The sequence below is a fragment of the Chloroflexota bacterium genome (assembly GCA_026710945.1).
In the GTDB taxonomy this organism is placed as follows: Bacteria; Chloroflexota; UBA11872; order VXOZ01; family VXOZ01; genus VXOZ01.
On sequence record JAPOQA010000065.1, the window covers coordinates 1 to 42470 of the forward strand.

The window sequence follows — 42470 nt, forward strand, 5'->3', positions numbered from 1 at the left end:
GATGGAACGGGGCAGCGGGAAACGCGATGTTGAAGGCGAAGTAACGTAGGCATTGGTTGTGCCAAGAAGCGGGGAAAAGCCCCCGCGCTGCGGTTGAGACTAAGCAACCGGGGACAGTTCCCGCTTTGAGCGTATTCACCCTTTTGGATGGAACGGGGCAGCGGGAAACGCGATGTTGAAGGCGAAGTAACGTAGGCATTGGTTGTGCCCAGAGGCGGGGGACAAGCCCCCGCGCTACGGTTGAGGCTAAGCTACCGGGGGCAGTTCCCGCTACGTCTTCGCCTGGGTCTTGAAAGAGTGTGCGCGTTGAAGAACAGCATCTATGACGTACAGCGGTTGCGGGCCAGGCACGCGCACGTTGCCGCAATTGCCGACGCTCCAGCGCCTGAAGCGCGCATAGTAGCGCCGCCAACGCCCGTAGTTGGGACGCCCACGGCAACAGACGTCTCGCTCCCGCAAGAGAAACCGAGCAGCAATGTGGCAGTGATTGCCGGGTCATTCAACCCGATAACTCTCGCCCATCTTAGTCTTAGCGGCGGCGCGTTGCAGCAGCCGGACGTAGGCGCAGTCTGGCTGTCGCTGGCAGTCCACACGGTTGATAAGGAACATGTCACCGGCGCGTTTCTGGAGGACCGCCTCTGCATGCTCGAATCCCTTGCAGAATCGCAGCAGAGCGTAGGCGTGGTGCTCTGTAACCGGGGTCTGTACGTGGAGCAGGCGGAAGCGTTGCGCTCGACAGTCGTCGCGCCTGATCAGGAGCTCGTATTCGTCGTAGGTTACGACAAAATCCAACAGATACTCAATCCGCGCTACTACGAGGATCGGGAGGCCAGCCTCGATAGGCTCTTTTCGCTCGCACGCTTCTTGGTTGCGGAACGAGGCGCGTACGGTGCCCAGGCGCTAGCTGCCTTGCTGAGTGAGAAGACGAATCTGGCGTACTCCGGGCGAATCGCGCCACTGACGACGCTGCCCGTGCACCATGATCCCGCGCTCTCTTCAACCGCCGTGCGCACGGCGTACGCCGAGGGTGGCGGCAGCCCCGCGGAAGCGTACGCCGTGCCGGAAACCGTGCAGGACTTCATCGCGGCAACGGGAGTCTACGCGTCGCCGATGGTGCTGCCCAACGGCGAGACTATTGACCGCTACGGGGTGCGGATGCGCATACGCGATGCGCTGCTGGCTGAGCCGCAAAGCGCTTTCTCCCCGGCCGAGTTCCGCACTGCCGTCGCGCTGGCGACGACTGATTCCGATTCCGGTAGCACGTTGCGCCGGCTGCTCGCGGAGGACTGTAAATCTCTGCGGGCAATTCGCAAGCACATCACAGCCTAAGCAACGCAGTGACCGGACAAGAACGTGCGTGCGGCAGCCTTGGGACGTCGGTTGGTTGACTCTCAGTGCTGGGGACCGGTCTTTCCCATCTCGATTGAGCGCGGCTATGGGATGCAAAACGCCCCACCAGCACAATGGCTCGGGGCGTATTCAATGTGGTTCCCTGTTTCGAGACATCGCGCAGCAGCGCTCAATCCTTCTTTGGCTTTTCCAGGTCGTCTACGTCGAGAGAATTGATGAACTCGCGGAAGAGGCCAAGCCGTTCCTCAAGTTCCGGATCCGGCGTGCTTTCCTCAACGGACTCGCCTTCACCCTGTTCTTCCTTGGCTGGCGTAAAGCTGGCTGCGTCCAGCACGCTCTCTGCAACGAGTATGGGCGCGTCAACGCGAACCGCCAAGGCGATGGCGTCACTGGGCCGCGCGTCGATTTCGACGTGCCGCCCGTTGTGGTCGAGCACGATGCGCGCGAAATACGTGCGGTCTGCCAGATCGTTAATGAGGATACTCACAACGGTAGCGCCGAGTGTCTCGATAACGCTGCTGAGGAGATCGTGCGTCAAAGGTCGCGAGAAGGAATGCTTGTGCAGCTTGATGGCAATCGAATCGGCCTCGGCAATGCCAATCACGATCACGAGATAGCGCTCTTGGTCTTTCTCGCGCAGCACGACCATCCGGGTCGGGTTAGCCGGATTTCTGCCTACGCTTTCTATCACCATTTCGACCATCGTATTGCCACCTGCGCAGCGACGTATCTGCGTTTCAACCTTTGTCCACGGCCCAAAGCGACCCCACTTAGCCCAAGCTCACGGGTGCCCTCAGTACCTTAAGTCTACTCTTCCGGCTGGTCTAGCTCAAATGCGTGATGCAGGGCTTGGGCCGCCCGCTGGGCGTCATCTTCGTGCACCAGGCACGTGATTCTGATCTCGCTCGTTGTAATGCTCTCGATATTGATGGACGGCTCCGCCAGCGCGCCGAACATGCGGGCCGCCACGCCGGGGGTGCTCTGTATGCCGGTGCCGACAATTGAGACTTTTGCCAAGTTGGCAAAGTACAGCACGTCCGCTGCGCCAAGCGTTTGGGAGGCGCCTTCCACGAGCTCAAGCGTCTTGGCGAGGTCGTCCCGTGACACGGTGAACGAAATGTCGGTAATACCGTCGTGGCTGATGTTTTGGACGATCACGTCAATGTTGATGCTGTCATCCGCAAGTGGCTGGAAGAGCCCATGGGCAATGCCGGGGCGGTCAGGGATGCCAAGCACAGAGATCTTTGCGACATCGGTATCGACGGCAATGCCGCGAATGCGTTGGGCGTCTTTCTCCATATCCTCACCTCGGGTGATCACTGTACCAGAATTGTCATTGAACGATGAGCGCACGACGATGGGCATGTCGAAGAGCTCCGCGAGCTCAACCGCCCTGGCGTGCATTACCCGCGCGCCGAGCTTGGCCAACTCCAGCATCTCCTCGTGGGCAATGCGGTCGAGCTTGCGGGCGGTCGGGATTACGCGCGGGTCGGCGGTGTAGATACCGTCGACATCCGTGTAGATTTCGCAGGCGGCCGCCTTTACGGCAATGGCGATGGCGACTGCGGTCGTGTCCGAACCACCGCGTCCCAGCGTGGTCACGTCCAAGTCGTGCGTTACCCCCTGAAAACCGGCAACGATGACGATGCGGCCGGCCTCGAGTTCTTGCTCCATCCGCGAAGGATCGATGTCTACGATCCGAGCGCGGGAGTAGAAGGAGTCCGTGCGTATGCCTGCTTGCTGGCCGGTGAGCGCCACGGCATCGTAGCCCACGTCGCGGAGGCACATCGATAGCAGTGTGGAGGAGACGATCTCGCCGGTAGAAAGGAGCAAGTCCAAATCGCGGCCGCCGGGGGAGCTGGACACTTGATGGGCGAGCGCAATCAGCTCATCGGTCGTGTCGCCCATGGCGGAAACGACGACAACAACGTCGTTACCGGCATCGCGCGCGGCGGCCAGCCGCGCGGCTACGGACTTGATGCGCTCCGCACTCTCTACTGAACTGCCGCCGTACTTTTGGACCACTCGCGCCATGCGCGCGTCCCCTCCTCAAGAGGCCATGCGCTCTCCAACGACTTCCACGGTTTCTGTGCACAATCCTGCTCAGAAGTAGCAAAACACGCAACGAATTGCGTGTGTCTTACGTACTCCCGGAAGGTCAGCACCACAAAATAACACGCGGGCTATGCCTAGCGGAGAGCGGGAACTTTCTGCTACATTATAGCATGCATTCGGCGCGGAAACCGCTTGAGCATTGGGCTGTGACGCCCCTGTGAGGCCTGACGAAATGTCGTACACAATCGTGTTGGCCGATCCCATTCACGAGCAAGGGATCGCGATCCTCGAGCAGATCGCAACGGTACGCCAAGCCAGCCAGGACGGCGGCGTGCCGCTGGCAGACCAATTGCGTGAAGTCCACGCAGTCGTGACGCGCCTTACGAAAGTAACGCCTGAACTCATCGATGCAGCCCCAGCCCTGCGGGCAATTTCCCGGCACGGCGTGGGCGTCGATAGCGTGGACGTGGCGTACGCCACGGCGCGCGGCATCCCGGTGCTCTATACTCCCGCCGCAAATGCGGAATCTGTCGCGGAACATACGCTGGGGATGATGCTGGCCGTGAGCAAGATGATTCTGCTTGGCGACCGCGCGCAGCGCAATGGCGATTTCCAGTCGCGCACGCGGCTCATTGGCTTTGAACTCTACGGTAAGACGCTAGGTGTTGTGGGCGCGGGCCGAATCGGCAGCCGGGTCGCGCGCATGTGCCGCGCTGCGCTCGACATGCACGTCATCGCCTACGATCCCATTCTTTCACCGGATGACGCCCGCCTGCTCGGGGTTGAGCTCGTTTCGGACCTTTCGGTTCTGCTGCAGGAGGCCGACTATGTCTCGCTGCACGCGCCGCTGACGCCGGAGACACACGGTCTCATCGGCCCGCGCGAGCTTAACCTGATGAAGCCGACGGCGATCCTTGTCAATTGCGCGCGCGGCGGCATCGTGGATGAGCAGGCACTGGCGACGGCGTTGCTGGAAGGCCAAATTGCCGGCGCCGCGGTGGACGTCTGGCAACAGGAACCGCCGCCGCAAGACCATCCCCTGTTTGCCTTGGAGAACGTGATCGTCAGCCCGCACATGGCCGCTCACACGGAAGAGGCGATGATTCGCATGGCGACAACGCTCGCGCTGGATATCACCCGTGTCTTGCAGGGCGAACGGCCGCACTTCTGCGTCAACCCTGAAGTGTTCTCAGAGTGAGTATCTCGCAGCGACAAAGGAGCGGATGCTAGTGGCAGAAATAGAACAATTCGTTGGCACACTGTCGCGACTGCGCGATCTAAAAGGCGAGGCCGTGGTGATCAAGATTGGGGGCAACGTGCTGCCCCACCGGGAGGCGTTCTGCGACGACGTCGAGGCGTTGTGGCAAGCCGGCCTGTTTACCGTTGTCGTGCACGGTGGCGGCAAAGCGGTAACCGAAATGGAAAAGACTCTCGGTCGGGAAGCGTCTTTTGTTGAAGGGTTGCGAGTTACGGATGCCGACGCCTTGGAACTGGTGCAAATGGTCCTGGCCGGTAAGGTGAATAGCGACCTGGTGGCAATGTTTCAAGGCCGCGGCATAGACGCCATCGGCCTGACCGGCGCCGACGGTCAACTGCTCTTGGCAAACCCGCGCCAGAAACCGGCAGGGCTTGGTTACGTCGGCGATGTGAAGAAGGTAAACGTGGATGTATTTGTCGTCGTGGCCGAAGCACAAATGGTGCCGGTTATCGCGCCGCTCGGCGTCACGGAGGAAGGGCAGCTTCTCAACATCAACGCCGATACCGTGGCAGGCGATATTGCCAAAGCCCTTTCAGCACAACACTTCCTCCTGCTCACCGACGTGCCCGGTGTACAGGACAAGAACGGCGACGTGCTGCCCTCTCTTTCAGGGGCAAGAGCGCGTCAACTCATCCGCAACGGCACAATCAGCGGAGGCATGATCCCCAAAGTCACCGCTTGCCTGGATGCTTTGGAAGGGGTGCCGTCCGCCCATATCGTCGACGGCCGCGAACCGCACGCCGTGCTGCGTCAACTCCTCACCGACGACCGTGTCGGCACCCAATTCCACGCCAAGGCTTGAGTTCATCGGACGAATTCTGTCCGTCACGGACTGACGTAGTCCTCACGGGTAAAGCGCCGCCAAGTTCGACGCAAGGCCGGCCGCTTCCATCCGGTACTAGCCGCCGCTCACCGTTCCCTCTTGCCGAGGATACGACCGCATCGAGAGATACGGGACATGCGCAGACTCCCAACCCGTCGCCTAGCTGCAGCCACTGGCGCTAAGATTACTCCCTCTCCCTGGGGAGACCTTTGCGTAACCCCCACTTTCAATCAGCGGCACTCCCTCAGTGGCACTCCCTCTCCTGGGGGAGAGGGCCGGGGTGAGGGGGTCTTTTGCTACAACGGCCTTGACGCTGGGAATTGTAAAGAGGTATCAGGGCAGATTCGGTGTGCATACTGAGAGATTTCAGGACATTCACCCTCACCCCGTATCGTGTCGATACGCTGTATCGAGTACGGGGCAGGCTAGCCCTCTCCCTCGGTGGGAGAGGGAACGCTCTCGCTTCCGCTTAGGTTTCGCAAGGGTCTCCTGGGGGAGAGGGCCGGAGTGAGGGGACTCTTGCCTATCAGCCGAGTACCGGATTGCGCAAGGTTCCAAGTCGTTCGATTGTAGCCTCGATTGAGTCGCCGTCCACGAGCGAAGCGCCGGCTGCCGCGCCCACTCCTGCCGGGGTGCCGGTGGAGATTACGTCACCGGGCTCAAGCGTGACGATGCGCGTAATGTACTCGATCAATTCAAAGCAGTTGAAGATCATCTGGCCGGTGTTGCCCCGCTGCCGCTCGATGCCATTGACGCTCAGCGACATGGCGAGATTGTGGGGATCGGGAATCTCATCCGCCGTCGCGATGAACGGTCCCATGGGTCCATGGGTGTCGAACCACTTGCCGTTGAGCCAGTCGAAGAAGTCGTCCATCTCGCGTTCTTCCCGCTCCCACGGCAGGTTCATATCCCGCGACGAGATGTCATTGAAAATCGTATAGCCGGCAATGTGGCTCGGCGCATCGGCGGCGGAGATATCGCGGCCCGATTTGCCGATCACGGCGGCAAGCTCCAACTCCCAGTCCACGCTGGCCGACATTTCCCACAGCCGCACCGGCTGGTCCTGACCCACGAGCACGGAGTTAGGCTTCCAAAAGTAGCGAGGCGTCTGCTGCGACTTTTCCGGCGGTTCGTCACCGCCCTCGCGAATGTGGTCGGCGAAATTGCCGGCCAGGCAAATTATCTTTCCCGGGTTCGAGATAGGCGGCAGAAGACTTACCTCTGACGCAGCGTGGGCAAACGGCGCGTCGCCGCCTTGCTCCTGCGCAAAGCCGAGAACTCGCCGCGCCTGCGCCAAGCCGACGTCGCCCAGATCGAGCAATGCTCTCACGTCATTGGGCAGCTTGGCGCCAACCGCGCCGGCCTGTGCCGTAAAGGCGTCAGCGGCGTCCTGCAGATCGTAAACGTGGTCGCCATCCAACAGACCCGCCCGCGGGCCGCTGTCGTTCGCGTAGGTGACGAGTTTCATGCGTTTCTCCTTATGTACAAACTCAACTTCTTTCCCGTGTGAGCCCTGCTGTTAGCATTTCCACTGGAGACCTGTGTACAACTCTGATTGACCCGAAGAACTGGGTAAGAGTGGTGAAGATTTCCCCTCACCGCGGCCCTCTCCCCAGGGAGAGGGGGTCTTTTCGCCTGCCGGCATGGGTTGCGTATCGGACTGCAAATCCGCGCATACCCCATACCTCGATTCGAGGGTCTCCATTGGCAGAAATGGCAGGACCATGTCTAATCCTACCCTATACCATACAGAGACAGCCCGCGCGGTGCACCGAACGGCGGTCTCGAGTCCTACGAGACGTACGGGATTCGCTCTTGCTTTGTGCCTAACTCACCCGCCCAGTATACTGACAACCAAGTTAATAGGCGGGATAAACGAGGGTGAGGTGATGAGATAGTGACACCAATTCGCTGTGCTGTGCTCGGCACGGGGCATTCGCATGCGCTCGGCAAGCTGAATGTGCTGCGCAATTTTCCTGAGTGGGAACTCGTGGGCGTCTGCGAACCCGATGCCGCTTGGCGTCACCAGCGGCAGCAGGAGGCCGCCTGGCAGGGCCTGCCGTGGCTGGACGAGGCAGAAGTCTATGACGATCCCACCATTCAGATGGTCTGCGTCGAGAGCGAGGTGCCGCAGTTGCTGTCGCTCGGCGAAAAATCAATTGATGCCGGTAAGCACATCCACCTCGACAAGCCCGCCGGCACGGACCTCTCAGAGTGGAGAGCCATCCTCGACAAGGCCGAGCGGCAGGACCGCATCATTCAGATGGGCTATATGTTCCGCTACAATCCCGGCTTCGACCTGGTGCGGCAGGCGGTGCGCGAAGGCTGGCTGGGCGACGTGCACTACGTGCGCGGCGGCATCAACTCCGCGAGCGATTCCGCCACCCGGGAGCGGCTGTCGCACTATCCCGGCGGCATCATGCTGGAACTGGGGTGCCACCTGCTCGACATGATCACGCTCATCATGGGCCGGCCGGAGAAGGTCACGCCGATCCTGCGCCGGGACGGTCAGTTTGACGTCACAATGCAAGACAACACGGTTGCCGTGCTTGAGTACGGACAGGCGGTGGGCATCATCGAGAGCTCGCTGCTCGAGCAGGGCTCGCAGGACCGGCGGCACTTCGCCGTCTGCGGCAGTGAGGGCAGCATCGTCCTGACGCCATTGGAGCCGCCGGCGGGACGCCTCTTCCTCAATGAGCCGCGCGGCGGCTACGAGGCCGGCTGGCAGGACGTGCCCTTTGATAACATCCCCCGCTATGAGCGCGATCTCGTGGAGTTGGCCGCGTGCATCCGGGGTGAGATGGAATTTCCCTACTCAAAAGAGCACGACTACATCACGCAGGAGACGGTCCTGCGCGCGTGCGGGGCGGCAGAGTGAAGAGCGAAGTAGAGTTGCTCTCTTGACGGCCAAAGCCAATCTGACCGAAACGCCACAATCGACAGGTTGCACGAAGCCTGTGCCGAATCCCGTTCGCACTTCGACAGGGGCTTCGCGCAGCCCTCAGCACGAACAGGATTCTACATGCCTTCGAAATTCGTCTCATCCGCTCATAGAAGGAGTTTCCTGTGAACGACGCCCCGGACATCCACGTAGAAATCACCCCCTGGAAGTACGACGCCCAGTTCGTCTATTCCATGACCTACGACGAAGGCACCATCGATGCCATTTGCAACTCGTTTCCCATCCATGAAGAGCACGACATTCCGGGACACGTCTGCACCGTGAGCGGGCACCTGGGCCAGCAACGCTTAGAACGCGGCACCTCGATGCGCGAGGTCTTCTACATGAACCCGGAACAGTTGCGTTTCCTCATAAACAAGGGGTGGACGATCAGCAGCCACTCTCACACCCACGTGCCCACCGACCAGGACGGCATCGACCTTGACCTGGAAGTGCGCCTGAGCAAGTGGGAACTTGAGAAGGCGACCGGCGCACCCGTGCGGCTCTTTGCCTACTGGGGCAACCTGCGCATCGCCGACAAGATCCTGCCTGTGGCGCAGGCAGCGGGCTACCAAGGTATGCTCAGCATCGGCTACCCGTGGAATACGTCCGAGTACGATGTATGGGACATCATGCGCGCCACCATCGGACGCGATCTGGAAGGGTGGCTCCAAGAGCCGTCGGCCTCGCTCTACCGCCACACACGCGACGCCTTCCCGGGCGAGCTCAGGAAGGAAACAACGCGCGGCCACTGGCTGGTGGACATTTCGCACATCGTGGTGGACCGCTTGCCCGCGGCCAACGGCCCCGGCCTCTGGAACCGCTGCATGACACCGGCCATCCTGGATGCGCGTTTGCGTGAGGTGCGGGCCCTGTGGGGCAACGAGCTCTGGGCCACAGTGCCGGAAGAGGTCGTGGAGTATACGCTTCTGCGCCGGGCTTCTTCGGTGGCGGTAACGGCAAATGGCTCCGACCGCGCCACCTGCACCGTCAGCCTGAACGGCCTTCGCGACGACGTCACCGCCCGCGAATTGACCTTTCGCGCAGAGACGCCGTGGCGCAATGCGACCGTCAACGACGGCGCAGTTGGGTCGCAGATGAAAGACGGCACGCTGACCTGGACCGCAACGGTCGCGGATGGCACGGAGTTTGTGCTCAGCGCGAGCTAGGCTATGCCCAATTGCATGAGAAGCAGCCAACCATTCCAATAGTCAAGGTTTGCGATTTTTCCGTCATTCCCGCTTTCGCGGGAATCCATCTGTATTTGTATCGCGCGACAGGTGAGGCATCCGGAGCGGGGGACAAGCCCCCGCGCTACAAAGACTCAGCAAGTGGCATTGAGGATTTTTCAGTTCTTGGCAGATTCCGTTCGCCCTGAGCAGCGTCGAAGGGTGAAAGGCATTTGGGCGTACGGCGAACCACGTTACTCCCCGTACGTTATTCTACAGGAGCTTCGCGCAGCCCTCAGCACGAACGGGGAGAGCTGTGCTTCTTTGGTCTCGAACATCGCCAAGGCGGGGGACAAGCCCCCGCGCTACGCAGTCTCAGCAGGTGTCACTGAGTATTTTTCAGTTCTTGGCAGATTCCGTTCGCCCTGAGCAGCGTCGAAGGGTGAACGGCGATTGGAGCGTGCAGCCAACCACGTTACTCCCCGTACGTTATTCGACAGGGGCTTCGCGCAGCCCTCAGCACGAACGGAGAGAGCTGTGCTTATCTGGTCTCGAACATCGCCAAGGCGGGGGACAAGCCCCCGCGCTACAAGGAATGCTCAGCACGAACGATATGGAGACCACCGGAGAGGAAACAACCGGTGGGTATAAGAGCCCTTTCGAGTGAAAGCGAACGCTCACACTCGCTCTGCCGCTCTCTTCGGACTAAATGCCAGTTGCACCTTCGCCACGGCGTCCACGATCTGCTGCATGTCCTTCTCGTCCGCCAGCAGCACACTCTGCGGCAGCCAGACGCCTTCCGCGTGAGCGATACGGTCGGTATTGGGCAGGGGGCGGTCCAGCGGATTTTCTGTACGCCCGAGTTTCCCTAGAATGTCACGCACCGAATTCTTGACGGCGTTTTGCTCGTGGCAGGGCCAGTCGTAGCCGGGCGAACAGGGAATGCCTTCCGCGCTCAGCGCCTTGATAAAGTCGGCGCGGTCGTTGCCGCCAAAGTCCGCTTTTTCGTACCGCAGCATGTAGAGGTGGTGGGCGTGGCCGGTTACTTCTGCCGGACGGTGCTGCGGCGTGATGCCGGGAATCTCCGCCAGGTGGGTGTCCAGGTAGCGGGCATTGGCTTCTCGTGTTGCCATCTGCTCGGGCACGCGGGTGAGTTGCGCCCGCAGCAGCGCGCCATGAAACTCGCTCAGGCGGTAGTTCCAGCCCAGCCGCTCGTGCTGGTACCAGGCCCCTTCCCGGAGGCGGCCGACGTTCATCACCGACCACGTCAGCTCGGCCAACTCCTGGTCGTTGGTGCAAATCGCCCCGCCTTCACCGGCGTTGAGATTCTTGCTCGACTGAAAGCTGAAGCTGCCGAGGTCGCCGACGCCGCCCACCCCCTGGTCGCGCCAGGACGCGCCGTGAGCCTGGGCTGCGTCTTCCAGCACGCGCAGGTTGTGCTTGCGAGCCACCGCCAGAATGCCGTCCATGTCGGGCGGCTGACCAGCGATGTGAACAGGGATGATCGCCTTCGTGCGGGGCGTAATGGCAGCCTCGACCGAAGCGGGATCGAGCTCGAACGTGTCGGGGTCGATGTCGGCAAAGACGGGAATCGCGCCCAGGAAGAGCGGCGCGGCAGGCGTGGCGACAAAGGTATACGACGGACAAATCACCTCGTCGCCGAATTCCACGTCCAACACCCGCAGGCCGAGCTCCAGGGCGCACGTGCCGTTGACCAAGGCAATGCAGTACTTGGTACCTTGAAAGGCGGCGAACTCCTCTTCAAACTCCACAACCTGCGAACCGGCATTGCGTCCCCACACACCGGATCGCAACGCCTCCAGCATTGCTTTTTCATCCACGCCGTCCCAGACCGGCCAGGTAGGAAACGGCGCCGTGCGCACCGGCGTACCGCCGTCGCGAGCGAGTTTCACAGTCATAAGCTAATGCTCCCATACTCCATTGAGAATCTCTTTGGCCGCGCTTTGTCTCCTGCCGCGTTGAAAGCCGCTGGCGCTTCCGGCGTAGGGGCACGACATGTCGTGCCCTCTACACTACAGGATCACTTTCAACGTGCGTGTTGACGCTGTCGTTGAGTGGCATCTTTTTGGCAGGATGCCGGAGCTACCCAACTCCCTCGAAGTGCGCCACTCTGAATTATACGCTGCTCAGCGCACACCCTTGCCTTGCACCACGAGCGTGAACTCCCCGCGCGGCTCTTTCTCCGCAAAGTGCGCCAGCATCTCTGCTAACGTCCCGCGCAGGACCTCTTCATGTAGTTTGGTGAGTTCCCGCGCCACCATGATTTCCCGATCGCCCAGGCACTCTTGGCACGTCTTCAGGTCCTCCACCAGCCGGTAGGGCGAGGCATAGATCACGAGCGTGAACGGCAAGTCTGCCACGCTTGCCAAGAGTCGCTTGCGCCGTGACGGCCGTCCCGGCAAGAAACCCAAGAAGCAGAACATGCTCCCCGCAAACCCGGCGATGGACACGGCAGCAGCGGCTGCAGTTGGTCCCGGCACCGGAATAACCGGAATGTCGTCTTCCACGGCAGCCGCGATGAGGGGCTGCCCGGGGTCGGCGATGCCGGGTGTGCCGGCGTCCGTGACCAAGGCAACCTGCTTGCCTTCTTCCAGGGTGCGGAGAATGCGCTCCAGGCGGCCGGTCCCGCTGTGAGCGTGAAAACTGGTGAGCGGCGTGTGAATGTCCAGGTGCGCGAGCAGCTTGCGGGTGTGGCGCGTGTCCTCGGCGGCGATCACGTCTACCTCCCGCAGGATGCGCACGGCCCGCAGGGTAATGTCTTCCAGGTTGCCGATGGGTGTGGCTACCACGTAGAGCAGGCCGGGCATCGGTTGTCATTACGCCTTTCTAAGAACCGTCATGTTGACGAGACTTGTCCGAACGAACAAAGCACACCCCCGTCCTGACCTTCGCCCTCGGGGAGACCCTTGTAAGACCAAAGCCGCAGCGAGACAGTCCCCTCTCTCTTGACGGAGAACTTTGCGTTAATCCGGCCGGGGGCGCAAGACTTGCTCCCTCTCCACGGGGAGAGGGCCGGAGTGAGGCGTCTTACCTGCTTTGCAAACCGTAAAACTTGCACAGTCAAGCATATTACAACCAGTCCGGTCAAGAAGTTGCTCGTGCTCAGAGCAATTTCACCCTCACCCCCGTATCGTGTCGATACGCTGTATCGAGTACGGAGCAGGCTCTAACCCTCTCCCTTGACGGAGACCCTTGCGAAACCTACGCGGAAGAGAGAGCGTTCCCTCTCCCTCGACGGGAGAGGGCTAGGGTGAGGGTGAATTTCTTGAAATCTCAAAGCACACACACCGATTCTGCACTGAAACATCTTGAAACTGCACGGCGTAAAGGGCCATTGTAACAAAAAGACCCCCTCACCCCAACCCTCTCCCCCAGGAGAGGGAGTGCCTCGCTTGAAAGTGGAGTTATGCATAGGTCTCCTTGACGGGAGAGGGGACAATCTCCCTTCCACATGGGTTTTGCAGAGGTCTCCTCGAGGGAGAGGGAGTTTGACGCGTTACCCCCTGATCTCGTCAAAGGTCTCCCTCTGACGAGTTTGCAGCAGCTTTAGCGTCCCCAGTCGCGGGGATAGCGGAAGTCGCGCTCGATGGTGCGCTGGGAGAGCTTGGCGATGATGGGCGGACGCCGCTTGTACTGCATGCTCTGCACGACGCGCACTACCTCCTCGACGAATTCCCTTGCGAACCCAGCGGCAATCAATTCTTCAGGACGATAGCGCTCGTCCACCAGCAGGTAAAGCAGGTGGTCGACATCTTCGTACGCGAATCCTAGTTCGCTTTCGTCCGACTGACCCGGCCACAGGTCGGCGCTTGGTGGTTTTTCTATAATTGCTGCCGGAATCTTCAAATGGCGGGAGAGTTGCCGCACCTGGGTCTTATAAAGATCGCCAATCGGGTTCACGGCACTTGCCATGTCGCCGTGCAGGGTGCTGTAGCCCAAGAGCAGTTCCGTCTTGTTACTCGTACCCAGCGGCAAACTGCCGAATTCAACAGAGTGGTCGTAGAGGACTATCATGCGCGCACGCGCCATCACGTTGCCGCGCCGCTTCACGTCCATGTCGCGAAACTCGGCGAAGTAGGGGTCCACCAGCGAGGTAATCTCGATGAGCTTTGAGGGTATGCCCAATGCGCCAACCACCGCTTCAGCGTCGCTGCGGCTGTCGGGGTTCGATTCCCGATACGGCAGCAAGAGGGCCAGCACGTTTTCCGGGCCCAGGGCACCCGCCGCCAGGTAAGCTGAGAGCGCGGAGTCAATGCCGCCGGAGAGATTCAGCACCGCCCGGGTAAAGCCGAATTTATGCACTTCATTGCGAATGAAGCTGTGCAGGATCTGCTCGGTGAGCGGCAGATTGAGGTCCAACGCACTGCGCGCTTTGGCGACGAGGTCTGTCTTTGCCTCACTCGTCATGCGTACCGCTCGCGATAGATGCGGCGCAATTCACGATAGGTCAGGTCCAGCCGCTCGTCGCGCAGCAGCGGCAGCAGCGACCGCTGGCGGCGCATCGCCTCCGCAGAGACTTCAGCGGTGACAAACGCCTCTTCGAAGTACGGCGCGCGCACGAGCACCGTGCCGTCCGGGCCGACGACTTCCGATCCGCCCCAAAAGTTGACCCCATCCTCATAGCCGACGCGGTTGCAATACACCACGTAACTTGTAAACATGCGCGCGTAGAGATTGTTGAGATTGTGCCAGGTCTGCGCGCTGCGCAGGTCCTGCGACTCACCGGACACGCCGCGTCCGGGACCGCTGGAGATGCCGAGAATGAGGTCGGCGCCATCGGCGTGGACGATGCTCACGGCCGACGGGTGCCAGAAGTCTTCACAGATCAGGGCGCCGAGGCGGCCGAAGCGTGTGTCGAAAGCGCGTAGGTGCTCGCCGGCCGCCAGATAGCGTCCTTCATCGAACATGCCGTAGGTCGCGAGGTACACCTTGCGGTGCAGGTGGCGCACCCGGCCGGCCTCCAGGTACACGCCGCTATTGTAGAAGCGCTGATCGGCGGATTCCTCCACCATGCCGAACAGAATGCTCATGCGGTCGCTGGCGGCAATGAGCGGCGCCAACAGCGGATCATCCAGCCGGCACGCCGTTTCCGTCACGAGGTCTTCTAAGAAGTAGCCGTGAAGGGAGAGTTCCGGGAATAGCAACACATCCACTGCCTGCGCCTCCGCCTCAGCAACCACGTCCAAGTGCTTCTGGATATTGCGCGTGACGTCACCCAGGTGCGGGTTCATCTGCGCAAGGCCGATGCGGAATGACTGCAATGGAGTATTGGTTCGTTCGGGAAGCACGTGGGGGCCTCACCTCTTTGACCTCTGGCTCATGCGGAAAGTGTGCTCGGAATCACAATCATTGTAACGGTCTGCAAGTGTTGGGGCTAGTTCGGGTCGGCGCGTCGTACCTGCGGAGTGGGTCTCCATTCAACGAACTTCCCGTGTTGGAGGCAGCTTGTTCGAGGAATAGTGCAAGGGAGGGCGCAAAATGTGTAAGATACATGACATCGAATGACAGACGGCAAGAGTACGGTAGTCCGGCAGGAGGTCAAGCAGCGCATGGCTGAGAGGTTTCGAGTAGGCATTGTCGGTCTGGGACGCGTAGCCAGCACCATTCAGGATGAGGTGACCGGCTATGCGGGACGCATGCTGCTGCCCTACTCCCACACGCATGCCTATGCTGCCGTGCCCCAGACACACGTCTGCGCCGTGGCTGACATCGATACGCAAAAGACTGCGGCCTATGTGGAGCAATGGCAGCCCGTATTCGGCGACATTGCAGCCTATGCATCCTATGATGAGATGCTGCAGAACGAAAACCTTGACATCGTAAGCGTCTGCACCCACGCGCCGCTGCATGCGCCGGTGACGCAAGCGGCGGCCCGGGCAGGTGCTAAGGCAGTCTTCTGCGAGAAGGCCATCGCAACGAGCCTCGCTGAAGCCGATGCGATGATTGGCGCCTGCGATGAGCACAACGTAAAGCTCGTGGTCAACCATACGCGGCGGTGGGACCCCTACTACGAAACGGCGCTTGCACTCATTCAAGACGGCCGGATCGGCAATGTGCGCACGATCTCGGCGCACTTTGCCGGTGAGCTCGTACATACGGGCATCCATTGGCTCGACGCGATGCTGACCTTCAGTCAGAGTACGCCAGCCTGGGTGACGGGCGGTCTCGCTTCCGGTGCCGACATAGCACTGGATGCCGGTGGCACTGCCTATGTGGGCTTCCACAACGGCGTGATGGGCTTTATCGACGGCCAGAGCGGTCCGATTTTCGAGATAGACGTGATCGGCACGGCCGGCCGCCTGCGCCTCAGCAACAGCGATGCGGAGTTCTTTACGTTCGATTCTGCGACGCGCACGATGGTAAAGCGGCCGTTTCCCCTAGTTACATACCCACGCAGCGGTATGCAAGGAGCCGTGGAAGATATCGTCCAATGCATCGAGCACGATCGTCCCAGCCGCTCCGACGGCCGGGCCGGACGCGCCGCGCTCGAACTCGCACTCGCCGTATACGCTTCGCACGCTTCCAATGGCGCACGGGTCCAACTGCCGTTGGCGGAACGGGACAGGACTGTGCTCTCTCGCTGATGCGCCGGAGCAGGTCTTGGACCCGCAACCCTCATCTCAATTGCCCTCAGCCCACAGCCCCGGACTTTGCCAATGTGCAGCGGTACTTTCCGCTATTATGGTGCTAGTTGGCGCAGAAAAAATCCGAAGACAACGACGCCCGATGAGAGCTTAACAACGGATATTCGGAGCTAAAAAGGATTTTGCAATGGTACGAACTGAGCAGAGTGCAGCGTTGTTTGCTGAGGCTGAGGCATACGCCCCGGGCGGGGTACATACGTCAATTCGCAATGTGGAACCCCGGCTGGTCTTCAACCGCGCCGAGGGCGCCCGCATCTGGGATGCTGACGGCAATGAATACCTAGACTACCACGCCGCCTTCGGTCCTTTCATCTTAGGTCACGTGCATCCCATAGTCGTTCAACGCGTTGAAGAAGCGCTGTGGGAGACGGACCTTTACGGCGTCGGCGCCACGCCGCAAGAAATCGCGCTCGCCAAGAAAGTCGTTGAGCACGTACCTTCAATCGAGCAAGTGCTGTTCACGAATGCCGGCTCGGAAGCGACGTTTCACGCGCTACGCGTCGCCCGCGCACACACCGGCCGTGAGAAGATTATAAAATTTCAGGGCTGCTACCACGGCTGGCACGACGCCGTGCTGCGCAATGTCATCAGCACACCGGACATGATCGGGAAACGCGACTTCCTCTCGGCGGGGATGATGGAGGAAACTGCTGACGCCACGCTCATTTGCACCTTCAACGATGCAGATGAGGTAGAGGACACGATTAGAGCGCACGAGGGCGAAATTGCCGCCATCATCGTGGAGCCCATTCCGCATAACATCGGCTGTGTGCGCCCGGAGCCGGGCTTCTTGGAGGCGCTGCGCGCATTGTGCGACGCCCACGGCATTGTTCTCGTGTTTGACGAGGTGATCACCGGCTTTCGCCACGACCTCGGCGGCTTTCAAAAGGTCGCAGGCGTCACGCCGGACGTCACCACGTTGGGGAAAGCCATTGCCAACGGCTTCCCGCTGGCAGCGGTCGGCGGCAAGAAGGAGATCATGTCGCGCTTCAACACGACCCCCGGAGGCGATACCTTCTTTGCCGGCACCTACAACGGTCACGCCGTCGGCACTGTGGCGGCGCTTGCGACCATTGAAATCATGGAAACGCAGGGAGTGCACGAGGAAATCTTCCGTCTCGGGGACCGCATACGTACTGGATTGTCAGAAGTCATGACAGATGCCGGCATTCCTGCCGTTGTCGAGGGATTCGGCTCCGTATTCGTTACATACTTCATGGATGGCCCAGCGCGCAATTTCACGGATCTCTTGCAAAACGACGCAGAATTCTTCATTCGCTACCGCCAAGAGTGCATCAAGCGGGGCGTATTCAAGCTGCCCATGAACATCAAGCGTAATCATATAAGTTTCGCTCATACGGATGCGGATATCGATCGGACGCTCCAGGTGGCGGAGGATGCCATCCACACGCTCTTGCGTCAAGGTGTAAAGCCGGAGCCGAGTGAAGTGCTGGCATTGACGTAAGCACGATACAACCTGGCCCCAGATCCGTGTAGATCACGTCCTGTATATCCCTTTGACCGTGGATGATGGGCCGGAATCCGTCAAGACCGTCGCAAGCGGCGTGTGCACGGCATTTGTTACAGAACCGCTACTCGCGGATTCAATGACGAACCCTGTAGGTCTCAAACGAGGAGAAGCATAGTGCCAACCCCTACCGACACCTTCACCCCTCAGCCAATCACTGAGATTGCCAGCCGACTTGGCTTGCAGACCGATGAGTTCAACAGCTACGGGCCGCTTATGGGCAAGGTACGCACCCAGGTGTTGGAGCGCCTCGCGGACAAACCGGACGGCAAGCTCATTCTCGTCACGGCAATCTCTCCCACGTCCGCCGGAGAAGGCAAGACCACTGTCACGGTCGGTCTCGCGCAAACGCTCTACAGCCTGGGTAAGAACGCCCTCTCGTGCACGCGTGAACCGTCGCTCGGTCCGGTATTCGGCATAAAGGGCGGCGCAACCGGCGGAGGCAAGGCGACGTTGGAACCGTCGCTCGAGATAAACTTGCACTTTACCGGTGATTTTCACGCCATCACCGCCGCGCATAACTTGCTCGCCGCCATGCTCGATAACCACCTACATCAAGGGAATAAGCTCGGCATCGATCCGCGGCGCGTGACCTGGCGGCGGACGATCGACATGAACGACCGGGCCTTGCGCAACATGGTCATCGGCCTGGGCGGCAGGACGGAAGGCGTGCCGCGCGAGAGCGGCTTCGACATCACACCCGCTTCGGAGATCATGGCGATCCTCTGTCTATCCAGCGATCTCGCCGATCTTAAGGAGCGTTTAGGTCGGATCGTCGTGGGCGAGACGTTCGACCGCAAGCCGGTTACGGCGGCTGACCTCAATGCACATTCCGCCATGACGGTCTTGATGCGCGAGGCCGTGCATCCTAACCTCGTGCAAAACATGGCTGGCGGGCCCGCGCTTGTTCACGGCGGACCCTTCGGCAATATCGCCCACGGCTGCAATTCCATCATTGCGACGCGGGTGGGCTTGAAGCTCGCCGACTATGTGGTCACAGAGGCCGGATTTGGCACCGATCTCGGCGCGGAGAAGTTCTTCAACATCAAGTGCCGGCGCGCCGGACTTGCGCCGTCAGCGGTTGTACTCGTGGCCACGATTCGGGCGCTCAAGCTTCACGGCGGCGTGCGACCCGCCGACTTGGAAACGGAAAATACGGCCGCACTCGCAGCCGGCCTCGCCAACCTGCAGAAACATATCGAGAACATCAAGAAATTCGGCCTGGACGTTGTCGTCGCGCTGAACCGGTTTCCCTCGGACACCGCCAATGAGATGCGCACCGTTACGGAATTCTGTAAGGCCGAGGGCGTGCCCGTCGCGGATACAGACGTCTTTGCGGGCGGCATTGACGGCGGCAAGGCCTTAGCGGAAGAAGTGCTCAATCTGGTAGAGGGGGCAAAGCCGAATACCTTCAAGCTCCTGTATCCCGATGACATGCCACTTAAAGACAAGATTGCGACCGTCGCCAGAGAGATTTACGGCGCCGCCAGAGTGAATTACGCCCCTCCAACGACCACGGTGCTGCGCCAGCTTGAGCGCCGCGGCTTCAAGCACCTGCCTATCTGCATGGCCAAGACGCAGTCGTCGTTCTCCGACAACCCGCGTTTAATGGGCCGGCCTGAGGGCTTTACGATTACGGTACGCGAGGTCAAGCTCGCTGCCGGGGCAGGCTTTGTTATTCCATTGACGGGCGACATCCTCACACTTCCCGGTCTGCCGGCAGAACCGGCCGCAGACGGGATGACCATCGATGAAGCGGGGAACGTCAGCGGCCTCACCTAATCCAGGTTCTACATGTAGCAACCCACGTTCCGAGCGTGGGGCAGCCACTACATAGTCTGGGCCGGAGGACGGGAAATACCCCCTCTCGCCGGAAGACCTACATTCAACCCTCGTCAACCGGTGGGCAGAGTTCTCTCTCCCGGCAAGAACGTCCGCTAGACCCAGACCAGCCGCCAAGATTTCTCCTTCTGCCTTGGGAGACTTTTAGAATAGTTCGGTCGGAGACGCAATAGCTACACCCTCTCCCTGGAAAGGCCTTGGCGTAAATTCGGCCGGAGGCGCAATGATTACACCCTCTCCCTGGGGAGAGCTTTGCGCAACTCTAACGAGCACGCGGAATTGGGCTGGAACGGTGAAGATTCGCCCTCACCCTAACCCTCTCCCCCAGGAGAGGGAACCGGAGCGGCTCCATGTTTGCTCAGTTCCGTACTCTGCTCCCTCTCCCTGGGGGAGAGGGCCGGGGTGAGGGGATCTCTGCTAGTTCTGTCCTTCGTACCTGTAAGACCCATGCGCAAATGTTCTAAATTTGCAAGATGCTCCCGGACCAAAGTTTGGGAAAAAAGACTGTGCCCCTATCTGTAACTGACGAACCAAATCTAGTAACAGCACAAAGCCGCATGGAGTCTAGAAGAGGCTGAGTTGATCGGAATCGGGCTCATCTGTCGCCGGTGAGGCGTCCTCGCTCTCCGTCTCCTGCCCGGCGAAGTATCCTTGCGCGTGCAGTTCGTTGAGGCGCTTGGCGACGTCGGGTAGCCTCTGAACGTCCTCGAACAACTTGTGCTTGATGGCGGTGGCGCGCAGGCCGGCCGCGGGGTGGTAGAACGGCACGTAGGCACGGCCGTCGGCGTATTTCGGCTCGCCGTGTATGGCGGAAATCTTGGCGCCGGGAAAGAACCGCGCCATGGAATAGCGGCCAAGCGTGACGACAATGCGGGGGTTGATGGCGGCAATCTGGCGGTCGAGGTAGCCGTTGCACGCCGCGATTTCGTCCAGCTGGGGATCGCGGTTGCCCGGCGGGCGGCACTTGACGACGTTGGTAATGAACACCTGCTCCCGCCGCAAACCGACGGCGGCCAGCATCTCCTCCAGCAGCTTCCCCGCCTGGCCGACAAACGGCCGCCCCTGCCGGTCTTCGTGAAACCCCGGCCCCTCGCCGATAAACATGATGCCGCTCTTGATGGCGCCTTCGCCCGGCACCGCCTTGGTGCGCCCTTCACACAGCCGGCACGCCGTGCACCGCCGCACCTCCGCGCCGATGTCTTCCAATACTTGCTCAGGGGTCTGCTCCGCCACCAGAAAACTCCGTCGCCACCAAGCGTGAACATGAGGATGATCCTGCATCTACACTACAGAATCTAGCCGACACTGAGCAAGATTTGGGAACGCGAGGACCTACTAGCCGTTCGTGCTGAGCTTGTCGAAGCATGAACGGCGGGGGCTTCTACTAGCTAAGAAGCTCTGGTTCACCCTTCGACAGGCTCAGGGCGAACGGGATTGGGCGCATTTAGGCGGTTTGGGTGCAGGCTTACTTGCCTCGTGGAGGCCATGGATCAGAGAGCCCCAAGACATCGTTTAGCGTCCGCGTCGGTTCTATTTTGTTGCGTGTTCCTGATTCCAATATCCATTCCGTAGCAAATGGGAACACCCCGCGCTTCATTGGGGCCATTGCCCGGGGATTGTGAACAAATTCCCAGGGTAATTGGGGCCGGCACAAATCCCACACACTGCCTTCAACATCAAAAGACTTGAAGAGAACTCCTGAAACGTGAACATTCTTAGGCTCCGTCGACGTACCAAAGAAACTCCTAGGGTCTCTGAAGGTATTCCTCCCGAACAATGCGTGAATGATCGCTTGCTCATGAGAGAACCATCTATGTCCTCCAACAACAAGGGCAAATTGGGAGTCAACGTTTCGATATTTCCAAGCTTTCTTCTTGGTAGCCTTGCTGAGTTGGATATCGACTCCTAGAACCCCGACTTTAATCGACACGCCTGGCTCACGAGTATCTAAACTGCTGGCATTCTCGCTCTGCGCGCCGTCAAAGTCTCGGTCAGATTCCTGGACGACTGTGCATTCCACGATAACCGTAGCATCTTGACAAGTCGCTGCATAGTCTGGTGTCTTGCCATCGACTTTCGGATCAGCTTCCACTTCGTACCCAATAGCGCAAAGGATTTCGTGAGTTACTAACTCTAATAATGCCCCAGTATGTTGACGATCATCGCTGCAAAACATACTGCGAATGCTTTTCCTCTTCCTTTCGGGAATCCTTGCAAACCAGATTTCAAGCGTTTCCCGAACGACTTTCACTTTGTCCCAAGCCGAACGATTCAGAAAATCGAAATGCGGTTCACCCTTGTCAGGGTAGCCCATGTAAGTACGTTCTTTGGGATCAAAGAGACAGTCCTTAGCAACCATTGCCCTATCGCCTTCTGCTTTTTGGCGGCACTCCTTCAATCAGACTCTCATACACTTCCAGAATACCGTAGAGCACCGTCGCTTTTGCCGAGTCCACTGCCAAGCTCTATCGCTGTCAACAGTTACCACAACGGAGATTGCGGTAATGCTCGCATGAAGAATCCCCTTACTCAACAGTGCCGCCTAGACACTGATATTGATAGCCATCACTTAGCAACACCCACTCTCTCAGTTCATCACTGAACCACGCCCACATGAGACTGTTATTCGTCCGCTCCACACGGTTGGGATTGCTCTTACCATTGCGCCCGTACCAGTCATACCACCGTCGCGCTGAAAGCCTGAATGCATCGACTTCCTCTTGGAGACACTCCGCTGGTGTAGCTTGCCGTTGGCCCCCTCTCCTCGCGTGCGACGCAACATGATACGCCTCGTGAACAAGCACCGAGGCGAGCACCTGGTTACTGTATCCCCTTAACTCTTCGCTAATGGTAATAAGGTTCTGTGAAGGCGAGTAACTGCCCCATCCCCCAACACGCCCAAACACCACCTCTGTTCCTGCTTCAACAACCGCGTCTACCGCCCACCTACCGATTTCGGATTCGTCCCATAGAGCTGTCACAAAAGCATCCGCAAGGTCTGGATCAATATGTGGCGCGGGACCGTGGGTTTCGCATTGCTCCCTGTAGTGTGTATTCATCCAGACGTTCCTCGAGTTTTGCGTACGTAGCCAGCTCAGGCCATTGTTGGCCCATTGCTCAACTTTTGTGGGGTTTTGTTTGCCGCTAGTTCCGAACTTCTCCAGCCACCACTGAGCCTGAAGCCTCTCTCTACTTACCTCTCGATTCATGCATTCTTCCCAGGAGCCTGAGTTACCTTGTTCAACGTAGACACTAATTGCCATCGCCGGCCAGATGAGCGCATGCGCAAGCGCCTCTGGACTCTCACCGCGGTACTCTTGATTGATGGTGATGCGCCGAGGTGTAAAACTCACCTGACTACTCGAACCATCCAACGGGCCGAATACTGCGCTTGCCCCCGATTGAAAAAATTTATTGGCAATGTCCCTCCCGGTTCGTGTGCTGCGCAATACCTCAAGCGCATGGCCTAAGACGGGGTCGATAGTCCGTTTAGGGGTTGGCGTGGGAGTTGGCGTGGAAGGTGTACCGAATTGGTCACAGATTGTATCCATCGCCAGAGTTCTGCGAATGCCGTTATCGAGATGTGCGGCCAGGACGGCGTTTGCGAACTCTTCCTCCTCTGTGGGGCTCTGCTTGCCGCGGGATCCGTATGTCTCTAGCCAATACTTAGCCGACTGGGTATAGGCTTCCACTCTTCTGCTCATACACTGTTCCCAGGATTGCGGCTGGCCGAAATCAACCACTGACGCCATCAGCACAGTCGGATAGATCAACATGAAAGCCTGCATTTCGTAACTCTCGCGTCGGTAACTTTCATGGAGACGGATGCTGGGAGGAATCTCAGACCACGAGGTTAAGTTGCTACCATCTGTACCGAACTGGACGCTTGCGCCTAAGCGCACGAACGTGTTTGCGACTTGGTTCCCGGTATGCGAACGGCGCATGATGTGATACGCATGGGCAAGCGTTGGATCTAGAGATGGCTGTGGGAGAGCGGTGGGAGCCGGACCGGGGGTTGGCGGCGGGGTGTGAATATGGTCGGCCTCCCACTCGAAGCGCTCGGTGTTCAAGCGCTGAACAAGTCCATTAGGACCGTTGATCCACGTGCGGTAGCCATCTGTGAACGCAGTCCAATTGTCGGCTTTGCGCCAGGCCATGAGACCGCCGGTGGTGTGTTGATTGCTATCGCCGATAGCGTTGTAGAATTCATTCTCCAAGCACTCGCCTACAATGTCGTGTCCGATAAGGTCGCGAAGCGCCTTGAATCCCAAGCGAAACTCACAATCCGCGGCGCGAATCGGAGTCCCGGCAAAAAACGTTAGGGCTACACCCAACAGTATTCCCGCTATCAACACCCTCATTTGCCCACTCCCTCTCCTCAACCCACAGCCGATGAGTTTACATCCATGCTATTGCTCGCCAATGGCCTATCAGTATAGCTAGATCAGTTGCACCTTACCATAAACTAGAGCGATACTACCGTTATCTAGAACACTATATGTAGTAGTAGAAAAGCCAAATTTCTCACGGGACGCTGCAAATTACCGCGAGAGCTCTGCTAGTAGCTTGTTCTGAGTGTTGTCGTGTCCTGCCTACGCCGCTGCAAGTACCTGCAATTTTGAATTCAGATTGTGGATGGCAAGTTGCACGCTCAATCCTTTCAAGCACGGAGTCTTGTCACTGACTTGTAGCTAGCGGACGCAGGGCGCCAGTGGCTGTCAAAAGCGCAATGGTGGCGCCAAGCGATGAGGGCCTAAATCGACACTTAGACTATGATTTCGAAGTATCAACCTTTGTGGCATACTTGCAGTGTTAGCAGAGATTTTGACAGAGATAAGCGAGCGTGGCTCGTGGCTACGACTGAGGAACGGCTGGCCCGCATCGAGGGTGGCTATGAACACATGGCCACGAAGGCTGACATTGCCGCGACGAAGGCCGACATTGCCGATACCAAAGCCGACATTGCAGTGCTCGATGCGAAGGTTGAAGCCATTAGGGGCGAATTGCGCTTGCACAGATGGGCGCTTGGGATCGTCATCCTGGCCCAGCTTGCAATCATCGGCCGCGTGTTCGAGATCATACCCTCTGGCTAGGCTGCAAATCCAGCTTTCGTGCCGGACTGCAATCGGCCCTGTACTCACCACATCCTCGTCCCCGACAAACGCTTGAATCCAAAGGCGCTCGTGCCTCACAAAGCTGCACGAGCGCCTTTCTGCGTACCTCTTTTGGGTTTCGACGTGTTTTGCTTACGCCGTTGCCAACACCGACAGGTTCGGATCCAGCTCGTAGGTGCCCAGCAGTTCGCGGAGGGTGAGGGCAAAGTCGTCGGGGACGGGGATCAGGGGCAGGCGGTGGCCGCCGGCGTTGAAGCCGGAAAGGTTGAGGCAGGCCTTGATAGCGGCCGGACTGGCGACCGGTGAAATCGGCGGGAAGATCGATGTGAAGAGCGGCATCAGGTGCTGGTGCAGCCCGCCGGCAGCCGGAATGTCGGACGCCAATGTGGCGTTGATCATCTTCTTGATCTGCAGGCCGATCACGTGACTCGCCACGCTGATGATGCCATAGCCGCCCATGCACATGATGTGGTACGTATCGGAGTCGTTGCCGCTCCAGACACGGAAGTCGTCGGGCGTCAGGCGCAGCACGTCGGAAATCTGGCCCAGGTCGCCGGAGGCTTCTTTTACACCGACGATGTTGTCCACCTCGGCGAGGCGCGCGGTGGTCGCGGCATCCATGTTGCGCACTGTGCGGGTGGGCACGTTGTAAACGATGCACGGCAGCGACGTGCTGTCCGCAATCGTTTTGAAATGCTGGTAGAGGCCCTCTTGCGGAGGGTTATTGTAATACGGCACCACGAGCAGCAGGCCGTCCACGCCCAGCGCTTCGGCCTCCTGCGAGAATGCCACACTTTCGCCAGTATTGTAGTTGCCGGTACCCGCGATCACGGGCGCGCGTCCGTCCGCCGCAGCCATGACGGTGCGGTAGCACTCCAACTTCTCCTCATGGGAGAGCGTGGGTGATTCCCCGGTAGTGCCGGTGACAAGCAGCGCGTCCGAACCGCCTTCGATGAGCTGCCCGGCAAGACGGCCGAGTTGGTCGTAGTTCACCGAACCATCGTCGGCAAAGGGCGTGACCATCGCCGTAATGAGTCTCCCAAGCTCTTTGCCTGCCATGTGTGCGCTCCTTCTCAAGGCTGATAGTCTTTTGGATTAGTTTACCTTACGCTAAGGGCATTGTCACACGTTTCTGCTGTCAATAGAAGCCTCAACGCTTGCGGTATTCTTCGTGCGCAGAGCATCGCGCACAGTGCCTCTGCTCCCTCTACACTCTCCCACTGCAAGCCTCTGCCAATCTATGCTGGACCGGTTGTGTTTGGGCGGGTAAAACGGGCTTCCTCTCGCTCCGGCCCTTATCCTGGAGAGAAAGGGAGCGGTTCAAGCGCCAACCCTGGTTGCGCATCAGACGGGAAGTCCGCGCATGCCCCCGCACCTCGCTGCGTAAGTGTCCACCGGGAGAAAGCCGAGCTGACTACGTACTTGAATCGGGGGTGGGAGAATCCCCGCAGTTCAGGCTTTTCTCGCCGCCTTCGCATGGCTGCACATTGGGCATCTGAAAACGAGGCGCTATCGTCACAGCTTCAATACCCCAGCCATGATCGAGCTACGCCATGGTATCCAGCGGGGACAGTACAACCCGCACCTCATTCCTCAAACCTGGCCATGCTCGGCCGAGGATTGCCCTCTAGACGCCAACACCGGCTTGTGCTGCCGCCAACGCCGCGTGGCAGGCTGCCACGTCCGTGTCCGCGTTATAGAAGTGCGGGGAAATGCGAACGCGCCCTTCTTTAGCCCACACGTGGACTCCGGCGGCGTGCAAGGCATCGCCAATCTGCTGGTAGCGCGGAGATTCGAACGAGACAATCCCGGCCCGCTGCGCTGGGTCCCGCGGTGTCAGCGGCGTAATCCCTAACCCAGCCAAGACATCGTGCACCTGACCCGAGAGATCGAGTACACGTTCAGTGATGTACGGCATCCCCACTTGGTTCAAGAAGCCCAGCGCCGCGTACAGCGTGTAGACCGCCGTATAATCGAGCAAGCCGGTCTCGAAACGCCGTGCGTCGTCGTGGAAGGTGTAGTCGAGGGTGTTGATAACGGAGGGAGGGTTCACCGTACCGCGCCAACCGGCATAGAAGGGCTGCAGCACATCGAGGCGGTCTTGGCGGCAGTAGAGAAATGCCAGCCCATGCGTTGCAAGCAGCCACTTGCGGGTGCAGGCGGCGATGAAGTCCACGGCGCCGACTTCCAACGGCACCGCCCCCACCGATTGGGAGGCATCCACCAGCAGCAGCGCGCCGTGGGCGTGGGCGCAGTCTGCCACTGCATCAAGGTCCGCCCGGTAGCCGGATCGATAACTAACGTGGCTGATGACCACGAGCCGCGTGCGATCATCCACATGCTCGGCGATGGCTGCGGGGGCTACCACACCATCGGTGTGGCGCACCAAGCGCACCTCAACGCCAAAGCGCCGGCCGAGGTGCAAGCACGCGATGATCGAGCTGGGAAACTCCAGGTCGGTGACCACCAGATTATCGCCCGCCTCCCAAGGCAGGCCGATCAGAATGGCGTTGACGCACTCGGTGGTGCTGGACAACAGCGCGATCTCTCCCGCACTGCACCCAATGAAAGCCGCGACGCGCCGACGGCAATCGGCTTCGACCTGCTGCATTTCGGTGGGCGTGATTGCGCCTTGCAGTTTTTCATCGGTGTACTGGTGCAAAGCACCAGCCACCGTGCGCCCCATACACGACCCCGCCGCCGTGTTGAGATAGGTGCGACCACGCAGCCCGGGAAATTCATCGCGCCAGTCAGTCATTGTTCGTTTACCTAGGGGTGGCCGTATGTAAGCGAGAGGAGAGTTGCGAGCGTCGAGCACTTAGGTTGCAGAGTTGTACGCCGCAATAATCTCATCTATCCCAACTGCGGCTTCCCTAGCTACGTCCATAGGAATATGCGGCTTTAGCTCATTAACTCTTCGCGCTACCTGCCCAAGGGATCTTGAGTAGTCTTCCTTCTTCACGTAATAGGCAGTTCCGAGTTGCTCCAGATCTGTCACCGACTTAGAACCAAGGTGCTCTGCAACAAAATCGATCTTTTTGCGATGTTTCTCCACGGCGAATGACTGTCGCATTTGTAACTTCTCGCCTATCTCGGTAGTTACAAGGGTGGGTCCGTAAGGTATCGGGTTAGCGCGGATTTGCAATTGATAATCTGCCCGCATTGCTGTTAGTTCGTCTCGCAAGTCAAACGAAAAGGGACCATGCTTGTAGAGGATAAAGTCAAAACCAAGTGGCACGCGAGTGAGTTCTTGTAGAAGATAGACGGCTTTCTGCAAGTGAGTTTCGCCGCACCAACTTCCAGCGGTTTTCAGTTCGTCTGCAAGCGACAGCACTATTGCGTTTCTTCCAAGTCTACTCAATTGACTCATGGCTCTGCTCCTTTGCACTTTCTATGATATCCTTCCGATTTTCCTTAAGCCACTCGCGAGCACTATCTTGGATATTAGGGTCCACAAATACGTAGTCAATTGCAGCTTCAGGAAGGTTCTCAAGAATTTGTGATAGCGAAACTGACGATACGATCCTGCCGTCCCTACCCAATACAGGAAACTCGACAATCCCGCCACCTTTGCTATCCTGGTCTAGGCGAACATTCTCGGAGCCGAACTCTTCGCATGCGGCCCTATGAATTGCTGTTGCCGCGTCAATACCTTCACTAATGTCGTCAGGATTTCGTTGGTAGAGTTCTCTAAAGTGCTGACGTCGGATAATCCGATTTGGCAACACGCCTAGGTCGTTACTTTCTAATGATGCTTGGCGAAGAGCATGCATTACTTCTACGTCCGTCAATTTGAGCATGTCCTCTACTGAGATGGAGAACTGGCCACCAGGCAGCCATCGCTTAAGGAACTCTCTTAGATGGATGTCATAGATTCGTCGTACACGATGAAAATACACTTGTGAAAACATCGCGTATCTAGCAAGCAGCAACGCTTCTACGGAATGAAGACCGCCTTCCTCGACGCCCAAAGTAGGTTCACTTGACTGAATCTCAGTCTCTTCCGGCGCTGGAGGGAGAATCCGAAGCGTATCTATCAGTCTATAGAGGTCAAATCTACCGTATGCAACACCTGTATGATGGGAATCACGCAAGAGGTAGTCCATTCTGTCAGCGCCGAAAGCGTCTCCGACAATGATTTCTGCCAGAATGGCTTCCCAATCCGAAAAGGCCGAATCGATGAATTTGGCGCCTTCTTTGGCGCCAACGGCGAGTTTGGCAATATCATCCGTCCGCAAAGGCGGTGTTAGTTCTTGCCAGATGTCACGCATCTCTTGACTGCGAATGAACTCCACGGTTAGTCGTTCGTGGTTCCAGCCGTCCGGGAGCAACCCCTCCTTCTCGCCTGCATGAGAGAACGGCAGGTGTCCCAAGTCATGACAAAGGGCCGCTGCACGAACAACCTTGCGCCAGTACCGGAGTTCATCAGAATGTCTTAGTTCCGGCATTACTCTCCTGACCGCATCGTTCACGTTCTCCGGCTCTGTTACCACTCTGAATATTCTATCCGCCAGTTCCATCACACCTAGCGCATGTTCGAACCGCTTGTGGGTTGCACCCGGGTACACGAGGTGTGTCAATGCCAACTGGTTGACATGACGGAGACGCTGGAAGGGGCGTGAGTCAATTATCTTGCGTTCGTGAGAATCGAACTGAATGAACGTGTGAATAGCGTCTCGGATTTCGTGTGTATTCTTCACCATTAAAGTATTCACTTACTGCTAAGTGTTAAGCGCCTGCCACAGACTTTATTGTAGCAAGGAACTATAGTTCACAAGGTTTGCTAAATCGCAACGTGCCGACGGGCATGTTTCGCAACTCTGTTAACACGGCCAATTATAGATGCCGAGGTCGACGAATTACCTAGTCTTGTGCGCACTGTCTTTGGAGGACATTGTCCGGCGCCAAAATTGCTTGGTCACGTACCAAGTGTTAGTGTCCAGTGGTAATGAACCCTTCCACCGTGGTCCGGATTACTCTATGGCCCACCATGCTCCAAGTTGACGTTTTTATTCCTAGAGGGTGACTTCCCAGGAGCGAGCGATTTGACCCGAGAACAGCGGCTGAGTTCTATCGGCATTAGTTTGGCGCTCTTCCTGGCGGCGCTCGATCAGACGATTGTCACCACGGCGTTGCCGCGCATCACGGATGAGCTGGGCGGACTGAACTACTATGCCTGGGTCGTAACGGCGTACCTGCTGGCGTCGGTGCTGGGTCTGCCGCTCTTTGGTCGTCTTGTCGAGCTTTTTCCCGCCAAGTGGGTGCTGCTCGGCGCGGTGAGCGTCTTTCTCGCCGGTTCCATGCTCTCCGGCCTGGCGCCGGGCATCGAAGCATTGATAGCCTTTCGCGCCCTGCAGGGCTTTGGCGGAGGCGGCATCTTTGCCTTGGCCTTCACATTGATCGGCCTGCTCTTTACGCCCCGCGAGCGGGGGCGAGTGCAAGGCATGATGGGCGGTGTATTTGGCCTCTCAAGTGTGGCAGGTCCCTGGCTCGGCGGTTTCCTAACCGACCTGCTCTCCTGGCGTTGGATTTTCTATATCAATATGCCCCTCGGCATAATCGCCATCATCTTTCTGGTGGGCTTCATGCCGCAACTTCAGTCCGAGCAACGCGGCCGCTTCGACCTGCTGGGTGTCGTCATGCTCGCACTCTGGGTCGTGCCGTTGGTGCTCGCGCTATCCTTAGGCGGCACGAGCTACCCTTGGCTATCCGGGCAGATTCTCGGATTGACCGTGCTCGCACTGGCGGCCCTGCTCCTCTTTTTGTGGTGGCAACGGCGCAGCTTAGACCCGCTTATTCAACTCAAACTCTTTCAAATCAAGGTCTTTCGCTGGGCGGTGGTGGGAAGTTTCTTCTTCGGCGGTGCGTTTCTCGGCTCTGTGGTCTTCTTACCACTCTATCTCGTACATGTGAAAGGATTCTCGGCGACGAATTCCGGGCTCTCAATCACGCCGTTGGTGATGGGTGTCGTCATGGGAAGTATACTGGGGGGCCAAATTGCCAGTCGTTCCGGACGCTACAAGCTGCCGCTCATCACATCCATTTGCATCGGCGGCTTCGCGTTTGCCGCGTTTGCTTTCAACCTGCGTGTCGATACGCCGCTATGGCAGGTGATCCCACTCATGGTGGTGATCGGCCTCAGTCTGGGACCATCGCTGCCGCTCTATACGCTGGCCGTACAGAACGCCGTGCCCCGCGCCCGTCTCGGCACCGCTACCAGCACGTTGCAATTCGTGCGCCAAGTAGGCTCCACGGCTTCGGTCGCGTTGATGGGTACCGTGCTCGCAGCGACCATCACTGCAACTACCACCGAGCAAATGCCTGAGGTGATGGGCGGGCCATTAGGAGAAACCACATTGGGAGAGGGGAACAACAACGTGACAAACCTGGGTGCAGAGGTCCAGGCGCGCTTCGCGGCTCTTGAGCGGCAGTTCGTTGCGGCCCTGAATGGGGACGAGAGCGCACGCCAAACGCTGTTGTCGAATCCAGCACTACCGCCGGAAATCGCATCCCAGTTGCAGTCTGGCAGCATTCGCGATCAGGTGCGGACGGATTTGGCGCAGACCATCGCGCAGGTCGAGGCGGCACTCGCGGGAGACGCCACCGCCCGGAACCAAGCGCTGCAAAATCCGCGCATATCGGAAGAGCTGAAAGCGCTATTGCAGAGTCCGCCCGAGTCGGCCGATACTCGCGCAGAGGTCCTGAACACCCTCCGCGGGCGTTTGCAGGCTGAAGAAGAGACCATTGTTGGCGAGGTTGAGACACAGGTTGTTGCTCAAGTCCAGGCTCTGTTGCGCGATCGGGCGGCGGAGGTTGTCGACGTGCTCACGAGCGCGCTTAATACGGGAATTACGGCTGCCATACAGCGCGTTTACACATTTGCCGCAGCCTTGACTCTTTTCAGTTTCGTGGCGGCGTTGCTCATTCCTGACGCGGAATTGGGAGGCACTCCAGGTGCCAGACGCGAAGACGCGGCACCGAACGCGTAGTCCCAATGCGGATAAGCATCACACAGTAGCGCCGCGCGGTTACGTGTGTCATCGAAGAAGCAGCCTGTCACTCCAGCGAGGGTGCCACACGCAGTAATCGCCGGCTGCCATCCTGCGCTACCGGCAAGCGTGGCGGCCCACGAGGCTGGGCGCACCGAGTGTGTGACCCACACGACTGAACCGAGGCAACGAGACAGCACACCATCCGGGCAATGCCTCACTGCATGCTCTGCCTCCAGCAGGAATCAGCGATGTTATTCCGGCGCGCTTGAGAGCAGTTGAAATACAAAATTGGGCCGGTGATGTGCCCTGGGTATGCTACAATTGACGTTGGAATTTCCCTGCCGACGTAGCTCAGTGGTAGAGCAATGGTTTCGTAAACCATAGGCCGCCGGTTCAAATCCGGCCGTCGGCTCCCAGAAGATCGACACTCTCGAGTGAAGCAGCGCATTCGCCGGACTCGTTGCGGAGCGCTGCTTATTTGTTGGCGATTGCATGGGTGTTGCTGCCCGGTCGTGGGCGACGCCACTCTAGAAGGCATCATGGTGTAACGCGTGTTCGTGGCTTTGTACGGGACGAGGGAACTGCGCAACCGCCGCTCTTCCGGCAGCGCTTTCCAACGGTAGCCAACCACTATGGGATCGTCGCAAGAAGCGAACCGCAATCCCGATGCGAGCATAGTTGCGCTCGTGCTTCTCTTGGCGCTGCTGTGGGGCGGCAACTCCGTTGCTATCAAGATCGGCTTGCAGGACATACCCCCGTTAGCGTTGGCCGGCTTCCGCTTCATCATCGGTCTGGCTGCGGTAACAGGCTGGGCGTGGTGGCAGCGCGTACGGATCAAGCTGGAACCCGGCGAACTTGTGCCCCTCATCTACCTCTCACTGATATTCCTGCTCCAGATCATCGCCCTCAACGTCGGCACGCACTATACCACCTCCTCCCGCTCCATCGTGCTTAACAGTACCTACCCGCTCTTTACCACCCTCTTTGCACACTTTCTCATCCGAGGGGACCGGCTCACCGTCCTAAAGACTCTGGGTATCTTGCTTGCCTTCGGCGGGGTCACCGTGACGTTCATGGAGAGCTTGAACCTTGCTTCAGGTGACTTTCTGATCGGTGACATTGTGGTGCTGGCAAGCGGCGGTCTGTTGGGTCTGCGGGTCGTCGCGACCAAGCGGCTCATACAGAGCATTCACCCATATCGCCTCCTGATTTGGTCGATGCTCTTCAGCCTGCCGTGGTTCTTCATCTTGAGCCTCGTCTTCGAGCAGGGCTGGGAGTATCGGATATCAGCATCCAGCATCACGGCAATCTTGTACCAGGGACTGGTGGTAGCGGGCTTTTGCTTTGTAGCCTGGACTTCGGTGCTGCAGCACTACCGCGCAAGTCGCCTCGTCGTGCTCTTCTTTGCGACGCCGCTCTTTGGCGTCGTGCTGAGCAACCTCCTCTTGGACGAGTCGCTCGGCCTTGAGCTCGTGTCGGGAGCCGTTTTGGTGGCAGCCGGAATATACCTCGTCAATCGGACCAAAGAGAAAGCTTAAGACAGAAGGCTTTCCGCGCACGTACCGCCACGGACGTATGCGCTGCACTTCAAGATCGCTGTCGGCGAAACCGCCTCGACAGACGAGCAAATGAGATAAGAGCGTGGTAGACGTCAGCGCCGCCAGCGCTTTGGCCAACTCCAGCGGGTAGCGCTACCGCCACCCACCACGCCGTCGGCCCCGAAGAACGCCGGTGAAACTTGGAAAACCTTCATGGTGCCGTGGAAACAGATAGGTGGTACACTAAATGTCCCATTCAGCCTTTTAACAGGTTACGTGAGCAGAAAAGCTCGGCCAATATCAGGCATAGTACTACGAATCTAGTATCATGGAAGTAGCACCAGAGAGTCATATGTCAATAAGACATAAATGGGAATTGCACGCGAGGCGACAGAATGACCGCAGAAATCGCGATCATGAATAAAGAGGCAGTTGCATTGGCTGCCGACAGCGCTGTAACGATTTCTCAAGGTAGTGCTCCAAAGATATTTGCATCTGCGAATAAGCTATTCGCGCTTTCCCTTCACCATCCGATTGGAATTATGGTCTATGAGAATGCAAGCTTCATGGGAATTCCGTGGGAAACGGTCATTAAACTCTATCGAGCAAGGTTAGGGAATACCGCCTACCCCACCGTAAAAGACTACGCGGATGACTTCATAGGCTTCCTCCAAAGTGAGTCTACATTGGCGCCAGTTGAGAGCCAAGAGGTTTATGTCGCTCGGTTATTGGCTTCTCATTTTGCGCGTGTGGCCAAGCAGATTGAGGACCAGGTCGAAATTGAGATTCAGGATGAGTCTATAAGAATCTATGAAGAATTCGGGCGTTTATATCGTGAAGTGAAGGAAGACGTCTTAGCGTCCAACTATCAACGTTGGCGGAGAGCTGACTATGCTGTGGACATGGATTCTGCTACTGCGAACGCACTGAGAAAGCGGTATCGAGCAGTAATTAGAGAAACGAAGGGAGAGTATTTTGGCTCCGACTTGACACCTAAAACGTCAAGAATGGTTACGTTGCTTGCGGGCTGTGTATTGTCAAAATATGATGAGCAGGCCCTATTGCTCGAAAGCTCAGGCGTTGTTATTTCTGGCTTTGGTGAAGAGCAACTCTTTCCGTCCCTTAGTGCATTAATTGTCTCTGGAATCTCTGATGATCGGCTCAAGTATCGACATTTCGAGGGAAAGTCTTCGGACATTGGTATTCACAATGGGTCAGCGATCATCCCCTTTGCACAGGAAGAAATGGTTCAGTCATTCATGGTGGGAATTGACCCTGAATTTAGGGGTGTGTTGTTGGGTGCAGTGAATGGGATGCTGAAGGACTATCCAACTACCATTATTGACAATGTAAAGGGAATCACTGAGCAAGAGAGGAAGCGTCTCAGGGATGACACTGCAAAGGCATCCCTGAGGATATTCGAAGAATTCCTTGGAAAGCTTAATGACATTGGTCGCACAACGTTTATTGCACCCGTGATAAACACCGTGGCGAGCATGCCCAAAAGCGAGTTGCCGGCGGTAGCGGAAGCTCTGGTAAACCTCCAATCGTTCAAACGTAGGGTATCGCAAGAACAAGAGACAGTGGGTGGGCCGATTGACGTGATGCTAATATCAAAAGGGGATGGCCTAGTTTGGATAAAACGCAAGCATTACTTTGAGCGCGATCTCAATCCGCATTACTTCCAATCAGTTTCTAAGGAGGAGCGCAGTGGCAAGAGAGCTGGGCAACAAAGGGACACCCGCGCGCAGAATGGGGGAGAGAGAGAACAGCGTGACACCCTTCACGGTGAAGGAGAGAAGCGAAGCAAAAGCTGAGGATCCAAATGCACTCGGCGAACAGATAGCAGAGGAACTGATAGCAATCGCTAAGCAGATCTTGCCCCCTGCTACAACAGAAAGTCAATAGGTAGCGGATCTCCTTATCAGTCCGCGCGTTGGAAGATGAGCGTGGCGTTGTGGTCGCCGAAGCCGAAGGAGTTGGAGAGTACATAGTGCAGGGGGGCGTCGATGGTCTGGTCGAGCACGTAGTTGATGCCGTTGCAATCCGGGTCGATGGTCTCGGTGTTGATAGTCGCGGGCACCTTCTGCTCCTGCAGCATCTTGACGCAGGTGACCGCCTCGAATGACCCCGCGGCGGCGAGCATGTGTCCGGTGCTGGACTTCGTCGCCGAGACGTACGGCCGATCGCCAAACATCTCGCGCAGGGCGGCCGCTTCCACGCGATCGCCGATGACGGTGGAGGTCATGTGCGGGTTGATCGCGTCGATGTCTGTAGCTGCCAGGCCCGCCATTTCCAGTGCAATCTTCATGGTCTGCACCTGGGCGTCGCCGTCCGGTTCCGTGCGTCCGCCGGTGCCGTTCGTGCAGCCGTACCCAACAAGATACGCCAAGATGGGCGCGCCGCGGGCCTTGGCGTCGGCTTCCCGTTCCAAAATCATGGCAGCGCCCCCTTCGCCGATCACGAAACCGTCGCGGTCCACGTCGGCTGGGCGGCTGGCGTGCTTAGGATCGTCGTTGCGACGGCTCATAGGCCCGCCGCGCGCCGCAAAAATTGCCGTAATTGTGGGCACAACCACACCGTCGGACCCGCATGCCACCATGATGTCGGCGCGATCCGTGTGCAGCATCCACATGGCCTCGCCCATGGCGATCGTGCCGGTGGCGCAGGCGACGGAGGGCGTGAAGTTTGGGCCGCGCGCGCGAAATGCCGCCGCGATGAGCGCAGTAGCCGCGTTGGGCATGATGCGCAGTACCTCGCTGGGTAGGAACGACGCGAACTCGCCACGACCGGTGCGCTGAGAGGCCTGCTCCACTGTGCGAGCGCCTCCCAGGCAGTTGCCGGAGACGACGCCACAGCGGAATTGCAACTCTTCGGGCAAGGGTAGCGGAAAACCGGCGTCCGCAATCGCTTCCAAGGCGGCAGCCAAGGCGTACTGGTGTGTGCGGTCCTGCCGGCGGGCGTCGTTGTAGATGCGGCGCGGCAGGCCTTTGAAGACAACGTTCGGATCAAAGCCATCGACTTCGCAGGAGATCCTCACCGGGAAGTCAGTGGCATCATACGTTTCGGTGGGGCCGGCGCCGGAAACCCCCGCACAGAGGTTTTCCCACGAATCCGCAATGCTCGTACCCAAAGGGGTAACGGCCCCAATTCCGGTTACCGCAATACGCGTATACTTCACCGAGTGCTCAATCCGTCACTGCCGTAGTCACGAACTCTTCCACGCTCTATACACCGACGGGTAGCCGCATGCTTTCAAACAACTGGCAGCATGAATACTGAATGCAATCTACATTATACTTGCCGACGCCATGTTCGGACAGGACGAGAGCTTACACCGGGAAGCGAGAGAACTCCTCGTCCTTCTCGTCGGCGGATTCCGCGTCGTCCAGGTTGAAGGGCGGATCGTCTCCGTCGTCTTCCAGCAGGTCGCCGGCGCTAACGAGCACATGACGCACGCGGCCCAAGCCTTCCGGTGGGGTAACAACCCCGCGTTCCTCGAGCGTATCCAAGATGCGGTTGGCCTTGGTGGCGCCGATGCCGAGCTGGCGCTGCAGGAATGAAGCCGAGGCATTGTCGTACTGGCAGACTAGGCGGATAGCCTGGCGCACCAGGTCGTCGTCTTTATTCTCCTGGTGGTTGGCCACGGCCTCCTCGAAAGACTTTTCCGGAATGTACTCCGGCGCGCCTTGCTCCCGCCAGAAAGCCACGATGCGGGCAATCTCGTCGTCGGCGAGGTAGGTACCCTGAATACGGGTGAGGCGGGTGGCCTCTTTCGGCGCAAAGAGCATGTCGCCCTGGCCGATGAGCTTTTCCGCACCCGCGCCGTCGAGAATAGTGCGCGAATCGGCCTGCGAACTGACTGCAAAGGCGATGCGGCACGGGAAGTTGGCTTTGATGAGACCCGTGAGCACGTCCACCGACGGGCGCTGGGTCGAGACGACCAAGTGGATGCCCACCGCGCGGGCCATTTGCGCCAGGCGGCAGAGGTATTTCTCCACGTCACCGGCCGCCGTCATCATGAGGTCGGCAAGCTCGTCGATCAGGATGACGAGGTAGTGCATCGGCTCCTCGCCGGCCTCTTGCTTGGCGGTGTTGTAAGTTTGGATGTTGCGGAAACCCTCCTGCGCCAGCACCTTGTAGCGCCGTGTCATCTCGTCGGCGGCCCACATGAGTGTCGGCACCACTTCGTCCAAGTCGGTGATGACAGGGCGCAGCAGGTGCGGGATGTCGCTGTAACCGATCATCTCCACCATCTTGGGGTCGACGACCAAGAAGCGCAGCGTCTCCGGCGTGTGCTGCATGAGCAACGAGCAGATGATGGCGTTCACGCACGCCGACTTGCCTGAACCCGTGGAACCGGCAATCAACAAGTGCGGCATGTTAGCAAGGTCCGTGACCCGTACGTCGTTGGCGACGTCGCGCCCAAGCGCCAGCGGCAGCATGCCCTTGTGCTCCGCAAAAGAGGGATCGGTCATAAACTCCCGCATCGTGACGATGGTGGTGTGCTGATTGGGAATCTCAATGCCGACGTACGGAAAGCCGGGTACCGGCGCTTCGATACGCACACTCGTCGCGGCGAGGGCGAGCGCCAGGTCGTTTGCGAGATTCACCACGCGACTCACCTTGATGCCTTGACCTAGAGTGAGCCGGTACTGGGTGACGGCCGGGCCCCGGATGGCTTCGGCAACCTCTGCCACCACTTTGAAGCTGCGCAACGCCTCCTCGATTATGAGGGCGCGTTGCTCGATTTCCTGAGTCGCTTCTTCTGCATCGTTCGTGTGCGCGGCGGGCGTGAGCAGTTCTGGCGGGGGCAATTGCCAGCGCGGGGCTGCGGCGGTCTCTTCCCCTTCCATTGCAGCGGCCATGTCCTCATCCGCCAATCCGGCCACGTTCAACAGGTCCAAAGAGTCGGAAGATTCAGCCTGATTCGGTGCATCTGCCGCCGCTTGCGGTATTTCCCGAGCGGTCTTCGCATCGGGAGCGCTTACGTTAGAAGCTACGCGTACTGCCACTGCGCGGGGTTTGGGCGTGTCCGGCTGTTCAGGTTCCGTGGCCCAATCGCCAATGCGATGGTACACGCCGACGGCTGCCGCCAAGAGCATTCCCAGGCCTTTGCCCACCAACCGCACCACGTACCATATGCCCACCAGCGCGCTGCGCATTCGCCCGAGTGAGATTGAAAAGGTGACAATCGTCGTGATGAGCAGCAAGGCAAAGAGAACGATTACTGCTCCCGCAAAACCGAGCGCGGTCGTGAGCGGTTTGAGAATTTGCAACCCGACGGCGCCGCCCACAGGATAGGCGTCCGCCATTTCCGGCGGGCCTGCTATTGCCTGTCCAAAAGCCGTCGCAGCGAGCACGAGCACCGCCAGCGCCGTGAGCGTTTCCCAACGCACATAGCGCTCTTGTGTGATGCCGTCGCGGATGAGCTGTATGCCGAGCACGATTGAAGCGAGTGCAGGCAGCGGCGCCATCCAGCCGAATAGGGTGACGAGCAACTCGTGCCACAATCCGCTCACTGTGCCGCTCGGCGATAGCAGCGCGATGACCGAGAGCAGGCCGATCACTATGCTAAGCACGCCAAAGACCTCTCGCCGCAGGGGCGAGGGCAGGCGCAGTGAAGGGAGAGGCAGACCGGACTTACGTGAAGACGACTTTTGACTTGCGGTGCTACGACGGGTTGCCATAGATAGACTCCTCATAGCGTGCAGAAGAAGGCGGGTACGGTGAAAGTCGAGTGCTAAGAATTCAGCGTGGGTGTGGGCACATGTTTGGTAGGGGAGAGTGGCACAACGGACGCAAACCCGTCAGGCGAAGTCCCGTACTAGAGGGTGCCTGCAAAGGCACCGTCAGGCACTGTCACCGTTCGCCCCACATTGCCCCGATATGCTGCACCGCGTACGGAGCAGGACAAATCGTGACACCAGGTGAACGGAACCAGCGATCCATAGCCGTTCGCCCTGAGCCTGCCTGTCCTAAGCTGGTCGAAGGGTCGAAGGGTGAACGTTGCTCTTGACCTACATTGGAGACCGTCCATACTTCGACAAGGTCTTCGCGAAGACCACTCAGTACGAACGGATTCTGCTAACCGGGCAGACAACCGCTCCGATTTAAGAAAGGTCAGACTTCGGTCACAACGGGGAGGATCATCGGTCTGCGGCGGGTCTCACCGTAAAGGAACGTTGACACCACGTCGCGGATACGATCTTGAACTTGGCGGATTTCGGCGCGGGGGCCGAGATCGGCCTCCAGACTATTATACAAGCGCTGCCGGGCTTTTTCAATCAGCATCTCCAGGCCCTCTTGCATGAAGCCCCGAGAGATGATGTCAGGACCCGATAGCACGTGGCCGGTCTCACGATCGATGGTCACCACCACGATGAAGATGCCATCCTGCGAGAGATGCTTGCGGTCGCGCAGGACGCTATGGCTCACATCCCCGACGCCAAGTCCGTCTACGAAGACATACCCAGCTTGCACCCGGTCAACCTTGCGTATTTCATCTGCGGTCAACTCGATGATATCGCCGTCTTCCGCTACGATGATGTTCTCCGTATCCACGCCGATCTCGCCCGCCAAGCGCGCGTGGTGCATAAGGTGCTGATAGCCGCCGTGGATGGGGATGAACGCTTCCGGTCGCAAGATGCTGAGGAGAGTCTTCAGTTCTTCCTGGGCGCCGTGCCCTGAGACGTGAACGTTGGCCACTTTGTCGTAGAGCACGTCCGCTCCCTGGCGAAAGAGCTTATCGATAGTCTTTGCCACCAATGCCTCGTTGCCCGGTATGGGACTGGCGGAAATGATGACCGTGTCGTCGGTCTCGACGTTGATCTGGCGATGGTCGCGGTTCGCGATGCGGCCCAAAGCGGAGGTCGGCTCGCCCTGGCTGCCCGTGGTAATGATGACGACCTCTTCTTTATTGAATTCGTGCAGGCGATCGGGGCGCACCAGCATGTTTGCCGGTACATCCAGGTACCCCAACTGCATTGCCATGTTTACGTTCTGCACCATGTTGCGCCCGGTCACGCAGATGCTGCGGTCGAATTCGTGGGCGGTATCCACCACCTGCTGCACGCGGGAGATGAGGGAGGCAAATGTAGTGACGATGATGCGGCCGCGCGCCTCCGAGAAGACCTCGGCAAAGCAATCGTAGATCACCCGCTCAGACGGCGTGTACCCAGGCCTGTCGGCGCGGGTGCTATCGGAGAGCAGCAGCCGCACGCCTTCCTGGGCGTACTTTGCCAGTCGCCAGATATCGGAGAGTTCGCCGTCCACCGGCGTATAGTCGAACTTGAAGTCGCCCGAATGCACCACCAGACCGACGGGCGTATAGATCGCCATGCCCACGCCGTCGGGGATGCTGTGGCACATGTGGAAGAATTCGAAGCGGAAGGGGCCGAGCGTAATCTGATCGCCGGGGGCAATCTCCCGCAATCTGGCCTGTTCCTCAAGGCCGTGCTCTTTGAGCTTGACCTCCAGCAGGCCGAGCGTGAGCCGCGTGCCATAGATGGGCGCGTTGATCGAGCGCAAAAAGTAGGGCAAAGAGCCAGTGTGGTCCTCGTGCCCGTGCGTGATGATGATGGCCTGGATGCGGTCCCGCTTGTCTTGTAAATACGAGATGTCGGGAATGACCAGGTCGATGCCCAGCATCTCGTCTTCGGGAAACATGACGCCGGCATCGATGAGGACGATGTCGTCGCCGTACTCCAGCACCATGCAGTTCTTGGCAATTTCGCCCAAGCCGCCCAGGGGAATGATGCGAAGCTTCTTATCGGCTGACATAGAGTAGGTAATATTCCAGTTGCGGATAAAACCGCGAGATTGAGGAGGTAAGTTTCTTTGGACCTCTACGATTGAGGCCTACAATCATGATGGACTTGCGCGTGCAGGGCGTCAAGGAAGGGGCAGCGCCTGAATGCGGCGCTGGCGTTCCTATACTATTGGGAGGGGATGAGTAGAATCTCGGTCGAGGTGATGGCGAAGCAGAGCTGCTTGCGGCGAGAGACGCGTTGTAAGCGCATGGAAAGTGACCCGCGCACGCATGACGGCAGTAACGATTCGACCGGCACGTGTAGACGATGCGCCGCGCATCCGCGAACTTGAACGCATGATCGCGGAGGCGTCGCTCCTAATTAATGGTGAAGTGCGCTCCAACATGTCGGCCAAAGATGCCGTCGGCGCGTCGGTCAATGACTCACTGTAAGTCGTGGCAGTAGCGGCGGACGGCAGCCGCCGTCCGGTAGCGGATGTGACTGGTGTGATTGCGCTCACTGTGCGTACCGGGAGCCCTACCCAACCACCGTACGTCCACGTCCGCGCCCTACCGCCGCCAGGGCATCGCTCTGCGGTTGGTGCGGGAAGCAGAGGCAAGGACACGGGAGCAGGGCATTCTGAGGCTTGTGCGACCGACGTGGCCGAGGGCAACCACGCTGCTCTGGCGTTCTTTCAGCGCGCTGGGTACTATGAGGAGCGTGGCATGTTGGTGAAGATTTCGGCAAGCAGCCAATCAGTGAGGACGTAGCATGAGGGCTTGGCCCCACTACGGATGGGATGCACACGGTGAAGGGAAGATGGATACCCGCGAACGCGGGAATGACGGAATTCGTACGGTCTTGCCTACCGTAGCGCGGGGGCTTGTCCCCCGCTCCCTATATCGGAAGAGGGAAGACGGGCAGCCACTCCGTCACTCCGGCGAAAGCCGGAGTCCAGGAGCTTTGCCATGCAGCCTTTAGGGGGCATAAAGAGGGACCAAAGTAAAGAACAAGCTACCGCCCCGTTCCTGATGCGGGGCCGGAGCCTTGGGAGTTCAGCGTTTGAACCGAAGAAAAATGCGCTAGAGTAATGCGGAGAAGATGGATTCGCTAGACTCACAAACGAAGTGCAACACTTTGCTAAGGTGTTGCCATGGGAACACAGTACAGTCAGCTTACCATTGAAGAGCGGTGTGAAGTGGCCCGACTTCACGCCGCGGGACACTCGTACCGGCAAATTGCTGCAGCTCTGGATCGCGCGCCATCGACGATTTCGCGGGAGGTAAAACGCAATGGGACTCAGAGTGACGGCTACCAAGCGGGGTATGCCGCCGAACAGGCATGGGCGCGGCGCTGGGGAGGCGGCAAGTTGGAACGGGATGACGTTTTGCGGGAGAAAGTGCTGGGGTACTTGCGACAGTGCTGGTCGCCGGAACAGGTGGCA

32 protein-coding genes and 1 tRNA gene are annotated in these 42470 nt (G+C 58.8%); 16 read left to right on the forward strand and 17 right to left on the reverse strand.

What is annotated here, in order from left to right; translation table 11 throughout:
- The first annotated feature begins 306 nt into the window (after positions 1-306).
- A complete protein-coding gene (locus OXE05_13390; protein MCY4438310.1) occupies positions 307-1329 on the forward strand; it encodes a hypothetical protein in 1023 nt (340 codons plus the stop codon).
- A 190-nt stretch (positions 1330-1519) separates the two neighbouring features.
- Here the strand turns inward: OXE05_13390 and OXE05_13395 are convergent, their stop codons facing one another.
- Positions 1520-2053: a bifunctional nuclease family protein gene (locus OXE05_13395; protein MCY4438311.1), complete on the reverse strand. Its 534-nt coding sequence runs from the start codon at positions 2051-2053 to the stop codon at positions 1520-1522.
- 104 nt (positions 2054-2157) lie between these two features.
- Entirely contained in the window at positions 2158-3384 is a 1227-nt protein-coding gene (locus tag OXE05_13400) for an aspartate kinase (GenBank protein ID MCY4438312.1), read from the reverse strand.
- Between the two features lie 253 nt (positions 3385-3637).
- Here OXE05_13400 and OXE05_13405 point away from each other — a divergent pair, with 253 nt between their 5' ends.
- Together OXE05_13405 and argB are read left to right on the forward strand one after the other, a co-directional pair.
- The gene (locus OXE05_13405) at positions 3638-4603 is read left to right on the forward strand and encodes a hydroxyacid dehydrogenase (protein MCY4438313.1); all 966 of its coding nucleotides are present in this window, start codon (positions 3638-3640) and stop codon (positions 4601-4603) included.
- 31 nt (positions 4604-4634) lie between these two features.
- The gene (argB, locus tag OXE05_13410) at positions 4635-5465 is read left to right on the forward strand and encodes an acetylglutamate kinase (GenBank protein MCY4438314.1); all 831 of its coding nucleotides are present in this window, start codon (positions 4635-4637) and stop codon (positions 5463-5465) included.
- Between the two features lie 547 nt (positions 5466-6012).
- Here argB and OXE05_13415 read toward each other — a convergent pair.
- Positions 6013-6954, reverse strand: coding sequence for a fumarylacetoacetate hydrolase family protein (locus OXE05_13415; protein MCY4438315.1), 942 nt, complete (start codon positions 6952-6954; stop codon positions 6013-6015).
- 429 nt (positions 6955-7383) lie between these two features.
- Here OXE05_13415 and OXE05_13420 point away from each other — a divergent pair, with 429 nt between their 5' ends.
- Together OXE05_13420 and OXE05_13425 are read left to right on the forward strand one after the other, a co-directional pair.
- Positions 7384-8364 (forward strand): Gfo/Idh/MocA family oxidoreductase, encoded by a 981-nt coding sequence (locus OXE05_13420; protein MCY4438316.1) that lies wholly within the window; start codon positions 7384-7386, stop codon positions 8362-8364.
- A gap of 188 nt (positions 8365-8552) precedes the next feature.
- Complete coding sequence (locus tag OXE05_13425) at positions 8553-9596, forward strand: polysaccharide deacetylase family protein (protein ID MCY4438317.1); 1044 nt, start codon at positions 8553-8555, stop codon at positions 9594-9596.
- A gap of 677 nt (positions 9597-10273) precedes the next feature.
- On the opposite strand, the gene OXE05_13430 is transcribed toward OXE05_13425, so the two are convergent.
- The 4 genes from OXE05_13430 to OXE05_13445 all read right to left on the reverse strand — a co-directional run bounded on the left by OXE05_13430 (position 10274) and on the right by OXE05_13445 (position 14905).
- On the reverse strand, positions 10274-11515 hold the full coding sequence (locus OXE05_13430; GenBank protein MCY4438318.1) for a DegT/DnrJ/EryC1/StrS family aminotransferase: 1242 nt from the start codon (positions 11513-11515) through the stop codon (positions 10274-10276).
- A 228-nt stretch (positions 11516-11743) separates the two neighbouring features.
- Positions 11744-12424, reverse strand: coding sequence for a 16S rRNA (cytidine(1402)-2'-O)-methyltransferase (gene rsmI / locus OXE05_13435; GenBank protein ID MCY4438319.1), 681 nt, complete (start codon positions 12422-12424; stop codon positions 11744-11746).
- Between the two features lie 739 nt (positions 12425-13163).
- Complete coding sequence (locus tag OXE05_13440; GenBank protein ID MCY4438320.1) at positions 13164-14024, reverse strand: NAD+ synthase; 861 nt, start codon at positions 14022-14024, stop codon at positions 13164-13166.
- Entirely contained in the window at positions 14021-14905 is an 885-nt protein-coding gene (locus OXE05_13445) for a carbon-nitrogen hydrolase (GenBank protein ID MCY4438321.1), read from the reverse strand. The genes OXE05_13440 and OXE05_13445 overlap by 4 nt, the downstream gene beginning before the upstream one ends.
- 261 nt (positions 14906-15166) lie before the next feature.
- On the opposite strand from OXE05_13445, the gene OXE05_13450 reads away from it, so the two are divergent.
- The 3 genes from OXE05_13450 (at position 15167) to OXE05_13460 (ending at position 19571) form a co-directional block, all read left to right on the forward strand.
- Positions 15167-16201 (forward strand): Gfo/Idh/MocA family oxidoreductase, encoded by a 1035-nt coding sequence (locus OXE05_13450; GenBank protein ID MCY4438322.1) that lies wholly within the window; start codon positions 15167-15169, stop codon positions 16199-16201.
- A gap of 187 nt (positions 16202-16388) precedes the next feature.
- Complete coding sequence (locus OXE05_13455) at positions 16389-17726, forward strand: glutamate-1-semialdehyde 2,1-aminomutase (GenBank protein ID MCY4438323.1); 1338 nt, start codon at positions 16389-16391, stop codon at positions 17724-17726.
- Between the two features lie 180 nt (positions 17727-17906).
- Positions 17907-19571, forward strand: a complete 1665-nt coding sequence (locus OXE05_13460; GenBank protein MCY4438324.1) for a formate--tetrahydrofolate ligase — start codon at positions 17907-17909, stop codon at positions 19569-19571.
- A 624-nt stretch (positions 19572-20195) separates the two neighbouring features.
- On the opposite strand, the gene OXE05_13465 is transcribed toward OXE05_13460, so the two are convergent.
- The 3 genes from OXE05_13465 to OXE05_13475 all read right to left on the reverse strand — a co-directional run bounded on the left by OXE05_13465 (position 20196) and on the right by OXE05_13475 (position 23992).
- Positions 20196-20864, reverse strand: coding sequence for a uracil-DNA glycosylase (locus OXE05_13465; GenBank protein ID MCY4438325.1), 669 nt, complete (start codon positions 20862-20864; stop codon positions 20196-20198).
- 232 nt (positions 20865-21096) lie between these two features.
- A complete protein-coding gene (locus OXE05_13470; protein ID MCY4438326.1) occupies positions 21097-21990 on the reverse strand; it encodes a hypothetical protein in 894 nt (297 codons plus the stop codon).
- Positions 21991-22156: 166 nt separating this feature from the next.
- Positions 22157-23992, reverse strand: a complete 1836-nt coding sequence (locus OXE05_13475; protein ID MCY4438327.1) for a hypothetical protein — start codon at positions 23990-23992, stop codon at positions 22157-22159.
- A 489-nt stretch (positions 23993-24481) separates the two neighbouring features.
- On the opposite strand from OXE05_13475, the gene OXE05_13480 reads away from it, so the two are divergent.
- Positions 24482-24724 (forward strand): hypothetical protein, encoded by a 243-nt coding sequence (locus OXE05_13480; protein MCY4438328.1) that lies wholly within the window; start codon positions 24482-24484, stop codon positions 24722-24724.
- A gap of 153 nt (positions 24725-24877) precedes the next feature.
- On the opposite strand, the gene dapA is transcribed toward OXE05_13480, so the two are convergent.
- The 4 genes from dapA to OXE05_13500 form a co-directional block, all read right to left on the reverse strand.
- A complete protein-coding gene (gene dapA / locus OXE05_13485) occupies positions 24878-25804 on the reverse strand; it encodes a 4-hydroxy-tetrahydrodipicolinate synthase (GenBank protein MCY4438329.1) in 927 nt (308 codons plus the stop codon).
- 568 nt (positions 25805-26372) lie between these two features.
- A complete protein-coding gene (locus OXE05_13490) occupies positions 26373-27503 on the reverse strand; it encodes an aminotransferase class V-fold PLP-dependent enzyme (protein MCY4438330.1) in 1131 nt (376 codons plus the stop codon).
- A gap of 60 nt (positions 27504-27563) precedes the next feature.
- Complete coding sequence (locus OXE05_13495; GenBank protein MCY4438331.1) at positions 27564-28115, reverse strand: hypothetical protein; 552 nt, start codon at positions 28113-28115, stop codon at positions 27564-27566.
- A complete protein-coding gene (locus OXE05_13500) occupies positions 28099-29448 on the reverse strand; it encodes an HD domain-containing protein (GenBank protein ID MCY4438332.1) in 1350 nt (449 codons plus the stop codon). The genes OXE05_13495 and OXE05_13500 overlap by 17 nt, the downstream gene beginning before the upstream one ends.
- 342 nt (positions 29449-29790) lie before the next feature.
- Here OXE05_13500 and OXE05_13505 point away from each other — a divergent pair, with 342 nt between their 5' ends.
- The 4 genes from OXE05_13505 (at position 29791) to OXE05_13520 (ending at position 35092) form a co-directional block, all read left to right on the forward strand.
- On the forward strand, positions 29791-31734 hold the full coding sequence (locus OXE05_13505; GenBank protein ID MCY4438333.1) for a DHA2 family efflux MFS transporter permease subunit: 1944 nt from the start codon (positions 29791-29793) through the stop codon (positions 31732-31734).
- Positions 31735-32077: 343 nt separating this feature from the next.
- Positions 32078-32149 (forward strand) — tRNA-Thr (locus tag OXE05_13510).
- A gap of 220 nt (positions 32150-32369) precedes the next feature.
- The gene (locus OXE05_13515; GenBank protein MCY4438334.1) at positions 32370-33275 is read left to right on the forward strand and encodes a DMT family transporter; all 906 of its coding nucleotides are present in this window, start codon (positions 32370-32372) and stop codon (positions 33273-33275) included.
- 395 nt (positions 33276-33670) lie between these two features.
- On the forward strand, positions 33671-35092 hold the full coding sequence (locus tag OXE05_13520; GenBank protein MCY4438335.1) for a hypothetical protein: 1422 nt from the start codon (positions 33671-33673) through the stop codon (positions 35090-35092).
- 107 nt (positions 35093-35199) lie between these two features.
- Here the strand turns inward: OXE05_13520 and OXE05_13525 are convergent, their stop codons facing one another.
- The 3 genes from OXE05_13525 to OXE05_13535 all read right to left on the reverse strand — a co-directional run bounded on the left by OXE05_13525 (position 35200) and on the right by OXE05_13535 (position 41057).
- Positions 35200-36456: a beta-ketoacyl-[acyl-carrier-protein] synthase family protein gene (locus OXE05_13525; protein ID MCY4438336.1), complete on the reverse strand. Its 1257-nt coding sequence runs from the start codon at positions 36454-36456 to the stop codon at positions 35200-35202.
- 151 nt (positions 36457-36607) lie between these two features.
- Positions 36608-38965, reverse strand: a complete 2358-nt coding sequence (locus OXE05_13530) for a DNA translocase FtsK 4TM domain-containing protein (protein MCY4438337.1) — start codon at positions 38963-38965, stop codon at positions 36608-36610.
- A 433-nt stretch (positions 38966-39398) separates the two neighbouring features.
- The gene (locus OXE05_13535; protein ID MCY4438338.1) at positions 39399-41057 is read right to left on the reverse strand and encodes a ribonuclease J; all 1659 of its coding nucleotides are present in this window, start codon (positions 41055-41057) and stop codon (positions 39399-39401) included.
- Between the two features lie 259 nt (positions 41058-41316).
- Between OXE05_13535 and OXE05_13540 the strand changes: the two genes are divergently transcribed.
- From OXE05_13540 to OXE05_13550, 3 genes are all read left to right on the forward strand, one after another.
- Positions 41317-41478, forward strand: coding sequence for a hypothetical protein (locus tag OXE05_13540; GenBank protein MCY4438339.1), 162 nt, complete (start codon positions 41317-41319; stop codon positions 41476-41478).
- Positions 41479-41481: 3 nt separating this feature from the next.
- A complete protein-coding gene (locus OXE05_13545) occupies positions 41482-41796 on the forward strand; it encodes a hypothetical protein (GenBank protein ID MCY4438340.1) in 315 nt (104 codons plus the stop codon).
- Positions 41797-42179: 383 nt separating this feature from the next.
- Positions 42180-42470, forward strand: a 291-nt coding sequence (locus OXE05_13550) for a helix-turn-helix domain-containing protein (protein ID MCY4438341.1), incomplete at its 3' end; no start/stop codon positions are given.

Coding starts and splice junctions, on each gene's coding strand:
- OXE05_13395 (MCY4438311.1), bottom strand. CDS start 2,053: ATGGTCGAAATGGTGATAGAAAGCGTAGGCAGAAATCCGGCTAACCCG.
- OXE05_13400 (MCY4438312.1), bottom strand. CDS start 3,384: ATGGCGCGAGTGGTCCAAAAGTACGGCGGCAGTTCAGTAGAGAGTGCG.
- OXE05_13405 (MCY4438313.1), top strand. CDS start 3,638: ATGTCGTACACAATCGTGTTGGCCGATCCCATTCACGAGCAAGGGATC.
- OXE05_13415 (MCY4438315.1), bottom strand. CDS start 6,954: ATGAAACTCGTCACCTACGCGAACGACAGCGGCCCGCGGGCGGGTCTG.
- OXE05_13430 (MCY4438318.1), bottom strand. CDS start 11,515: ATGACTGTGAAACTCGCTCGCGACGGCGGTACGCCGGTGCGCACGGCG.
- rsmI (MCY4438319.1), bottom strand. CDS start 12,424: ATGCCCGGCCTGCTCTACGTGGTAGCCACACCCATCGGCAACCTGGAA.
- OXE05_13440 (MCY4438320.1), bottom strand. CDS start 14,024: ATGACGAGTGAGGCAAAGACAGACCTCGTCGCCAAAGCGCGCAGTGCG.
- OXE05_13450 (MCY4438322.1), top strand. CDS start 15,167: ATGGCTGAGAGGTTTCGAGTAGGCATTGTCGGTCTGGGACGCGTAGCC.
- OXE05_13455 (MCY4438323.1), top strand. CDS start 16,389: ATGGTACGAACTGAGCAGAGTGCAGCGTTGTTTGCTGAGGCTGAGGCA.
- OXE05_13470 (MCY4438326.1), bottom strand. CDS start 21,990: ATGGTTGCTAAGGACTGTCTCTTTGATCCCAAAGAACGTACTTACATG.
- OXE05_13475 (MCY4438327.1), bottom strand. CDS start 23,992: ATGAGGGTGTTGATAGCGGGAATACTGTTGGGTGTAGCCCTAACGTTT.
- dapA (MCY4438329.1), bottom strand. CDS start 25,804: ATGGCAGGCAAAGAGCTTGGGAGACTCATTACGGCGATGGTCACGCCC.
- OXE05_13490 (MCY4438330.1), bottom strand. CDS start 27,503: ATGACTGACTGGCGCGATGAATTTCCCGGGCTGCGTGGTCGCACCTAT.
- OXE05_13495 (MCY4438331.1), bottom strand. CDS start 28,115: ATGAGTCAATTGAGTAGACTTGGAAGAAACGCAATAGTGCTGTCGCTT.
- OXE05_13500 (MCY4438332.1), bottom strand. CDS start 29,448: ATGGTGAAGAATACACACGAAATCCGAGACGCTATTCACACGTTCATT.
- OXE05_13515 (MCY4438334.1), top strand. CDS start 32,370: ATGGGATCGTCGCAAGAAGCGAACCGCAATCCCGATGCGAGCATAGTT.
- OXE05_13520 (MCY4438335.1), top strand. CDS start 33,671: ATGACCGCAGAAATCGCGATCATGAATAAAGAGGCAGTTGCATTGGCT.
- OXE05_13530 (MCY4438337.1), bottom strand. CDS start 38,965: ATGGCAACCCGTCGTAGCACCGCAAGTCAAAAGTCGTCTTCACGTAAG.
- OXE05_13535 (MCY4438338.1), bottom strand. CDS start 41,057: ATGTCAGCCGATAAGAAGCTTCGCATCATTCCCCTGGGCGGCTTGGGC.
- OXE05_13540 (MCY4438339.1), top strand. CDS start 41,317: ATGACGGCAGTAACGATTCGACCGGCACGTGTAGACGATGCGCCGCGC.